Origin of the sequence: Pseudomonas sp. M47T1, from assembly GCF_000263855.1 — a bacterium.
In the GTDB taxonomy this organism is placed as follows: domain Bacteria; phylum Pseudomonadota; class Gammaproteobacteria; order Pseudomonadales; family Pseudomonadaceae; genus Aquipseudomonas.
This window is the reverse complement of record NZ_AJWX01000002.1, coordinates 226,401-282,873: the sequence shown is the minus strand read 5'-3', so window position 1 is coordinate 282,873 and position 56,473 is coordinate 226,401. Positions and strand designations below refer to the sequence as shown.

The window sequence follows — 56,473 nt, the reverse complement described above, 5'->3', positions numbered from 1 at the left end:
CGCGGGCACATCGCCGATGTGGACCTGGCGCTGTGGCGCGGCGCCTACAAGATCAATGGCCTGGAGATCGTCAAGGTCGACGGCAAGGTACCTGTGCCGCTGCTGATCGCACCGCTGATTGACCTGTCGGTAAGCTGGCATTCGCTGTGGTACGACCATGCCGTGGTGGCCAAGGTGGAATTCGTCACGCCGCAGCTCAACTTCGTCGACGGCGGCACCAACAAGCAGGCCTCGCAGACCGGTGCCGGCACCGACTGGCGCGCGCAGATGAACAAGCTGCTGCCTATCACCCTCGACGAGGTGCGCATCGACAACGGCACCATCACCTTCCGCAACTTCAGCTCCAAGCCACCGGTGAAACTCTCCGCCAACCAGATCAACGCCAGCGTCTTCAACCTGACCAACGTCGAGGACAAGCAGGGCAAGCGTGACGCCCGCTTCGAAGGCCATGCCCAGTTGTTCGGCCAGGCGCCGCTGGAGGCCAGCGCCACCTTCGACCCATTCAGCAACTTCGAAGACTTCCAGTTCCGCCTGCGCACCACCGGCATAGAGCTGCGCAAGGTCAACGATTTTTCCAGCGCCTACGGCAAGTTCGACTTCAATGCCGGCACCGGCGACGTGGTCATCGAGGCCCAGGCGGTGAAGGGCCAGCTCACCGGGTACATCAAGCCACTGCTGCACAACGTGGAAGTGTTCAACTGGCAGCAAGACGTGGAAAACAAAGACAAGGGCTTTTTCCGTTCGGTGTGGGAAGCCATCGTCGGTGGCACCCAGGCCGTGCTCAAGAACCACAATAAAAACCAGTTCGCCACCCGCGTAGACCTGAGCGGCAGCGTGCACCGGCAGGACATCAGCGCGCTGGAGGCCTTCTGGGAAATCCTGCGCAACGGTTTCGTGCAGGCGTTCAACGCCAAGTACGAGCAGTCTGCTCCCAAGGAAGGCTAATGCCGTGTTCATTCAGCGACTGAATGGTGGTGCTGCGTTCACATTCGACCGGAGCCCGCGTTATAGTCGCAGTCATAACAAATCGCTCAGATCGAGGGTAAGCAGACATGAAGTTCGAAGGCACCGCGGCATACGTCGCCACAGACGACCTGAAACTGGCGGTGAACGCGGCCATCACCCTGCAGCGCCCCCTGTTGGTGAAGGGCGAGCCGGGTACCGGCAAGACCATGCTTGCCGAGCAACTGGCCGAGTCCTTCGGCGCACGCCTGATTACCTGGCACATCAAGTCCACCACCAAGGCCCATCAAGGGCTGTACGAGTACGATGCGGTTAGCCGCCTGCGTGACTCGCAATTGGGCGTGGACAAGGTGCACGACGTGCGCAACTACCTGAAGAAAGGCAAGTTGTGGGAAGCCTTCGAGTCCGAGGAGCGGGTGATTCTGCTGATCGATGAAATCGACAAGGCCGACATAGAGTTCCCCAACGACCTGTTGCAGGAACTCGACAAGATGGAGTTCTACGTCTACGAAATCGACGAGACCATCAAGGCCAAGCAACGGCCAATCATCATCATTACCTCCAATAACGAAAAAGAGCTGCCCGACGCTTTCCTGCGCCGCTGCTTCTTCCACTACATCGCCTTCCCCGACCGCACCACCCTGCAGAAGATCGTGGACGTGCACTACCCCACCATCAAGAAAGACCTGGTGAGCGAAGCGCTGGACGTGTTCTTCGACGTGCGCAAGGTTCCGGGCCTGAAGAAAAAACCGTCCACCTCCGAACTCGTGGACTGGCTCAAACTGCTGATGGCCGACAACATCGGCGAAGCGGTACTGCGCGAGCGCGACCCCACCAAGGCCATCCCGCCCCTGGCCGGTGCCCTGGTGAAGAATGAACAGGACGTGCAGTTGCTTGAGCGCCTGGCCTTCATGAGCCGTCGCGGTAACCGCTGAGGGGCCTGCCATGCTGCTCAACCTCTTCAACGAGATGCGCGCCGCCAAGGTGCCCGTCTCGGTGCGCGAACTGCTGGACCTGATCAACGCCCTGCAAGCCCGGGTGACGTTCGCCGACATGGACGAATTCTACTATTTGTCGCGCGCCATCCTGGTCAAGGACGAGCGCCATTTCGACAAATTCGACCGGGCCTTCTCGGCCTACTTCAACGGCCTGGAAAAGCTCGACGATCACTTGCAGGCGCTGATCCCCGAGGACTGGCTGCGCAAGGAATTCGAGCGCAGCCTGAGCGACGAGGAGCGAGCGCAGATCCAGTCCCTGGGCGGCCTGGACAAGCTGATCGAGGCATTCAAGAAGCGCCTGGAAGAACAGAAGGAACGCCATGCCGGCGGCAACAAGTGGATCGGCACCGGCGGTACCAGCCCGTTTGGCTCGGGCGGTTTCAACCCCGAAGGCATTCGCGTGGGCGATGCCGGCAAGCGCCAGGGCAAGGCCGTGAAGGTGTGGGACCAGCGCGAGTACAAGAACCTGGATGACCAAGTGGAACTGGGCACGCGCAACATCAAGGTGGCCCTGCGCCGCCTGCGCAAGTTTGCCCGCCAGGGCGCGGCCGACGAACTGGACATCGACGGTACCATCGACCACACGGCCCGCGACGCCGGGCTGCTGAACATCCAGATGCGCCCCGAGCGGCGCAACACCGTCAAGCTGCTGCTGTTGTTCGACATCGGCGGTTCCATGGACGCCCACGTGAAGATCTGCGAGGAACTGTTCTCGGCCTGCAAGAGCGAGTTCAAGCACCTGGAGTACTTCTACTTCCACAACTTCGTGTACGAGTCGGTGTGGAAGAACAACATGCGCCGCACCTCCGAGCGCACCTCCACCCAGGACCTTTTGCACAAGTATGGCGCGGACTGGAAGGTGATATTTGTGGGCGACGCAGCCATGGCGCCGTATGAAATTACCCAGCCGGGTGGCAGCGTCGAGCACTGGAACGAAGAAGCGGGCTACGTATGGATGCAGCGCTTCATGGAAAAGTACAAGAAGCTGATCTGGATAAACCCTTATCCCAAGGACACCTGGGGGTATACCGCGTCGACCAATATTGTGCGGGAGTTGATCGAGGATAAGATGTACCCGCTGACGCTGCGCGGACTGGAAGAAGGGATGCGCTTGCTCAGCAAGTAAATCCTACCGCACACCACCCTCTGTGGGAGCGGGCAGAGCCCGCTCCCACAGATGTTGCAACATTAGCCTCAATGACACTAGCGCCAGTGCTCGGGCACTTCACCCTTGTACTTGCGCACGCCATACAGGGTCCACGCTGGCAGCATGATCAGGCATTCCAGCACCAACGCCAGAATGAACGCCACGGCGACGCCCCAGCCGATGGCTTCAGGCACCAGCAGCACCTGGTAGGTATAGCCATTGAGGGTTTCCTGGCTGATCTGCGGGTCGGCGGCGCTCAGCACATGCCAATCGCGGACCCACCAGGGGCCTTGCAGGGCCATCCACTCGTTGTCCAATGCCTGGTGGCGAGTGATCAGGGCGCTGACGCTCTGGCCATCATTCTGGAACACCGGGTCGCTGCTTTCACGGTAATGCGCCACCAACGCCTGCAGGTCGCCGTTGAAGAACTTGTCGGCGCTGTCCTGGAAGCCGCGCAGGCTGTTCTGCGCTTCCATCAGGTGGGCTTCCACGCGATGAGCGTAATCATTGATCAGCCCGGGCACCTGGACGCCCAGCAACAATCCGACAGCGAACAACACCAGTCGCAGGTAACTTCGCAGCATGTAAGGGGGTTCCTAGTCTGTGGTGCCCTGGAGCACGCATTCGCCACGGCGCCACAAGGCCCACTGGCCGGGCAGGTAGCGGTTCCAGGTTTCGTTTTCGGTCAGCGGCTCGGTGGCAATCACCGACACTACGTCGTTGGGGGTGGTCTCGGCCTGGAAGTCGACGGTCACGTCCACGTCCTTGAGCCGAGCCGGGCCGAACGGCGCGCGTCGGGTGATATGTGCCAGTTTGGTCGAGCAGAAGCAGAACAGCCAGTCGCCGTCGCTGAGCAGGCAGTTGAACACCCCTTTGGCGCGGTAGTGGGCACAGGCCTCTACCAGGGTGGGCAGCACGTGCTCGATGTCTACCGGCTCGGGAAAGGCTTCGCGCACCCGGTTCAGCAAATCGCAGAAGGCCGCTTCGCTGTCGGTATCGCCCACCGGGCGGTAGAAGGTGGCCGCCGGGCCGAAATCGGCTAGCTGGCCATTGTGGGCGAAACACCAGTTGCGCCCCCACAGCTCGCGCACGAACGGGTGGGTATTGGACAGGCAGACCTTGCCGACGTTGGCCTGGCGGATGTGGCCGATGACCACTTCGCTCTTGATCGGGTACCGCTGCACCAGCTCGGCCACCTGCGACTCACTGCTTGCCGCCGGGTCCTGGAACAGGCGCAGGCCGCGGCCTTCGTAGAAGGCGATACCCCAGCCGTCACGGTGCGGGCCGGTGCGGCCGCCGCGCTGCATCAGCCCGGTGAAGCTGAAGACAATGTCGGTCGGCACGTTGGCACTCATGCCCAGCAATTCACACATGGCGGCTCTCTAGAACAGTGCGGTTGAACAATTACAGGCGTGGTTCTACCCGCATGCGCCCGGCAGGGCTGGGCGAGGCCGGCGGGGCTGGCGGCGTGCGACCGTAGCGGTCGCCGGCACCGAACGGCTCGTCCGGCTCGTCGCGACGCTGGGCGTCGGCCCTGGCCTGGGCTTCATCGCGAGCGGCCTGCTCGGCACGCCGCGCGCGGCTACTGCGCTCGATAGGCCAGCGGACCAGGGCATACACCAGGTACACCACCAGGGCCACCAGGCTGTACATGGCCAGGTCCGACATGGCCGGCAGGGCATGACCGGCATCCTTGAACAGAATGTCCAGGGCGGTCATGGCCACCGCAGGGGCAAACATGCTCTTGCCCGGGTCCACGATGGTGGGGGTGAACAGCACCACCGCCATCACCAGGCGCAGCGGCTGGCGCAACCAGCGCCAGATCCAGGTGGTCAGGCGCATCCACACCATCAGGCAACCGAAGGCGGCGAAGGCGTAAATACCCCAGGCGAGGAAATAGTCGTTCTCGGTCATGGTGTCCGTGGCAAGGCAGGCAAATAGGCGCTTATGATAACGACTTTTCGCCGTGCAGGCGCCCCCCATGCCAAATGGCCGCCGGGCGCCGCCAAATTTCATTTGCCGAGTGAGCCGCCCATGCCCCTATCAGCCACTGCCCCACGCGCCCCGATCGCCCGCAAGGCCGACGGTGCCGACCCCTACGCCTGGCTGCAGGAACGCGACAGCGACGAGGTGCTCGACCACCTGAAAGCCGAAAACGCCTATCAGCAGGCGCAACTGGCCGACCAGGCCGAGCTGCGTGAACAGCTGTTCGAAGAGATCAAGGGCCGCATCCGCGAAACCGACCTGTCCCTGGCTTCGCCCTGGGGCCCGTACCTGTACTACACCCGCACCACCGCAGGCGACGAGTACGCCCGTCACTATCGCTGCCCGCGGCCGGCCGATGACAGCCCCACGGTGGATGAGGCCCGGGAAGAACTGTTGCTTGACCCCAACGAGCTGGCCGCGGGCGGCTTCCTGTCCCTGGGTGCGTTCAACATCAGCCCCGACCATCGCCTGCTGGCCTACAGCCTGGATACCAGCGGCGACGAAATTTATCGCCTGTACGTGAAAGACCTGACCAGCGGTAGCATCAGCGAGCTGCCGTTCGACGACTGCGACGGCAGCATGACCTGGGCCAACGACAGCCAGACCCTGTTCTTCGGCGAACTGGACGACACTCACCGCCCGCACAGGCTGTACCGCCACCGCCTGGGCAGCAACGCCGCCGAGCTGGTGTTCGAGGAAGGCGACGGGCGGTTCTTCCTGCATTGCTACCGGTCCAGCTCCGAGCGCCAGTTGATCCTGCTGCTGAACAGCAAGACCACCAGCGAAGCCTGGGTGCTGGACGCCAACCACCCGGATCAGGACTTCCAGTGCCTGGCGCCCCGGGTGGAAGACCACGAGTACTACGCCGACCACGGCCAGCTGAACGGACAGTGGACCTGGTTCATCCGCACCAACCAGCACGGCATCAACTTCGCGTTGCTGCAGGCCGCCGACGACGGCCAGGTGCCGACCCGCGAACGCTGGCAACCACTGATCGCCCATCGCGACGATGTGATGCTTGAAGGCGTGACCCTCAACGCCTGCGCCTTCACCCTGAGCCTGCGCGAAGGCGGCCTGCCGATCATCGAAGTGCACCCCCAGGGCCTGGCCGCGTACCGCGTGCAACTGCCGGACGCGGCCTACAGCCTTCATGTGTCCGACAGCCTGGAGTTCGTCAGCGCCCGCCTGCGCCTGCGCTACGAGGCCCTGAACCGCCCCGCCCAGGTGCGGCAGTTGAACCTGGCCGACGGCACCCAGGCGGTGCTTAAGGAAACGCCGGTGCTGGGCCCGTTCAACGCCGATGACTATGTCAGCCAGCGCCTGTGGGCCACCGCGGCCGACGGCACCCAGGTGCCCATCAGCCTGGTGGTGAAACGCGATGCCCTGGGCCAGCCCACGCCGCTGTACCTGTATGGCTACGGCGCCTACGGCGAAAGCCTGGACCCTTGGTTCTCGCATGCGCGGCTCAGCCTTCTGGAGCGCGGCGTGGCCTTTGCCATTGCCCACGTGCGCGGCGGCGGCGAGCTGGGCGAAGCCTGGTACCGCGCGGGCAAGCAGGAGCACAAGGGCAACACCTTCAGTGACTTTATCGCCTGCGCCGAACACCTGATTGCCCAAGGCCTGACCACCAGCGACCAACTGGCCATCAGCGGCGGCAGCGCCGGCGGCCTACTGATTGGCGCGGTGCTCAACCAGCGCCCGGACCTGTTCAAGGCAGCCATCGCCGAAGTACCGTTCGTCGACGTGCTCAACACCATGCTCGACCCGGACCTGCCGCTGACCGTCACCGAATACGATGAATGGGGCAACCCGGATGACCCGCAGGTGTACGAGCGCATCAAGGGCTACGCGCCCTACGAGAACGTCAGCGCCCAGGCCTACCCGGCGCTGCTGGTGGTGGCCGGCTACAACGACAGCCGCGTGCAGTACTGGGAAGCGGCCAAATGGGTAGCGCGCCTGCGCGAACGCAAGACCGATGATCACCTGCTGCTGCTCAAGACCGAACTGGGCGCCGGCCACGGCGGCATGAGCGGCCGCTACCAGGGCCTGCGTGACGTGGCGCTGGAGTACGGCTTCGTGTTCAAGGTGCTGGGGCTGGCGTAAGCGGGAACTTTGCTTTTTGATGATGTCTTAGTGGCACTGTTGATTTCACACACTCGCCGGTTACCGACGCCTACACTCAAGGTCGGGAACCGTGCGTATAACAAGACCGTGATGCCATGCCAGATCCGACCTACCTGAATAACGAAATCCGCGACATGCTCATGGACTGCGGGTTGTTCAACCAATTGCTGGCGGCGGACTTCATCGCTGCGGCGGGCTATTTCATCATCACCAGCATCAAGCAGGGTGAAGAGATATTCCACGAGGGGGATGCCGGCACGTTCATGTGCATCATCCACCGCGGCTCGGTGAGCGTGCAGAAGACCGGCAACGACGACCGCCTGGTGGAAGTGGCCAGCCTGCGCAAGGGCCGCGCCTTCGGCGAAATGGCCGTGCTCGACGGCGAGCGGCGCTCGGCCACCTGCGTGGCGGCCGGCGATTGCGTGCTGCTGAACCTGGGCAAGGACTCGCTGGACAAGATGCTCAACGATGCCCCGAAGATTGCCGCCAAGATCATTCGCTCGCTGGCGGTTTCCATGTCGCGGCGGTTGCGCATGGTCGACGGCCAGCTGCTATCCCAACACCCCTGACGTGTAGCAGCAGCCTGGCGGCAGCGGCTACATGGGGGGTTTGTTGGGCGATTCCAGCGCCGGCAATGGCTCGTCCTTGGGCGGCCCCGGTACCTTGATGGGCGGCAGCAACGGCGAGCTGCCGTCTACCCCGCCCGCCTTGGGCACAATGGCCGTGCTCACCTGCGGGTAAGGGGTGGGCGTAGGCGTGCCCGGCGCGCCGGTACTGGCCGGCACCACGTTGCCTTGCAGGTCTGCGGCCTGCGCCGTGGTAATGCCAAGCGCAAGCAGGGCAATGCCCGATACAATAAGCGACTTCATCGGCGGCTCCGCAGCCAGGTCAGTCTCCCAAGGCTACTCCCTGCCGCGCCCGCTGTCCCCTCCCCCTGCGAGATCCCAATGAAACGTTTTGTACTGCTGGACACCACACCGATCCCTGACAACGGCGGTGCCTTATGCCTGTTCGAGTACGGCGAGGATTTCGTCATCAAGATCCAGGGCGGCGACGGCGGCCAACTGATGAACACGCGCATGCACGGCTCCGAAGACGCCCTGGCCGAAATCCCCTGCCGCAAGGTGGCCGGCCGGCCGAACTCGCGGGTACTGATTGGCGGCCTGGGCATGGGCTTCACCCTGGCGTCCGCGCTCAAGCACCTGGGCAAGACCGCCCAGGTGGTGGTGGCCGAACTGGTGCCTGGGGTGGTGGAATGGAACCACGGCCCGCTGGGCGAGAAAGCCGGCATGCCGGTGCTGGACCCGCGCACCCTGATCGTGCAGGAAGACGTGGCCAAGGTACTGCAGAACGAGCCCCAGGGCTTTGACGCGATCATGCTCGACGTCGACAACGGCCCCGAAGGCCTGACCCAGAAATCCAACTCCTGGCTCTACTCCAGCGGCGGCCTGGCCGCGTGCGCCCGTGCCCTGCGGCCCAAGGGTGTGCTGGCCGTGTGGTCTGCAAGCGCCGACCGCCAGTTCAACGAGCGCCTGCGCAAGGCCGGCTTCAAGGCCGAGGAAGTGCAAGTATTCGCCCACGGCAACAAGGGCACCCGCCACACCATCTGGATCTGCGAGAAGCTAAAGGCTTGAGCCCGTAGCGGCAACTGTTTTTGTGGGAGTTGGCTTGCCAGCGAGCTTTTCGGGCCTCGACAGCTCGCTGGCAAGCCAGCGCCCACAGGTGGGGCGGCAGCTGCTACGTTGTGGTGTTTTTCGCGGTAGAATGAGGGCTGACCGTCATTATTCCCGAGGTGAACCCATGAGTTCGTCCACTCCGCATACCGCCAAGCTCGATCGCATCCTGGCCGACGCCCAGCGCGAACGCGAAAGCGGCTACCGCGACAAGGCTCTGAAAATGTACCCGCACGTGTGCGGCCGTTGCGCCCGCGAGTTCGCTGGCAAGCGCCTGAGCGAGCTGACCGTGCACCACCGTGACCACAACCACGACAACAACCCCCAGGACGGCTCCAACTGGGAACTGCTGTGCCTGTATTGCCACGACAACGAACACGCCCGCTACACCGACCAGCAGTACTTCGGTGAGGGTTCGCTGAGCAGCCCCACCATTGCCAAGGCTACCCACAACCCCTTCGCGGCGTTGGCCGGCATGTTGAAAAAGGACTGATCCGGCGTGGCCAACAAGCGTTACAGCTGCATCGGTCTGTTCAACCCCAAGTCCCCGGAAAACGTTGGCTCGGTCATGCGAGCCGCCGGCTGCTACGGCGTGAATTCGGTGTTCTACACCGGCAAGCGCTATGAGCGCGCGCGGGACTTCGTGACTGACACCAAGCGTATTCACTACGACATCCCGCTGATTGGCATCGATGACCTGCAAAAGATCATCCCGCTGGGCTGCACGCCCGTGGCCGTGGAGCTGGTGGAAGGTGCCCGCTCACTGCCCGAGTACACTCACCCCGACCGCGCCATCTACATCTTCGGGCCCGAAGACGGCTCGCTCGACCAGAGCGTGCGCGACTGGTGCGAAGACACCATCTACATCCCCACCGAAGGCTGCATGAACCTGGCGGCCACGGTGAACGTGGTGCTTTATGACCGCATGGCCAAGGGCCTGAATACGCGCTCGGGGCCAAAATTCAAGTAAACCGACGGAACAGTGGCGGACATTGCCGGTCTGCTACTCAACAGCGCCCATCAGGAGAACCATCATGAGTGACAACCAGCACCTGGAAGTCTTCGACACCATCGCCCGCCGCTCGTCATCCACCGAGCACAACGTGCACGGCTGGGAACGCGCAGGCTCGGTGGCCACCGGCATCGTGATGGTGGGCAAAGGCGTACGCCGCGGCGGGTTGTTCGGGCTGATCCAGGTCGCCATCGGCGGCGTGGCCCTGGCCCGTGGGTTGACGGGCCATAGCGCCACCAAGGCGCTGATCGAGCACAGCCGCCAGGAGTTCGACGGCATGCGCGCCAAGATCGAGCGCGCCGGGGAAGAGTTGAGCAAGTTGCAGGAAAATGCCCTGAAGGCGACCAAGACCGTGACCATCACCGGCAACGATGACCTGAACGCTCCAAAGGCCTGACGCCTCATTACCCTGTAGGAGCGGGCCGTGCCCGCGAAGGCCCCTATGCGGTATTCATGGCAATCCGCGGTATGGCTTTCGCAGACACGGCCCGCTCCCGCAGGCTGCGTGACTGATCAGCCTGCGCGAAAAATCAGGTAGTCTTCCCAATCGTCCTCGTCCACATCCTTTTCGCTGATCATGCGCCCCGACTGGGAAATGTGCTTCTTGTGCACTTTCTTGCGGTCGCCGCTGACCAGATGGTGCCAGTTGGGCAAGTCCTTGCCTTCGCTGACCAGCCGGTAGCCACAGGTGGGCGGCAGCCATTTGAACTCGTCAGCCTGGCCAGGCGTCAGTTGGATGCAGTCCGGCACCTTGGCCTTGCGGTTGGGGTAGTCGGTGCACTGGCAGGTCTTGAGGTCCAGCAGCTGACAGGCGATGCGCGTGTAATAGACGCTGTTGTCTTCCTCGTCCTCGAGCTTTTGCAGGCAGCACAGCCCGCAGCCGTCGCACAGCGATTCCCATTCCACAGGGTTCAACTGGTCCAGAGGCTTGGTGAGCCAGAAGCGATCGAGGGGTGCGGGCATGGGGCGGGTGTCCTGTTTCGAAGGCCGCCAGTCTAGTGCTGCGCGAGCGCGAGGCCAAGTGCGTGCGACATCCGGTCAACACTTCACTTGTCAGCCGGGGCCTGCGCGCAGTAGTTTTGCTGTTTTCCGCACAGTTCACAGGAAGCGTCCATGAGTGCCAACCCCCGTATTGCCGAGCTCGGCATCCACGAACAGTTCATCAACCGCTGGTCGCCGCGCGCCTTCAGCGACGAGAACATCTCTGAAGAAACCCTGCTCAGCTTCCTGGAAGCCGCACGCTGGGCGCCGTCTGCGTACAACTCGCAGCCTTGGCGTTTTCTGTATGCGCGCCGTGGCACGCCGAACTGGGAACGCTACCTGGGCCTGCTGAACGAATTCAACCGCAGCTGGGCGCAACACGCCTCGGCGTTGGTGATCATTATCTCCAAGACCACCTTCACCGCCCCTGGCGCCACCGAGGAAACCCCGGCGCTGTGGCACACCTTCGACACGGGTTCCGCCTGGGGCCACCTGGCATTGCAGGCGAGCCTGAGCGGCTGGCACACCCACGGCATGGCCGGTTTCGACAAGGAACTGACCCGCAAGGAACTGAAGGTGCCGCAAGGCTACGAGCTGCACGCCGCCATTGCCATCGGCAAGCTGGGCGACAAGGCCAGCCTGGCCGAGCACCTGCAGGCACGCGAAGTGCCAAGCCCACGCCGCCCGCTGAGCGAGCTGGCCGCCGAGGGTGATTTCACGCTGTAACACCCTTGCCTGTAGCCGCTGCCGTAGGCTGCGGCTACAGGTTGCGGCTGCGTCAGTAGCCGCGGGTGAAGTCCACTTCGCCGCGCAGTGGCTGCTTGCCAATGTAGGCCGCCAGATTTTCCACGAACAAACGCACCATTGCCTGCGGCGACGTAGGTGCCGAGCTGTGGCCGGTCAGCAACAGGCCCCAGGCAGTCCAGAACGGGTGGCGCTGTGGCAGCGGCTCCTGACGGCAGACGTCAATCACCGCCCCCGCCAGATGCCCCAGTTTCAGGGCCTCCACCAGGTCCGCATCCACCACCGCCACACCTCGTCCGGCGTTGATGAACAACGCGTCCGGGTTGAAACGGGCAAACAACGCAGCGTGGTAGATATCCTGGGTGGCCGGGGTGTCCGGCAGCAGGTTGATCACATAATCCACTTGGCCCACCTTGTCGGCCAATGCGTCCATGCCCAGCACCTCGACAAAAGGCGCCTGCTGGCGCGGGCTGCTGGCAATGCCGTACAGCGTCACGCCAAACGGCAGCAGGAAGTCGGCCACGCGCTGACCAATGTCGCCGGTGCCCACAATCAGCACCCGCCGGCCTTCCAGGCTGCGCCCCGGACGGTTGTCCCACTTGCGCTCTACCTGGCTGACCAGCCGCGCCAGCACTTCGCGTTCGTGCCCCAGCATGTAGGTCAGTATGTATTCAGCCATTACCTGGCCAAAAATGCCCACGGCACGGGTCAGGCGGTAGTCACGTGGCAGGCCGCTGGCCAGCAGCGGGGTAATGCCCGCCCAGGTTGACTGCAACCACTGCGGCGTGTGCCCCTGGCGCAGCAGGGTGGCCAGCAGGTCGGGCTGGCCCAGCCACACAGGGCAGTCCGCCGCCAATTTCGACAGCTCGGCGGAGTCGCCACTGGTGAGAACATCCACCTCCGGCGCCGCTTCACGCAATAACTGTGCGTAAAGGGCGTAATCCTGTTCTGCGATCAGAACACGCATGCTTGAAAAACCCTTGAGAACCCCGCCTGCGCCTACACACTGCGCGACTGCCGGGTGTGACGGTCAGATCGGATCGTTGCGGCGCAACAGCTCTTCGGGCAGGTGCTCGATGTATTCCTCTTCGGGCGGCGGCATCTGCAAGTGGTAACCCTGGCTCTCCAGGTTGGCCAGCACCTGGGTGATGTCCTCGCGCGCCAGGGCGCGCTCGGGGCTCAGCACCAGGTCAAAGGCGTGCAAAGGCTTGCCGAACACGGTCAGCAGGCCTTCGGGAACGCGCGCCAGGGCGTCGCTCTTGAGCACGTACAGGTACATCTCGTTCTTGCGCGGGCTTTTGTAGATGGAGCAAATGCGTTTCATGGTGTCTCTCCTGCGCTGGCCAGGGCCTGGAGCAGGGCCGGGCCCATAAGCTCGCGACGCCAGCCGCGCAGTGTGTCGGGCAATTGATAGGGGCCGTTGGGGTAGCCGCTCTTGAGCAGCGCTTCCAGGGTTTTCTTGCGCAGCATGACCTCGGGCGCAATGCCCAGGCGCTCGCCTTCGGCCTGGCCAATGGCGCGCAGCTGCTTGAGGATGCCGGAGGCTTCGATCGGCAACGGCTCGGGCAATGCCTGTGGCCATTGCTCGGGGGCGATGCTGCCGGCGTCCTTGATCAGGTTGAGCAGCAACTCGCCGTCCTGGCGCACGGTGCGCGGGTGCATGTCTTCGATCTTGGCCAGTGCCGCCAGATTGTCCGGCTGGGTGCGGGCCAGCGGCCACAGCGAATGCTCACGCACAATGCGGTTGCGCGGCAGGTCGCGGGCCCGGGCTTCACGCTCACGCCAGGCACACAGCTCGCGCAGTACGCCCAACTGCTGGCGCGACAGCTTCCAGGCCAGCTTGGCGTCACGGTACAGCTCGTAGGGGTCTACCTCACGGCGCAGCTGGGCCACCAGTTCGGCACCGTCTTCCAGCACCCAGGTGTACCGCTCGTCCGACAGTTGCGGGCGCAGCTTTTCATAGACCTCGGCCAGGTGCACCGCGTCTTCGGCGGCGTAGCTGATCTGGGTGTCGGAAAGCGGCCGTTGCAGCCAGTCGGAGCGAGTCTCGCCCTTGGGCAGTTCGATGTCGAGCACCGCCTGCACCAGGCGCGAATAGCCCATGGAGAAGCCCAGGTTCAGGTACGCCGCCGCCAGTTGCGTGTCGAACAACGGCGCAGGCAGGCTACCGGTCAGGCGCACCAGCACTTCCAGGTCTTCGCTGCACGCGTGCACCACCTTGATCACGCCCGGGTCTTCCAGCAACCGGGCCAGTGGTTGCCACTGCTTGATGCTCAAGGGGTCGATCAGCCACGCGCACGCGCCATCGCCGATCTGGATCAAGCCGGCTATCGGGTAAAAGGTGTCGACCCGCATGAACTCGGTGTCGAGTGCAACGTACGGCAGACGCTGCCACTCGGCGCAATGCCGAGCCAGACTTTCGTCGTCGCGAATCCAGTGAATTTCGATGGCCACAAGGCTCTCCCCTGAAGAATGGCGCGCAGTATATATCGACCCCGACATTTACTGGGCATTCCATCGACAAGAGCGCGGCTTATCAACCCTTGCGCAGCACGTACGTTCGCCACATGGCGTAGCCGGGTACCAGATCATGATGGTCGACGATCTCGAAACCTGCCTGGCGAAACTCGCCCTCGATCTGCGTGCGTGCCACCACGAAGCGGTTTTGCCGGTCCTTGCCCGGGCGCCGCTGCTCGGTACGGCGTCGGCGCCAGGCGCGATAGTTACCGTCAACCCACAGGGAAATAATCACCGTGTCGCGGCTGACCCGGTGAAATTCACGCAGAATGCCCAGGCGCTGCTCGCTGTCGGCCACCCGGTGGAACAGGCGCATGCAGAAAATGCAGTCTACGGCGTTGCTGCCCAGGGTAATGGCGTCCACCCAGGCTTCCAGCGGCGTTACCCGTGCCGCCAATGCCGGGGCAAAGCCACCCATGGCCTGGCCCAGCCGCTCGGCGTCGCGGTCGGCGGCCAGGATGACCCGGTTGGCGCGCTCGGCCAGCACCGGCCAGAAACGCCCCGCGCCGCAGGGCAGGTCCAGCACCAGGCCGGGCTCGCCGGCCGAGTGCAGGGAGTGACGCACCAGTTGGGCCTCGCGCCAATAGGCCAGGCGCGCGCCCAGGCTGTCGCACAGCGGCCCGGCAGGGGCTTGCGACAGCTCGCGCTCAGCAGATGATGACGGTGGCAGGGGCATGAGGCGCGGCTTCCCGAAGGGGCAAATTAGGGGGTGAGGTTAACCGTAGTGCAGTTAAAGTCCGGTCAACCCATTGTGAAAAAAACGTCATGAACCACTGACCCACGCGCCCTCCATGGCAGGCGCACGGCAGCCGGCAAACAGGTCCAGCTGCGGGTCATACGCGCCGGTATCCAGCTGCAGCAGGCCCAGCATGGAATGAAACAGGTAGTCCTGGCTCAATGGCCGGTTGCGCTCTTGCTGCAGGCAATGGGTGTCCACCGAGAACGTACGTTTGTAGCCCTCCGAAAACCACGCCAGCAGCGGCACGTGTTTTTGCTGATCGGGCGCCAGCGGCCAGGGCGCGCCATGCAGGAACTGGTTGTACTCGCCCAGCGACTCGCCGTGGTCGGACATGTACAGCATGGCGGTGTCGACCTGCGCCTGGTTGGCGCGCAGCAGGTCAATCAGTGTCGACAGCACATGGTCGGTGTACACCAGGCTGTTGTCGTAGGCGTTGACCAGGCTTACGTGGCTGCACTGGTCCAGCGCCTGGTTGTGGCACACCGGGGTGAAATGCTCGTAGGCCTTGGGGTAACGCCGGTAATAATCCGGCCCGGCGCTGCCGCGCAGGTGCAGCACCAACACGGTGTCCTGACGCAAGTGGTCGATGAATGGCTGCAGCCCTTGCAGCAGGATTTCATCCTGGCACTGACCGGCCGCGCACAGGTTCGGCTCGCTCAGGTGGCTGAGGTCGCGCACCGTCGCCGCGTCGCAGGCACCGGCGCAGCCCGCCTGGTTGTCCCACCACAGCACTTGCACGCCGGCGCGGTGAATCATATCCAGCAGCCCTTGCTGGGGGCCGTCGGCAAAGTCCTTGCGCGCCTTGCTGGAAAACATGCACGGCAACGATACGGCCGTTTGCGTGCCGCAGGAGAGTACGTCACTGAAGGCAATCAGGCCGTCCTGCTTCTTGAGTTGCGGGGTGGTGTCGCGCTCATAGCCCAGAATGCCGAGACTTTGCGCCCTGGCACTCTCCCCCACCACCAGCACGGTGAGCGAGGTGCGCGAATGGCTGCTCCAGGCGGCACCCTTGTGCGCATCCGCGCCTGCTGGCGGGCTTTGAGTCGCGGCAGCGAACGGCGGCAGGCAGGCGGCCAACAGCAAGGCAACGAACCCTAGCGTGCGAGCTGCCTTGGAATAAACCTGCCGTGCATCAACCATGGGGCCCCGCCAGGTAAGGAAACGCGCATCACTGCCAAAACGCAGGGCTGATACGCCACAGGCTGTGCACTTTAAGCAGATCGTCATCAATATTTCGTGAAAACAATGGCGTTGTAGCTTCGTTGAAACACAAACAGTACCCGCACGGTCGAACCGAGGAATCGGGGCTATCCTCAATAGTCTCAACCTAGGCCCACACATCCAGCAGAGGTGACGAGAATGCCGGTCAAACACAATCTGTTCGAGGACTTGAAACTTACTCGCGAAGAGGTCGAAAAACGCAGGAAAAGCGATGACAGGCTCAGCAAGCTGCTGAACGACTACGACGCCATCGATGCAGACGTGCTGAAGGCCGAATCCGCCGCCGCGGCAGACGAGGAGGTGAAGAAACTCAAGGAAAAACGCCTGCTGGCCAAGGACCGGATCGTGCAGCAGTTGGAATACCCGGGAAGCAAGGGGGCGGGGAAAGACTTCGACGCCTGACCAGCCCCTGGCGGCGCGTTGAATCCCCGCGTGCGATCAATGCTCGCGCGCGGGGCCAGACCTCACATGGCCGTGCGGAAAATCTCCTCGATCTCGCCTTGGTTCGCTGTGCGCGGGTTGGTGAAGCCGCAGGCGTCTTTCATGGCGTTGGCGGCCAGGGTGGGGATGTCATCGGCTTTGGCGCCCAGTTCGGCGAGGCCGCCGGGAATGCCGATGTCGGCGGACAGGGTGCGAATGGCGGCGATGGCGGCTGCGGCGCCGTTTTCGTTGTCCAGGTGCTGGGTGTCCACGCCCATGGCGGTGGCCACGTCCTTCAGGCGCGCCGGGCAGACACTGGCGTTGAAACTTTCCACGTGGGGCAACAGCACCGCGTTGCACACGCCGTGGGGCAGGTCATAGAAGCCGCCCAACTGGTGGGCCATCGCGTGCACGTAGCCCAGCGACGCGTTGTTGAAGGCCATGCCGGCGAGGAACTGGGCGTAAGCCATGTTTTCCCGGGCGGTCATGTCATCGCCCTGAGCGACGGCCTTGCGCAGGTTGGCCGAAATCAATTCCACAGCCTTCAGCGCGCAGGCATCGGTGATGGGTGTGGCGGCGGTGGACACGTAGGCTTCCACCGCATGGGTCAGCGCGTCCATGCCGGTGGCGGCGGTCAGGCCCTTGGGCATCTTGGCCATCAGCGCCGGGTCGTTGACCGACAGCAGTGGCGTCACATTACGGTCGACGATGGCCATCTTCACGTGGCGCGCTTCGTCGGTGATGATGCAGAAACGGGTCATTTCACTGGCAGTGCCCGCCGTGGTGTTGATGGCGATCAGCGGCAGTTGCGGCTTGGCCGACTGGTCCACCCCTTCGTATTCGCTGATGTGCCCACCGTTGGTGGCACACAGGGCAATGCCCTTGGCGCAGTCATGGGGCGAGCCGCCGCCCAGGGAAATGATGAAATCACTGCCCGACTGTTTCAGTGCAACCAGGCCTTTTTCGACGTTGCTGACGGTGGGGTTGGGCTTTGCGCCGTCGAAGATCGTGGCATTGATGTCCTGCTCGGCCAGCAGGCTGGCAACCTTGTCAGCCACCCCGGCCTTGGCCAGGCCGGCGTCAGTGACGATTAGGGCTTTGCGAAAACCATACTTGCGAATGGCCACCACCGCTTCGTCGAGGCTGCCGATACCCATCATGTTCACGGACGGAATAAAGAAAGTGCTGCTCATGATTGATCCTCTTTTATTGTGGATGGCCCAGGGGCGAGCCGAGGTTGCGGTTCATCAGGCGAGCTTGTTGCCGGATCAATGCTAGGCGCGAGGTGGCGGCGGCAGAATGGTGCTTTGGGGGGGAGGAAGGCGGTGCTTTGGTAGTAGACCGGACCGTGTAGCCGTTGGCGCAGGCTGCGGTGCCCCCCCCCCCGCATAAAGGGGAGATTCAGCGGTGATACAGGGCGGCGCAGCCTGGCGGCAGCGGGGAAATTGCAATTCGCCAGAATCCTGAAGCAGAGGCCGAGGGCTGCGTCACAGGGAACACAGGTGTCACGTAATCCACAGCGCGTCATGTGGCGATCTTCAGGATCAGTCGCGCGCTGCGTCCTTCTGCTCGCGACACAGCGCTCAATAGTCGCTGCTTTATTCAGCAAGACATCATCGACCATACACCCGCCCATCGCTTAATACGTCCGCCACGAAGCAGTTCGATATTCTTTTCCATGTTCATGAAGCGTATCGAGCCACGTTTTGTCCGATAAGGCAGACACAAGCCAAAAGACTGTCTTTTTCAACGCTTGCCGGCACTCACACAGCCCCTGCCGACTGCTAGGATATCGCTCACCAAAAGAACAAACCGGCGCGATCTTTGTAGTCTCCCGGATGGAGGAAAGATGAACGCCCAGAAAGACCATCCGCTTGACCAGTTGCAGCGCCTGCCGCGCCACCCCTGGCTGCGGAAAAGGGCCAATGCGCCGGCCGGCCTCTGGTTCTGGCCGATCATGCTGCTGGCCACGGTGGCCCGGCTGTACCAACTGACCGCTTCGGCCATCTGGTGCGATGAGGGTTCCAGCCTGGTGATCAGCCAGTACGACCCCGCGCAGATCTGGGTGCACGCCGCCCATGACGTGCATCCGCCGCTGTATTACCTGATTCTGCACGGCTGGATGTCACTGTTCGGCGACGGCATGTTTTCTATCCGCGTGATCAGCGCCCTGCCTGGCATCGTCAGCGTGGGGCTGGGCACCTGGCTGGTGCACCTGGCCGCCGGGCGCCGGGCGGCGCTTTTGGGTGGGGTGATGCTGGCGCTGCTGCCGATTGCCGTGCACTACAGCCAGGAAATCCGCATGTACCCGCTGATGGGGATGTGGCTGATGGGCGCTACCGTGGCGCTGGTGCATTGGGCAAAAAATCCCGGGCGTACGGGCTATCTGGCCATTTATGCCGTGCTGATGACCGCCAGCTTCTACACCCACTACTTCACCAGCCTGTGCGTGCTGGCCCATTGGGCCTACCTGGGACTGCTGCGCACCGGCGGCAACCGCCTGGTGCAACGCCCGGCATGGTGGCTGGCCAACGTGGCCATTGTGGTGATGTACCTGCCGTGGGTGCCGAGCCTGGTGAGCCTGGTACAACACCTGCCCGAACTTGAGGCCGGCAATGATGTGGGCTGGATAGGCGCCGTCACCCTAGGCTCGCTGCCGTCGATGGTATGGCAGTACCTGATTCTGAGCGACGGCTTCGACCTGCCGCTGGCGCTGTTCATCAGCGTGCCCGCGATCCTGGCGGTGGTGCTCGGGTGGGTACTGTGGACCGATCGCAGCGCGCTCAAACTGCCGTCGCTGCTGGTGATCTACTGCGTGTTGCCGCTGTTGATGATTTTCCTGATTTCGTTCAAGACACCACTGCTGGTCGACCGCTACATGATGTTTTCCGCCCTGGGCCTGCCGCTGGTGCTGGGCGTGGCCGCCGACCGCCTGGCACGCCATTCGCGGCCGCTGGCGCTGACGGCTGTTGTGGCCTTCGTGGCCTTGCAAGGCGTGGGGCTGCAACGCAACTACGACGTGGACGACGATCAGTTCGACAAGATGGTGGACTTCGTCAACCAGCGCTACCAGTCGGGCGACCGGATCGTGGTCAGCGACCTGTTCTGGTATTTCGGCTACCTGTACTACAACACCACGGGGGCCGACCCCTTACTGTACACGCCACCCAACGCCGACGGCAGCTCAGGACGACCTACCGACTACGGCTTCGGCAACCTGGTGGACGAACACGCTGACGACATCTACGTGAATACCCTTCAATCGCTGCCTGCCGACCATCAACGGGTATGGTTGATCAGCGGCACCGGCGATACCGACGATTTCGCGTCAATACCGTCGCAGTGGCACAAGGTGGATCAGAAAGTGGTGGGCGACACCGAAGCCAGGCTCTACGAACGGCCCTGATCAGGGCAAGTAGAGCTTGAACAGGCCGCCACCCAGATCACCGCCATTGTTCAATTGCACATGCCCCGGCACGCCGTTGCGCTCATGGCGTTCGGCAATGCGCGCAGCGAAATACAGGCCCAGGCCGGTGCTGCCACTGACCGGGTTGATGCCCTGCACATAGTTCGACTGGGCCTCGATCAGTGCTGGCGGGTAACCGGGGCCGTCATCGTTGACGCTCAACACCAATTGGCCGTTTTCTTCGCCCGCACTGACATGAATGCTGCTGCGGGCAAACCGGATGGCGTTGATGATGACGTTAGCCACCACGGTACCCACCAATTCGCGGTCGAAAAAGCCCAGCGGGCACAGAACGTCCACGTCGCAGGTAGCAGTGATACCCCGGCTGCCGAGCACTTCCTGGTGCCAGGCCAGCTGCGCCTCAATGAAGTCGTCCATCTCGTGGTATTCAGGACGCAGCGGCAACTGGTTGACCCCAAGCTTATAAAGGCCCAGCAGTTGCACCATCATGCCGTTGAGGTTAGCGAACTCATAATCGATGACGCCGCGCTCCGGCGTGTTGCGCTGCGCTTCGGGCAGGCTCTCGGACCATTTGCCATGGGCGGTCATCACCGACGCCAGGGAGTTTTTCATATCGTGCACGGTGGACGCGATGACCATGGAAAAATCCAGACCTGCCTGTTCGTCACTCATGCGCCAAACGCCCTGTTTCGCAGTTTCTGATAACGCTCGAAGCGTGCATCGCCCTCGGGCATGTGCCCCACCGTCTTCAGGCATTCGCGGCATTGCGCCAACCCGGCTGCGGTAATTGGCACACCCTTGGCGTGCAGCAGGCCCTGGGCAAGGTTCAAGGCGATACTGATGTTCTTCGGCTGCAAGGCCAAGGCGCGGCGGAACAACTCCTGAGCCTCCACGAAACGGCCTTCACGATAGGCGCGCACGCCCTGCTGGTTGACGTCGATGGCGATCTTGTTGGAACCCAGGATCTCCGGATCGTCGGTGTGCTTGGCAATGTTCTGCATCACCAAGGGGTCATCACCGTAGATCTCGGCGCAGCTTTTCAGCACGCCGACACCGGCATCCGCCTGCCCCAGGTTCTGCAACTGCGCAGCCACCGACAGTGCAGCGTCGGGGCTGAGAAACTGGTCCATGCCCTGCAACCGCGCCACGGCCTCTTCGGCCAGCTTGGCAGCGGCCTCGGGGTCGGAGCGCTGCAGGCTGGTGGCCTTGATCAGCCGGGTGCGCACCTGGATGCCCTGGTCTTCGCCATTGTCCTTGGCCACGTCGCTGAGGGTCTGGTTCAGCTCGGCGCGGCTGCGCACGTCCAGGCCGCCATCGCCACTCTTGCTGATCAGCGCCTGGGCAAAGCCGAGGTTAGTCTCGGGGTTCTTGAAACGTGAATACTGGCCCTGATTCACCGCCTGGCGGTACGCGCGCGAAGCACTGTCGAAATCCTCGTTCTCGAACGCCAGCTTGCCCAGCAGGCTCTGCCGGCGCACGGCCAAGGGCGACAACTTGACGGCGTCCTCCAGCACTTGCTGCGCGCGCTTGCCTTCGTTGCGCGCCACCAACACCTCGGCCAAACCGTCATACAGCGCCGGCAACATGGGGAAGGTCTTCAGCGCCCGCTCATAGACATCCTGAGCCTCGGCCAGCTTCTTGCGCTTGAACAGCAAGCTGCCCAACGCCCCGTACGCCCAGGGTGTGGGGCGGTCGGCCAAAATGGTCTTGAGGAAGGCCTCCAGCGGCTCGTGCTGGTTCAGGTCGCGCAGGGCATCGGCCTTGTAGCGATGGCACAGCGGCGCATAACGAGCGTCCTGCTGGCTCAGGCGCGTGCAGGCGGCCAACACTTCCATGGGAAGATTCTTGTCCAGCGCCTGCAGGATCGGCTTGAGCAGGGTTTTGCGCTGCACCAGTTTTTCCAGACGCTGGGCCAGCCCCGCCCGATTGAACGGCTTGGTCAGGTAAGCATCGGGCTCCCATTCCAGCGCACTCATCACCATGGCCTGGCTGTTCTCGGCGGTCACCATGACAAACACGCTTTCATGGCTGAGCAGCTTGTCCAGCATCAGGTCCTCCAGCACCTGCTGACCGTTCTTCTTGCCGTCGCCCAGGTTGAAGTCGTGCAGCACGAAATCGTAGCGCTTCTGGGCGCACATCTTCAGGGCCTGCTCGCCCGTGTCCGCCGTGTCCACCTCCTTCACGCCCAATTCGCGCAACATGGAGCGCACCGAGCTGCGGAAGTCGGAGAAGTCATCGACGATAAGAAACGATTTTTGGTTGTACGCCAGCATTCGCGATCCCGTCAGGGGAATGAATATGAGCCCGTGGGGGCCTTCCAATACGTGGGCTATCGGCATGGGGTGAAATTTCTAGAGGTGTACGCCCCATGAAATACGTGCCTTTGCGCCGTGGTGTGGGACCGTGGGAAGCGGGAACGGGTCACACCCTGGATGCCATTATTTAGCCACCAATGCGTTGATTGTGTTCGATTATCGTGAGGCTTTGACAAAGGTAGGTGAAAAAATGGAGGTTTACCGAGGGGGCTGAAAAAACGGCACTACACTTGCCGGCCGCCCAATAGGCGCGAAGGTCGGCATCAGGCTCCGAGGCTACAGTGTTGTCGAGCCAGGCCTGGAAGCCTCCAGAGGGGATCAATGTCTCCCGTTATCAGCGGGTGCAGCACCGATCCAACGCTCACGCGCCGCATTGGCGCCCACCAGCCACATTGAAGGCTCATTCATCGGGGGAGAACAGGAACAATGCCTATTCGTCGAAGCGGCAACTTTGACCTCAGCGCTGGCGTTGTGCAGCTCCCACGAGAGCACCTTACAGGCTTCCTTGACGAGACAGAGCTTGCTCAGACTGAGGTCAAGCTTGAGGGAGGGAAGATCAGATTTGTGGCCCCCGAATCCGTGCTGGAGCAAATAACTCAGCATTTAGGGCCGCCAGCAGGCAGATTGAGCAGTACAAACAAGTAGTACAACCCAAAAAGAAAAACCCCCGTAACTCATTGAGTTACAGGGGTTTTCTAGATATGGCGGAGAGATAGGGACGTCCAGAATCGAACGCTGCAGCCCGCCAAAACCAACAAACACAGGCAGTTTTGAGTATTTTGCTACAAAACTCTGCTACAAAATGACGTACCTCCTGCTGTTAGGTTTTTTTGGTATCACGAACTTTTTTCAGGGTGCTTGTCCAAGCTAGATGAGTTTAACGACGCACCTATTACTTCATAATATTATCCAAGCTTAATTTTCCGCGACCATTAAAGCCATTGGCAAACCAAACACTAGACTTGGTAAGTAATCAATATTTATGGCTTAGTAATTACTCGCCAGATGAAAAACATCACCCCCTCAAAACAAAGCCCCCATCACCCAAGCTAAAAGTAACCTTTGTCTCTTGATTCGAGTACAAATTAACAAACAAAAAACCAGAATCCTCTCCACATATACCATAATAAAGAGCCACTTCAAAACCCTCATAAGAAGCGACTACCGGCGGACACTCTATAAAATTACCAAAAACTTCTATTAGAACCCTGACTCCATCACTAATACTAAAATAAACACCCTCAACCCCAGAACAAAAATAGCTAGCTAATTCAGGATCAATCGAATCCATCCTTTGTGAAAAAATAAGCGAGCCATATTCTAACGGCTGCAGCACTGCCCCCTTTTCAAGCTGCAAAAAACTCTGTGAGAGCAGTACTGAGTCCGTATCCAAAGGGGAATGCTTTATATATAAATTATCAGATAATATTTTTGAAAATCCGTGCAACGCACACAGGGCACTCAAACACTTCTTAAAACTTATCGTTGATTCATTATTTTGTATATAGCACTCAGCCTTGGCAGGTGGAATCTGAACAAGGGTGTCCGAATTTTCATATTCAATTAGAAAGCCGAATTCTGCAACCGAGTCAAGGTACCTACTAGCCTCTAAGTATTTTGGAAGATGCTTGAGCCCTGAAACCAAATTCCCAAACCAAGACTCAATTGATGTCTTAAATTCAATGAATACATTTGAATCTATAGCGTTAACTTTAAAGCAAAAGCTTAAGAAGCCATCTAGCGTCTCACCATCGACCGTTATCACCTTCTCCCCACCGACATAACTACTTTCAAATGTACAAAGAAAATGACGAGAATTCGCAGACACCAGATACAAAGAGCTTTGAACCTTTAAAACAGCAGGCTTTAGATATAGATATGAACCGGGACGTGATTGTTTGAACGCCTGAAAAATATCATTATTTATAAAATTTATTTTTGATGAGTCAATTTTGAATCCTTGGCCTGTCAGCCGATGATTTTCAATTTTGTCCTGTAATTCAGACGCAGCTTCACCGGTTGCAACAACTGAAAACCGGGAATCAGAAATGTTTTTGGCCGACAGTACGTGAGTGATAGCACCATCAACTACTGTCTTAACGCTGAAGCGTGGATCAAGCTTCTCTATTGCTTCGCTATAAGAATGATGAATGGACTGAACAGGAAATTCGAAAGGATTGACCATATTATTAAAATTGCACGTCAAAGCTCTAACCACTTCAGCACGAATACTATCAGCCAATTCAAACTGGGTCAGAGATTTGGTTCCAACCATAGTCATTGCACGTTTTTCAGCCTTAGCCTTCCACTCACAGAGTAGATCAACCGGATAGCGTGACTCATCCCGATCGATGATGATGGAGCAAGACCCGCAGAGCCAAATCCCATTCTTGTACGAGCTACGCTCTTCTTTCGTCTGATGTTTATTGTAGCGAGCAGCACCGGGGCCGGGAGCGGCAGCACAAATGTGAGCGGCGACACCGTTACCTGCATAATCGTTTCGCTTAAGATTCGAGCCTATGGTGTGACTCAGGCAATCAGGGTTGGAGCAGACACCTGCCGCCATATGTTGCAAAAGCAAACGTGTTGGCTTATCGAAATTATGGCGTGGATGCATATCAACAATCGACCCATCCGCCAAGATGACTTTGTCATTCTTTATTTTAACTTTGCTAAGCTTAGCCACCCCAACTCCTTGTAAAGATTAAATCTGGCTTTCAGTTAATTACTTGGCATGTTTACGCAAACCAAAGACGCTCTATTTGATTCCGATTATAAAGTAACGCCTAGCTCACAGGCCTACACCTCAAGCCGATCGAGCCTCTATTGCAATGGCTCACCTAAGCTTAACTGCCCTCGCTTTTGCAAATCATTGGCCAGCCAGAGTCCGGCTTTTGTCATTAAAAAGTAAGTAGCAGCAGTAAACCCAGCTTGAAAATTATCTACGGCATTTACTACCTTGCCATCCGAACTAATTTTTGCCTCCCTCACTGGCCCTTCATAACCGTGGATCATACCGACATCCACTTCAAACAAATCCACCAGCTCAAAATATTTATCCATATCAGACTGCATGATTTTATGATCGAGGTTGTGAGCAAAATGGTTTCTAATTTTATTTATATGCTTTAAAGCCCTTGCCAACTCAGCAGGCAAGCCAGAAGCTATCGATGTAGTTAGTCTTTCATTAAAATGGCGGAGAATTTCAGCACTCTTGCCTTTTCCACTAACGAAAAACTCAATATTTTCTGGAGAAATCCTTTCTTTCAAATAGACGCTTAAAAACCGCTCACATATCAGCTGCAGCCTTATCACGCAAATTCCATCATCACTTTTATTAAGAACATCGGCATACAAACTTGGATCAATAAATTTTATAAAATCGTGATTTACCTGAACATAAGTCATGTTTTTTTCTCGACGAGTTAAAATTTTTTATACATTATGATGCCAGCAAAGCTTTTATTTTTTGTGCTATTTCGTCTGGATTGTCTTGCCACACAACATAAAGCTTGTCGCTCATCAAAAAATTATTATTGAGGATTTTTTCTTTATCTCCATGAATTAATGGCAGCAGTCGTTTGGTTCCACCAGAAATATCCCCATTGAGAACGGCGTTGATTTCCTTTTGCGGCCACGCTTTCACAACAGAGTTATCAGTCATTACTGCAATCACATATTGCGACTTAATAAGTGCTTTGTTGATTGTTTCGATAAGAGAATCACCCCACGCAATTTCCTTAGAGTCATAAAATGCATGAACACCAATTTTCGTAAGTGCTTCATACAACGGCTCCACAATGGCTGCTTTGTCTTCTGATGCATGACAGAGAAAAACATCGTACATTTTATATTCTTCCTTAATGGATTTTAAAAATTTAGGAGGGGTTTTATCATGCTCGGCCATTTTCAATATTAGTTTAACGTATGTTGGATCGTCTTTTCCTTTCACCATTGCGATAAAAGATAATCTACCATATATGTTATGCTTTAGTTTTCGCCCATCTTCCGTCAGCTCCACTTCGTCGGGATTAAGCTTTAGTATATCAATGAAATACTTACGCTCCGCCTCTTTTGGGTCTTGAATCCAGTGGTATATCGCGGTACGGACTTTGTTTTTATACTCAGCAGGAATGTTTACTTTTTTATTTGTTATTAGCCCTGTCACTTCCTGCCTATCATATTTTGATTGAAGCCGACTCTTTTTTTCATTTATTTCAAAGCTGGCCCTCGAAAAAATATTGGCTAAATCTTCCCCAATGATTGTTCGTCCGTCGCTAACATGAGCGATTTCTCGGGGAAAATTCCTTTTCGCGGAAAGTGTTATATCATCAGCGTATCTTGAATAAATAAGACGATGGCTTCTAACATGTTTTATAATTCGATTATCCAAAATACTGGCAACAATATTCGACACAACTGGAGAGGTTGCAGCACCTTGGGGAAGATAATTATTGAAACAGCAGATTTGAGCAATAACTGTCGCTACGTCCGGATGAATTTCGAAAGGCTTGGCGATGAAAACAGCACGAACCCTACCAAAATTAATTGAACCAAAAAAATCTTTAATATCTACGTTTAACACCCAGTTAGATTTTTTATGCAAAATGGCATTTTGAAGTATGCCCCTTCCTTTAATAAAACCCTGAACGCAAGGCTTGAACTCTAAATTCTCAGTCAAAAGCTCTGCCAACTTTTGCTGAACCACCCTCAATCCCTTTTGAGGTGAATCAATCTTACGAAGACCGCCACGTTTTTTGGGAATCTCAAAGGATTTATATTTTAGTTCATCTGCTCGCTTGTAGCAGATATAAAGAAGTTGTCCTTTTTTTACACCCAGAAGGTTGCAAAGAAGATCAAGAGAATCGAGCTTATGGATAGATCGACTTGGGGGATTCAGTAACTTCAAGGCAGCCTCCGGCCTGTACGCTACCGGAGTAAGAAGCGGCACCCCCCGCTATTTACCTTACGCCCCGCGAGACTCATAACATTGCGAATCGATAGTCTCAGCGTAACTCACAGTAGCATATGTCCTTACATTAACGATCATTGCAGTGGTAGCACTGCATAGTTAAAGCTTGGAGGGGTGCCCTCGCCCTTTATGCCCGAAAGGCAAACACATGGCAATAGGACATTAGGACAAAGAGAGAAAAGCCAAAATAGACAAGTGGCTCCCCGGGTGTACCCAGTCAACCACCGGCAGCCAAGCAGGCACACCAGACACCCTCCAATACGTCTCAACAGGTCCGGACGCACCTTCCCCGGCCGACACCCTTTCACAAACCATAGACGGCCACAGAGGGTAACGGCTGATGGACAGGGCGTTAACACTCATAACTCAATCGAAAAAGGACAGACGAAAAAAAACAGCGATTTATTCGCTGTGTTTTGCAAAACCTGCTGCAAACCACTGCTACAAATCGCTGTTTCTTAACCTTCGCAACTCATTGATTTACAAAGGTTTTTTAAATATGGCGGAGAGATAGGGATTTGAACCCTAGGTACTGTCGCCAGTACAACGGATTTCGAATCCGTCCCGTTCGGCCACTCCGGCATCTCTCCAGTGGCGCGCATGATACCAGCACTTTTTACAAAGGCGAAACCTTTTTTGAAAAAATTTGCGTGGTATCAAACGCTTGCGTTGGCTTGCCGACTTACAGCGGCACGCCCAGGCGCTTGGCGACTTCTTCGTAGGCTTCGATCACGTCACCCAGACCCTGGCGGAAGCGGTCCTTGTCCATTTTCTTCTTGGTGTCCTTGTCCCACAGGCGGCAGCCGTCGGGGCTGAATTCGTCGCCCAGGACGATCTGGCCGTGGAACACGCCGAATTCCAGCTTGAAGTCCACCAGCAGCAGGCCGGCGTCGTCGAAGAGCTTGTTCAGCACTTCGTTGACCTTCAGCGACAGCTTCTTCATTTCAGCCAGTTGCTCGGCGGTGCCCCAGCCGAACGCCACTACGTGGGATTCGTTGATGAACGGGTCGCCCTTGGCGTCGTCCTTCAGGAACAGTTCGAAGGTGTAAGGGTTGAGCTTCAAGCCTTCTTCCACGCCCAAGCGCTTGACCAGGCTGCCCGCGGCGTAGTTGCGCACTACGCACTCCACCGGAATCATGTCCAGCTTCTTCACCAGGCACTCGTTGTCGCCCAGCAGCTTGTCGAACTGGGTAGGAACACCCGCCTCTTCCAGCTTCTGCATGATGAAGGCGTTGAACTTGTTGTTCACCATGCCCTTGCGGTCCAGCTGTTCAATGCGCTTGCCGTCGAACGCCGACGTGTCGTTGCGAAACAGCAGGATCAGGCGATCGGCGTCGTCAGTCTTGTAAACCGACTTTGCTTTGCCACGGTAGAGTTCTTCACGTTTTTCCATGATGGGCTCCGCTTGCTAAGTAGATGGGCTAGGCGATAAGTCGCCAGTCGAGCCCTGCATCTTGATCGGCCAGTTGCAGCCAGTCCGGGTCGCACCCCAGGGTGTCGACGAAACATTGCCGGGCCAGCTGCGGCAGGTTGTTCTTGCTGCTCAGGTGGGCCAGCACCAGGTGTTGCAGATTTTGCCAGCCCAGCTCGGACACCAGGTTTGCGGCCTGGTGGTTGTTCAAATGGCCCAGGGAGCCGCCCACCCGCTGTTTCAGAAACATCGGGTAGTGCCCCCTGGCCAGCAGGTCGCGGCAGTGATTGGACTCGATCACCAGAGCATCGAGGTCCTGATAACTGTCCATCACGCGCCCGCAGTACGAGCCCAGGTCGGTCAGCACGCCCAGGCGCCGCTGACCATCACTGAACACATACTGGGTAGGCTCCAGCGCATCGTGCGCCACGCCCACCACGTTGATCTTGAGCACGCCGACGTCCAGCACGTCACCACAGGCCACGAAACCCGTGGGCTCCAGTGGCTTGCGCAGCGCGCGCAGGGTGCCGCGGCTCAGGTACACCGGGATATTGTAGCGCCGAGACAGCAAACCCACGCCATGCACGTGGTCGGCATGTTCGTGGGTAACCAGGATGGCGCTCAATTGTTCGGGGCGTACGCCCAGGCGGGCAAGCCGGCGTTCGGTTTCGCGCAGGGAAAACCCGCAGTCGACCAGGACATAGGTGTCCTGGTGAACCACCAGCGTGCCATTCCCTTGGCTCCCGCTACCGAGAATGGCGAAGCGCACTTAACCCAGGTTGTCCTGGATCACGCTCAACACGCGACGGGCCACATCGGCCGGTGCCACGGTGTTGATGTTCTTCTCGACGGTAACCTGAATGTTCTCACCCACCTTGCTCAGGCGAACCTGATAGCGCTCGGCGCGGGCTTCGATCTCTTCCTTGCTCGGCGCGCTGCCGAACAGGCGGCTGAAGAAGCCAGGCTCGTCATCCTTCTTGACGGGTTTTTCCGCCAGGTTGATGTAGTACAGGCCCAGGCTGCGGTTGATATCTTCAACCTTCCACTGGCCGTGATCCAGGGCGCGACCCACGCTGGACCAGGCGCGGTCCAGGTCGGTGCCCACATTCAGCACCGGGTTGCCGCTGCCGTCTTCGCTCAGGGCTACGCGGCTAGGGGCGTCGAAATCACGCGCAGCCAGCAGCGACACCGAACCACCCTTCTGGGCGCTGCGGGTCATGCTGGCGAGCATTTCGTCCACCAGGGCCACGTCGGTACCGGTGTTGCTCGGCATTTTCGGGAAATCAACGTCGCTGCTGCTGCCCGCCGGGCGGCCAACGGTGGTCACGTAAACTTCACTGGTGTTGCGCTGTACGCCAGGCTCGATACGCACACGCACGCGGGTTTCAGCGTCGCCATTGGCGGCCGAACCTTGCAAGCGCTTGGCCATGGACGCCGACAGCTCGTCATAGCGCTGCCAGGCAGTGGTGAACTCGCCGGTCTGCGGACGCTCGTCGGCAATGCGGAAGCCGTTGTCTTCAAAGAACTGGTGGGCCACCGGCCAGGTTTCGGCTGGTGGGTGCTCGGACAGGATCCAGTGAGCGTCGCCGTTCTTCTGCAAGGTGTAGTCGGTGGTTTCCTGGGAAGCCTGCAGCGGCAACGGGCGCGGTACTTCGTACTCGCCGGTGCGCTGGGCTTCGTCAGCCACGTTGCGCGGGATCGGCAGCAGCGGGTCCAGGCGCTTGTCCAGGGCTACGCCTGGCGGGGTCTGCATGGGCGCCGTCTGACGGGCTTCCAGGTAATCACTGCCACGGTCACGGAAGTAACCATTCTCGCCCCACAGCCAACTACAGCCGCTGGTGCTCGAAATCACCACGGCAAGGGCGGAAAGACCGACCAATCGCTTCATGCGTTGTACTTCCTCAAATTAGACCAGGACGCCTGTCTGGCGCAGGGCCTGACGCAGCGTTTCGTGATAGGGGGTGCTCAACCAGGTGAGCGGCAGGCGAATGCCCTCGGGCATCAGGCCCATTTCATGCAAAGCCCATTTCACGGGGATCGGGTTCGCTTCGAGGAACAGGTTCTTGTGCAGCGGCATGAGTTGTTCGTTGATGGCGCGGGCCTGGTCGGCCTCGCCACGCAGGGCGGCGGCGCACAGCTCGTGCATGGCGCGCGGTGCCACGTTGGCGGTGACCGAGATGTTGCCCTTGCCGCCCAGCAGGATCAGTTCGACGGCAGTCGGGTCATCGCCGGACAGCAGCAGGAAGTCGCTGGAGACGCCGGCCAGGATGTCCTTGGCGCGCTGCAGGTCGCCGGTAGCTTCCTTGATGCCGATGATGTTGCGCACGGTGGACAGGCGAATGACGGTCTCGGCCTTCATGTCGCAGGCGGTGCGGCCCGGCACGTTGTAGAGGATCTGCGGGATGTCCACGGCCTCGGCCACGTGCTTGAAGTGCTGGTACAGGCCTTCCTGGGTCGGCTTGTTGTAGTACGGGGTTACCAGCAGGCAGGCGTCGGCACCGGCGTCCTTGGCGTTGCGGGTCAGTTCGACCGCCTCGCGGGTGGAGTTGGCGCCCGTGCCGGCGATGACCGGAATGCGGCCAGCCACCTGTTTGACCACATGGCGAATCACTTCGATGTGCTCTTTGTAGTCCAGGGTCGCGGACTCGCCGGTAGTCCCCACTGCAACGATGGCGTCGGTGCCTTCTTGCAGGTGGAAGTCCACGAGTTTGCTCAGGCTGTCCCAGTCGAGACGACCCTCTGCATCCATGGGTGTGACCAGTGCCACCATACTGCCCGCAATCATGCAACCGCTCCTGCCGGAAAAAGAGAGCGGTAATGGTACTGGGGCCATGTGCCTTGCACAAGCGAAGTACCACGATGCGAGCATTCCCCTGAGCGACGCTTTTCGCTACCCTTCAGACTTTGATCGGTACCGGTGGGTGTGTTTGTCCGGTTTGCAACGTGCCAGAAGCACGGCAAACCCCTGTTCCTGAGCCGCCGATCCCCTGCCAACGGGCGTTTTGACGCCGTTGCCGGTACAGTGCCCCGGCATCTCGGGGTCACGCGGCCCAGCCACCATGTCCATTTTCGGTACCGACCGCTCATCGCTTTAGGAATGCTGCATGTCCACCCCCACAGTTCGCGAACAATTCCTTGTCATCAGTGCCCTTGGCCCTAACCCCATGGAGCTGACCAACGTCCTGTGCCGTGCCAGCCACGACAGCCGTTGCTCGGTCGTGACCTCGCGCCTTACCCGCCACGGCGAGTGCAGCGCGCTGGTACTGCAGGTTTCGGGTAACTGGGACGCCCTGGCCCGCCTGGAAACCAGCCTGGGCTCCCTGGCCAAGAAGCACGGTTTCACCGTCAACCTGGTGCGCAGCGCCACCCTGGAAACCCGCCCGCAGGCCCTGCCCTACGTGGCCTACGTCAGTTCCGTGTACCGTTCGGACATCATCAACGAACTGTGCCAGTTCTTCATCGACCACCAGGTGGAGCTGGAGAACCTGACCTGTGACACCTACCAGGCCCCGCAAACCGGCGGCACCATGCTCAACGCCACGTTCACCGTGACCCTGCCGGCCGGCGTGCAGATCAGCTGGCTGCGCGATCAGTTCCTGGACTTCGCCGACGCCCTGAACCTGGACGCGCTGATCGAGCCATGGCGCCCGACCAACCCAATCTGAGAAGGAACGCTCCCATGGCAGTTGAAATCGGCAAACCGGTCGCGGACTTCCAGGCCCCGGCCACCGGCGAACAGTCGGTCAGCCTGAGCGGCCTGAAAGGCAAGCAGGTAGTGATCTACTTCTACCCCAAGGACAGCACCCCGGGCTGCACCACCCAGGGCCAGGGCTTCCGCGACCAGCACGACGCCTTCAAGGCCGCCAACACCGAAGTGTTCGGCGTGTCCCGTGACGGCATCAAGTCCCATGAGAACTTCAAGGCCAAGCAGGCGTTCAGCTTCGACCTGATCAGCGACAAGGACGAGGCCCTGTGCCAACTGTTCGACGTGATCAAGCTGAAGAAGCTGTATGGCAAGGAATACATGGGCGTGGATCGCAGCACCTTCCTGATCGACAAGGACGGTGTGCTGCGCCAGGAATGGCGCGGGGTGAAGGTGCCTGGGCATGTAGATGCGGTGCTGGTGGCGGCGCAGGCTTTGAATAAGGGCTGATTGCGTTATGGCGGCCAGGGGTTCGCCTGTGTTTTTTTGGTGTTCATGAGATCGCGCAGCGCCGCGCGGGCGGCGCTCGATCTCAAGGCCGCTGCAAGCCCAAGACATGCGCCCAGCCGCCATAACGCGATCCCCTCAAAGAATCGGCGCCACCTGCGGCTCATTCCTCGGCCACGCATCCAGCACAGCCTTGAACAGGGTGGCCAGCGGGATCGCGAAAAAAATCCCCCAGAACCCCCACAGCCCGCCAAACAGCAGCACCGCGCAGATGATCGCTACCGGGTGCAGGTTCACCGCGCCGGCAAACAATAGCGGCACCAGCACGTTGCCATCCAGGGTCTGGATGATGCCGTACACCGCCATCAGATAGATGAACTGGTCGCCCCAGCCCCACTGGAACAGGGCAATCAGAGTAACCGGTACCGTCACCACCACTGCGCCCACGTAGGGCACCACCACCGACAGGCCCACCAGCAGCGCCAGCAGGGCGGCGTAGTTGAGGCCCAGAGCGACGAAGGCTATGTAAGTGGCCACGCCACAGATGATGATCTCGATCACCTTGCCGCGGATGTAGTTGGCGATCTGGCGGTTCATTTCCTGGCCCACCCGGGTGATCAGCGCCCGCTCGCGCGGCAGGTAGCCCTTGACCCAGCGGGCGATCATGGCCCGATCCTTGAGAAAGAAGAACACCAGGATCGGCACCAGCACGAAGTAAATCATGATGTTGACCAGCAGCGGCAGGCTCGACAGCGAAAAGGTCAACGCCCACTGGCCGAACTTGCCGATTTCACCGCGCGCCGCCTCGATGGCCTGCAGCACTTGCTCGTCCGACACCAGGTGCGGGTAGCGCTCGGGCAACAGCAACAGCAGCGACTGCCACTTGCCCAGCATGCCTGGCAATTCGTTGAACAGGGTGATCAACTGATGCCAGAGCAGCGGCACCAACACCAGCATGAAAACCGCCAGCGCCCCCATGAACAGCGCGAACACCAGTCCCACAGCCATGCCCGAGGGTACTCGCAGGCGCTCCAGGCCACTGACCAACCCCTGCATCAGGAACGCCAGGACCATGCCCGCCAACACCGGCGCCAGCATGCCGCCCAGGGTCAGTACGGCCGTGAAGGCCAGCACCAGCAACACCGTGAGCACTACCGCTTCTTCGTCCGAGAAGTAACGCTGTATCCAGTCGCGAAGCACTTTGAACATCAGTTTTCCTTGTTATGAAAAGCGGGCACGCACGCCGCTCAGGCCTTCTTCAGCCAGTAGGTGTAGACACCATCCAGTACAGTTTCGTGTAACAGCTGATGACCTGCCAATCGGGCGAAGGTCTGAAAATCACGCTGCGATCCAGCATCGGTGGCAATCACCTTGAGCACCGCCCCGGCGCTTAGCCGGTTGAGCTCCATCTTGGCCTTGAGCAATGGCAATGGGCAATTGAGACCGCTGGCATCGAGCTCGGCGTCGCACTGTACAGCGTTGGACATGGGCTTTTTTCTCCTGGGCACGGCGGGCCTGCGGGCGAGCCGCCTAGAATACCTCAAGCGTCGGCCCCTCTGGTCGTCTGCTGATGACCCGGCTACAGTAAGGTCTTTCTCGACTCAGAGCCCAGTGCATGTCTTTATTGCGCCCCACCCTGTTGACGCTTGCCTGCCTGCTGGCACTGCCTGTTCACGCTGACGACCTGCCGTCACTGGGCGACGCCAGCTCGGCCATTGTCTCGCCCCAACAGGAACATGACCTGGGCCGCGCCTGGCTGGGCATGTTGCGCAGCCAGGTTGGCCAGTTGTCCGACCCGCAGCTCAAGGATTACGTCGAGAGCACGGTGTATCGCCTGGCCGAAAGCAGCCAGTTGCAAGACCACCGCCTGGAATTCATCCTCATCGACAGCAAGGAACTCAACGCCTTTGCAGCCCCGGGCGGCATTGTCGGGGTCAACGGCGGGCTGTTCCTGAACGCCGACACCGAAGGCCAGTACGCCGGCGTAATGGCTCACGAACTGTCTCACTTGTCACAGCGCCACTTCGCCCGCGGCGTGGAAGAACAGAAACGCATGCAGATGCCGGTGATGGCCGCGTTGCTGGCCGGCATCGTGCTGGCCGCCACAGGCGGCGGTGAAGCCGGCATCGCCACCATCATGGGCAGTCAGGCCGCCGCCATTCAGTCACAACGGGCGTTTTCCCGCGAAAACGAAGCCGAGGCCGACCGCATTGGCCTGATTACCCTGCAACGGGCCGGCTACGACCCACGCAGCATGCCGGACATGTTCGAAAAATTGGCGCGCCAGTATCGCTTCGACGCCAAGCCACCGGAATTCCTGCTGACCCACCCGGTGACCGAGGCGCGTATCGCCGATACCCGCAACCGTGCCGAGCAATTTCCCCACGGCGGCATCGAGGACAGCCTGCGCTTTCAACTGATCAAGAAACGCGTGGAGCTGATTTACGAAGACACCCCCGGCATGGCCGCCAAGCGCTTCCGTGCCTTGCTGGACGAAAACCCGAAATCGGACCCCGCCCGCTACGGCCTGGCCATTGCCCAGATCAAGGCCAGCCAGTTCAACGAGGCCTGGGGAAACCTCAAGCCGCTGCTGGCCAAGGCGCCCAACGAGATCATCTACAACATGGCCGCGGTCAGCCTGGACATGGCCAACAACAAGCTCGCCGATGCCCAGTCGCGGGTTGACCGCCTGCTGGCGCTGTACCCTGACAATTACCCGCTCAACCAGGTGCGAGTCGACCTGCTGATCAAGCAGAACCGCACCGCCGACGCCGAGAAATCCCTGGAAGACCTGCTCAAATCGCGCCCCAATGACCCGGACGTGTGGAACCAGGTGGCCGATACCCGTGGCGCCAACGGCAACATCATCGGGCTGCACCAGGCCCGCGCCGAATACTTCGCCCTGGAAGGCGACTTCCGCCAGGCCCAGCAGCAGCTGGACTTCGCCAAGCGCCGCGCGGCCAACAACTTCCAACTGGCGTCGCGTATCGATGCACGGCAAAAAGACCTGGCCGAGCAGGAGCGCATGGTCAAGGAACTGATGCGCGGCTGACCGCATTGTGGACGCTGGCTTGCCAGCTACCACAATCAGCTATACTTTTTTCCCGCCAGGAAAGGAGTTAGCAACGCCAACGGTTTTTTTCGTTGCACGTTCGACAAATTTTTCACCATGGGCGGGCAGCGTCTAAGCTTCAGGCAGGTACGATGAATTTACCTGACTGGGCTGACGACTATGGGCGCATTGTGGCAGACAGAACCCACCAGGACTGCGGTACCCACCGACAGTCCGGCTGAACCCCAGCCCCCGAAAAACCCGCGCCAGCGGCATTTGTGGCGCCGCCTGTTCTGGCTGCTGGTGCTGATAGCCCTAGTGGCCCTGGCCTATGCCATGCGCGCCGAAATGCGCACCTCCAAGCTGCAATCGCGCGAATTCAGCCGCTACGCCAAAGACCTTACCTACACCCTGGAACCGGGCCCCAGCGACTCCATCGCCTACCCTGGCGAAGGCCCGTTCGACAAGCGTCTGGGTTACAGCGACCTGGGCCAGTTTCTGCCGCGCCTGATCAAGCGCGACTACTCCATCAAGGAGCAGACCCGCTTCTCGCCGTCACTGATGGCCTACTACGATCGCGGCCTGTTCATCCCCTATTCCGAGAAGATCCAGGCCGGGCTGTCCATCACCGACTGCCGCGCCGATGTGCTTTATCAGTTCCATTATCCGCAACAGCTGTATGCACGTTTCCAGGACATCCCGCCAGTGATGGTCAACAGCCTGCTGTTCGTGGAAAACCGCAGCCTGCTGGACAACCGCGAGCCGCTGCTCAACCCTGCCGTGGACTGGCCACGCTTCGGCAAGGCGGCCTACACCCAGATAGCGAAAGTGTTCTCGTTGCCTGGCCAGTCGGCGGGCGGCAGTACCCTGGCCACACAGCTGGAGAAGTACCGCCACTCGCCCGATGGCCTGACCGTGTCGGGCGGCGAGAAAATCCGCCAAATGATTTCTGCCAGCGTGCGCGCGTATCAGGATGGCCCGCAGACCCTGGAGGCACGCCAGCGCATCGTGCGTGATTACCTCAACAGCGTGCCCCTGTCCGCCGTGCCCGGCCACGGCGAAGTGCACGGCATGGCCGAGGGCCTGCGAGTGTGGTACGGCGCCGACTTCCAGCGGGTGAACCAGGTGCTGGCGTCCAGCGACAACACCCCCAAGGTACTGGCCGAACGCGGCCTGGCCCTGCGCGAAGTGCTGTCGCTGATGATCGCCCAGCGCCGCCCCTCGCACTTCCTCTCCAAGGGCCACGACGAACTGGCACAACTGACCGACAGCCACATTCGCCTGCTGGCCGCCAACAGCGTCATCACCAAGCCGCTGGCCAATGCCGCGCTAGCCAGCAAGGTGAGCTACCGCGACTGGGTACTGGAGCCGACTATCCAGCCAATCGAGACCAACAAGGGCATCAGCGTGGCCCGTACCCGCCTGTCCACCCTGCTCAACCGGCCGCTCTATGACCTGGACCGGTTGGACCTGTCCGCCACCAGCACGTTGCAAAATGACCTGCAAGTGAAGGTTAGCGACTACCTCAAGCATCTGGCGGACCCTGTTTTCGCCCAGCAACTGGGGCTGATTGGCGAGCACCTGCTCACCCCCGCCAGCACCCCCGAGGTCAAATACAGCTTTACCCTGATGGAGCGCACCGCAGACGGCTCGCGCGTACGGGTACAAACCGACAACACCGACCAGCCGTTCGACATTAACGAAGGCAGCAAGCTGGAACTGGGCTCCACCGCCAAGATGCGCGTGCTGACCAGTTACCTGGAAATCATCAGCGAACTGCACGACCGCTTCGCCGGCCAGGCACCCGTCGACCTGAAGAAAGTCGACGTCAACGAACAGGACCGCCTGACTCGCTGGGCCGTTGACTACATGATCCAGAACAAGGACCAGGGCCTCAAGCCCATGCTCGACGCGGCACTGGAGCGCAAATATTCGGCCAGCCCCGGCGAAAGCTTCTTCACCGGCGGCGGCATGCACACCTTCAAAAACTTCCGCAACGAAGACAACGGGCGCATCCCCACCCTCAAGGAAGCCCTGCGCGAATCCATCAACCTGCCCTTCATCCGGCTGATGCGCGACATCGTGCGCTACACCACCTACAACGGGCCCAACAACAGCGCCGAGTTGCTCAAGGACGACGGCGACCCGCGTCGCCAGGAATACTTGGCACGTTTCGCCGACAAGGAAGGCAGTGATTTCCTGCTGCGCTTCTACAAGCGCTACCAGAACAAGAGCACTCAGGAACGCCTGGACACCTTCCTCGACGGCCTGCACCCCACCGCCTCGCACTTGGCGGCCGTGCACCGCTACCTATACCCCACCGCCAGCGAAGCCACCTTCACCACGTTCGTGCGCTCGCACCTGGGCAAAGGCGAAACCGTCACCGAAAAACGCCTGGGCGAATACTACGACAGCTATGGCCCCGGCCACTGGGACCTGCCCGACCAAGGCTACATCGCCCGGGTTCACCCGCTGGACCTGTGGCTGGTGGGCTACCTGATGCAGCACCCCGACGCCAAGTTCAGCGAAGCGGTGACCGCCAGCCATTTCGAGCGCCAGGAAGTCTACGGCTGGCTGTTCAAAAGCCGGCACAAGAGCGCCCGTGACAGCCGCATCCGCACCATGCTGGAAATCGAGGCGTTCCTGGATATCCATCGGCGCTGGTCGCGCCTGGGCTACCCCTTCGACCACTTGGTGCCGTCCCTGGCCACCGCCATCGGCAGTTCTGGCGACCGCCCCGCGGCCCTGGCCGAGTTGATCGGCATCATCCAGAACGATGGCATACGCCTGCCGGTGCTGCGTATCGACAGCCTGCACTTTGCCCAGGGCACGCCTTACGAAACCGAAGTGATCGCCGCCCCCGACAAGGCTCGCCGGGTGCTCAAGCCGGAAATTGCCCAGGCCATGCGCGAAGCCCTGTCGCAAGTGGTGGATGCTGGCACCGCGCGACGCGTGTCTGGCAGCTTCAAGACCGCCGACGGCACTGCGCTGGTGATGGGTGGCAAGACCGGCACCGGTGACAACCGCATAGAGAGCTTTGGCGCCCGCGGCCGGGTGCTGGGCTCCAAGGCCATCAACCGCACCGCCACCTTCGTGTTCTACATTGGCCAGAACCACTTCGGCACCCTCACCGCCTTCGTGCCTGGCCGTGCGGCAGAAGGTTTCCGTTTCACCTCGGCGTTGCCGGTGCAGGTGCTCAAGGGCATGGCGCCGATGCTGACGCCCTACGTGCAGCCTGGGGCCCTCACCCAGTGCAAGGTGCCCACCCCGACCACCACCGCCGCCCGCTGATGCAACACTGTCTTTGTGGGAGCGGGTTCTACCCGCGAAGCATGCACCGCGATGTATCAGGCACTACGCGGTGCGCCCTTCGCGGGTAGGACCCGCTCCCCCACAAACGGGCCGGGCGATCTAGCGACCGAGCCAGATGAGAACCATTCGTCTTTTCTGCTTGCAATTATCTAAAGATATATCTTAAGGTATATCTTACGTAATCAAGCGAAGAGAAAAAGACGATGAGAGACCACCATCACCCCCGCCGCGAATTCGGCGATGGCCACGACGGCCTGGAACGCCGCCCTGGCCGTGAACGTGGCGGCCGCGGCCCCCGTGTGTTTGCCCCCGGCGACCTGAAACTGCTGCTGCTGGCCCTGGTGGCCGAGCAGCCCTGCCACGGCTATGACCTGATACGCCAGATAGAAGGCATGTTCGACGGCGCCTACAGCCCCAGCCCCGGCGTGATCTACCCCACCCTTACCTTTCTGGAAGAAAGCGAACTGGTGCAGGGTGACGCCCAGGGCGGCAAGAAGCTCTACACCGTGACCCAGGCCGGCCGCGCCTCCCTGGCCGACCAGGCCATCGCACTGGACGGCGTGCGCACCCGCATCGACGTGAGCAAGCGTTCGCTGCGCGGCCACGACCGCCCGGCCGAGATCCACGAAGCCGTTCATAACCTGCGCCATGCCCTGCAACTGCACCATGGACGCTGGAGCCCTGATGAGATCGTGCGGGTCAGCGACCTGCTCAACCGCACCGCCAAGGCCATCGTCGATGGCCCTGCCAACACCTACCCCACTGCGGAGAAGTCTGTATGAAGGCTGAGAACACCCAAGGCGTACATCGCGTCATGCACGAAATCAAACGTCGCCGCCTGAAAGTGCTGCGCGTCGCCGAGTTGACCCCGCGCATGCGCCGCATCACGGTGGGCGGCCCAGAGCTGGAAGGCTTCCTGAGCCAGGGCGCCGATGACCACATCAAGCTGATGTTTGCCCGCAATGCTGAAGAACAGGCCGCGCTGGAAACCCTGAAACTGGGCGGCCCCAACGACGGCGGCGTGAAGCCGGCCATGCGCGACTACACCCCGCGGCGTATCGACCTGGTTGCTGGCGAACTGGACATCGATTTCGTGATTCATGGCGACGGCCCCGCCTCCACCTGGGCCGAGCAGGCCGAGCCAGGCCAGTACCTGTACATCGGTGGCCCGCGCAGCTCGACCATTGTTCCGGACACCTTCGACAGCTACCTGCTGATCGGCGATGAAACCGCCATCCCGGCCATTGCCAGACGCCTGGAAGAACTGCCGGCCAACCGCACGGCGCTGGTGGTGATCGAGATCGAAGATGCCCGCGAGCAGCAAGTGCTTAACAGCACCGCTCAAGTAGAAGTAATCTGGGTGGAACGCCATAGCCGCGAGAACGCGCTGGTGGCCGCCGTTACCGACTTGACCATTCCTGAAGGCGAATTGTTCGCCTGGGTGGCCACGGAAGCAGCGCTGTCGCGCCAGGTGCGCAAGGTATTGCTCGAACATCACCACCTGGGCGAAACCGCCCAGGTCAAGGCAGTAGGCTACTGGCGTCTGGACGAGAACGACGAAGGCTGATTCACACCAGCCATTCCTTGTACCTGACTGTGTGGGGCGGGCTCTGCCCGCGCCCACAGTTGCTCCCACACATCAAATGGCCGTATTCCCTAAGCCAGTGCCCGCCGGCCTTGCCAGCGATCCACTCCCACCAACACCAGCGAAATCACCACGAACCCCAGCAGGATCACCAACGCATTGATGATCACCCGCGCGTAGCCCAAATGGCTCACGTCTATAAAGGGATACGGGTACACCCCGATCGCATTGCCGCGCAGCAGGCAATAAGCGAAATACAGGATGGGATACACCATCCACGCCACCACATGCCGGGCCTGCAGCGCGCCCTTGGGCACGCACCACCACCAGAAGGCGACGAACACCGGCGGCAATATGTCGTGCAACAGTTCGTTGACCACCCACTGCACCCCTTCCGGGTGCCACGCGTTACGCAGCAGCAAGCTGTATGACACCCCCACCAGAATGATGCTCGCCGTCACCCCCGAACTGACCCAGGGCCGCAGCCAGAACGATGGCGTGCCGGTACTCTGGCCCCGTGCGGCCACGGTCAGCACAATGGCCACCAGCGTATTGGTGAGGATAGTGAAGTAGCCGAAGAAATGCAGCACCCCACCCATCAGGCTGGCCTGGTCGGCCAGGCGCCCTTGCAGAATCAACAGCAACTGCACGGCCAGCGCCAGCCACGCGGTGCAGGCTGCCACGACGACAAAGGCTCGCAGGGGGCGCGAGTGCACGGGGTGATACATAAGGGTCAGTCCTCGACAGGTCGCTTGGTGCGTGCCAGCTTCACGTATAGGCGCTCTACCTTCTCCCGCGCCCATGGCGTCTTGCGCAAGAAGGTCAGGCTCGACTTGATGCTGGGGTCGCTCTTGAAGCAGCGGATATCGATGCGCTCGGCCAGCCCTTCCCAGCGGTAGTGGGCGACCAGCGCGTTGAGGATCTGCTCCAGCGTTACACCGTGCAATGGGTTGTTATGGGGTTCGGTCATGCCAGGCTCCAGCCGAGTGAGGGGTGCGCACCATAGCGGAGCCGTCCGGCAGCGGGAAGACCTTACCCCCCCATCAATGCCTGCCGAATCAGCATTTGCTGCGCACCCTGTAGGATATTTCCCAAATCTATCACCCCTTCCCCCGACCGCGGAGCTCCCGGAAGGCGGCGAAATGGTTCGCAGGACCTTTTGGCGGTGTCATGTAGATCGCGGGCCCGCTGTGCGGGCCTTCGCAGCCTGGCGGCAGCTCCTACTCCATCAAGCGCACGCAAGAATGTTTCTGCCACAGGGCCGCACAACACTGACGCTAGTTGTGCGGCCCATTAGAGTTAAACGCGCCCCCGGCGCGTTCCCCACAACGCTGAAGAAATTTTCATGACTGCAGAAGGTCGATATTCAGGCGTTCGGGAGTGCAGAAGCTATTGTTACGCCACCAGTAACTATGCATGTTGCATAAGCATCTTTTAATAGTAAAAAAACCTCTATATCCTCCGCCACCCGCAACTGAATCGATTTTTTTGCGTAATAAAACCTACATTTTCAAGTGACATTTAAGCTCACTATAAAATGTACCGTTTGGTTAATAATTAAAGATCCTTAATAAATGCCAAAATTCGAACTTCGCCGTGCTCGTGCCGCCGGCCGTTTCACCGTATCGCCCACCCTGCGTCTGCTGGGGGGCGTGACTGCCATTGGACTGGCTTCCTGTGCCCAGGCCGCGCCGGCGTTCGACGCCGACTCGCCCTACATGTTCGGCGACTGGGGCGGTGAGCGTACCCGCCTGCATGACCTGGGCTACGACTTCAAGATGGAATACGTCGGTGAGTCGGGTTCGAACCTGCACGGTGGCTACAACCACGACCATGCCACTCGCTACAGCGACCAGTTCGCCCTGGGCATGCACATGGATCTGCAGAAGATCCTGGGCTGGCATGACGCAGAGTTCCAACTGACCCTGACCGACCGTAACGGTGACAACATCACCAACGACCGCGTGGCCGACCCCCGCACCGGCGGTATCAGTTCGTCCCAGGAAGTCTACGGCCGCGGCAGCATCGTGCGGATCACGCAGATGTACTACGAGCAGAAGTTCTTTGATCAGAAGCTGGACATCAAGGTCGGCCGCTTCGGCGAAGGCGAAGATTTCAACAGCTTCCAGTGCGACTTCCAGAACCTGGGGTTCTGCGGTTCGCAAGTGGGTAACTGGGCCACTGGCATCTGGTACAACTGGCCCGTCAGCCAATGGGCTGCCCGCGTCAAATACCACCTCAATGACGAAGTGTACGCACAGATCGGTGCCTACGCCCTGAACCCGTCCAACCTGGAAAATGGTAACGGTTTCAAGTTGAACAACGCCGGCAACGAAGGCGCCGTGCTGCCGGTCGAGCTGGTCTGGACCCCGCACGTCAACGGCCTGCCGGGCGAATACCGCGTCGGTTACTACTACAGCACCGCCAACGCCAAGGATGTCTACAAGGACAGCAATGGCCAGCCGGCAGCCCTGAGCGGTGATGACTACCGTTCCAGCTCCAGCAAGCACGGCTACTGGCTGACCCTGAACCAGCAACTGACGTCCCAGGCCAGCGACAACTCGCGCGGCCTGAGCGTGTTCGGCAACGTGACCGTGCACGACAAGAAAACCAACATGATCGACAACTACGTCCAAGCCGGTGTCGTCTATAAAGGCCTGTTCGATGCCCGTCCGAAGGATGATGTCGGCATTGCCCTGGCACGTATCCACGTCAACCCTGCGTATCGCAAGAACGAAGAAGCGACCAACGAAGCCAACGGCGTGACTGATTACAACGATCCGTCCTACATGCCGATCCAGCGCACCGAGACCAGCGCCGAGCTCAACTACGGCATCCATGTAGCCAACTGGCTGACCGTGCGCCCGAACTTGCAGTACATCAAGCACCCAGGTGGCGTCGACGAAGTCGACAACGCACTGGTGGCCGGTATCAAGATTCAAAGTTCTTTCTAACAACAATTCAACTTTACGGAAGAAGTCAACCTGACCACGGGCATAGAACCTACCTGGACTATGCTCGACCACTCAAACGTAACGGAGAAACCACACTATGAGCACTGACAGTGCTTTGAGTCGCGGTCGACTGGCGCCGAGCTTGCTCGGCCTAGTGATGCTGCTGATGGGCCTTGCCCTGCTGATCCTGGGCGGCAAACTCGCCATGCTCGGCGGTTCGCTGTACTACGTGATTGCCGGGATTTTCGTCCTGGTTTCGGGCGTCCTGCTGCTGGCCGGCCGGTCGTCCGCCATTGGCATTTATGCCGTATTCCTGCTGGGCAGCACCGTCTGGGCGCTGGCCGAAACCGGCCTTGACTGGTGGCAACTGGTGCCACGCCTGTCGCTGTGGTTCGTGCTGGGCCTGCTGCTGTGGCTGCCATGGTTCCGCAAGCCACTGGTGCTGCGTGAGCCTGCGCCCAAGGCCACCTCGGTTCTGGGTGTTGCCGTCGTCCTGGCCGGCGCCTGCGCCGTGGCCGCTCAGTTCACCAGCTACGGTGACGTGAGTGGCGACCTGGGCCGTGACACCGCCGACATGACCAGCGCCGCACCTGCCCAGCCTGACGGCGACTGGCAGTCGTACGGCCGCACCGAGTTCGGCGAGCGCTACTCGCCGCTCAAGCAAATCACTGCGCAAAACATCGGCAAGCTGACTGAAGCCTGGCGTATCCGTACCGGTGACCTGCCAACGGCAAAAGACCCGGTCGAGCTGACCAACGAAAACACCCCGTTGAAAGTCAACGGCATGGTCTACGCCTGCACCGCCCACAGCAAAGTGTTGGCATTGGACCCGGACACCGGCAAGGAAATCTGGCGTTTTGACCCGCAACTGACCGGTCCTAACGACAACGACTTCCGTGGCTGGGCGCACATGACCTGCCGTGGCGTTTCGTACTACGACGAAGCCGCCTACAGCAAGTCGGACGCCATCAGCACCCCGGCGGCCCTGTCCACCGCAGGCCAGGCCGTGGCCACCAGCTGCCCTCGCCGCCTGTACCTGCCGACCGCCGATGCTCGCCTGATCGCGCTGAACGCCGACACCGGTAAAGTCTGCGAAGACTTCGGCAACAAAGGTGTGGTTGACCTGCGCGCCAACATCGGCAAGTTTACCCCGGGCGGCTACTACGCCACCTCGCCTGCCGCCATCACCCGTAACCTGGTGATCATCGGCGGCCACGTCACCGACAACGAATCCACCGACGAGCCGTCGGGCGTGATCCGTGCCTACGACGTGCACGACGGCCACCTGGTCTGGAACTGGGACGCCGGCAACCCGGATGAAACCGCTCCGATCGCCGAAGGCAAGTTCTACACCCGCAACTCGCCGAACATGTGGTCGCTGGCCAGCGTCGATGAGAAGCTGGGCCTGGTCTACCTGCCGCTGGGCAACCAGATGCCTGACCAGTGGGGCGGCAACCGCACCCCAGAGTCCGAGAAGTTCAGCGCCGGTACCGTCGCCCTGGACATCGACACCGGCAAGCTGAAATGGAACTACCAGTTCACTCACCACGACCTGTGGGACATGGACGTACCTGCTCAGCCTTCGCTGATCGACCTGAAGACCCCAAGCGGCGTGAAACACGCGCTGATTCAGCCGACCAAGCAGGGCAGCCTGTACGTGCTGGACCGTGAAACCGGTCAGCCGATCGTACCGATCCAGGAAGTAGACGCACCCAAGGGCGCTGTCGAAGGCGACCATAGCGCGCCTACCCAGGCACGTTCCGAGCTGAACATGCTGCCGCCTGAGCTGAATGAAAAGGCCATGTGGGGTGTCACGCCGTTCGACCAACTGCTGTGCCGCATCCAGTTCAAGTCGCTGCGTTATGAAGGCCAGTACACCCCTCCGTCGGTCCAGGGCAGCATCATCTACCCGGGTAACGTAGGCGTGTTCAACTGGGGGGCGGTGTCGATCGACCCGGTTCGCCAGATGCTGTTCGCAAGCCCGAACTACATGGCGTTCGTCTCCAAGCTGGTGCCTCGCGCCCAGGTGGAAGCCGGCAGCAAGCGTGAAAGCGAAACCAGCGGTGTGCAACCGAACGCCGGTGCTCCTTACGCGGTGATCATGCACCCCCTGATGTCGCCGTTCGGCGTACCGTGCCAGGCTCCGGCCTGGGGCTACGTGGCCGGTGTTGACCTGACCACTTCCAAGATCATCTGGAAGCACAAGAACGGCACCAGCCGCGACAGCTCGCCAATCCCGCTGAACCTGACCCTGGGCGTCCCAAGCATGGGCGGCTCGATGGTCACTGCCGGTGGTGTTGGCTTCCTGAGCGGCACCCTGGACCAGTACATCCGTGGCTACGACGTCAAGACCGGCAAGAAACTGTGGGAAAGCCGCCTGCCGGCGGGGGGTCAGTCGACCCCAATGACCTACACCGGTAAAGACGGCGACCAGTATGTGCTGTCGGTTGTCGGCGGCCATGGCTCGCTGGGCACCAAGATGGACGACTACATCATTGCCTACAAGCTCGCCAAGTAAGCCTTTGATGTAACGAAAACGGCTCCCCTTGGGGAGCCGTTTTTTTATGGGCACCACACATTGCCACCATCAGGCCCGCGGCCCGCCAGGGCTGGCACATCGGGGCCAACGTCAACAACAAGATCAAAAGCCACGTCAAAAGCTGACAGCAACAGCAGCTCTGCCGCTGGGGCCGTGCTTTACTTCTCGATCACTTGCCCACGCATCGGCGCCAGCCGTGCGATCAAGCGGTTCTGCGCGGTCACCGGCACGTTCTGGTCTTCCATGGCCTTGATCAAATCCTCCACCAGCGCATTGAAGTCGCTGCGGGTCAGGTGCTGGCCCTTGTGGGATTCGGCCATGGTGTCGCCGGTGTAGGTGCACGGGCCGCCCGCTTCCACGCAGAACTGCTCCACCAGCTTGTCGCGCAGGCGCGAGATGTTGACGTTGTGAAAGTGCTCGACGATGCGGTCGTCATGGGCGATGTGCAGCAGCATGCCCTCGACGATCCGGGTGATGCCGGGCTTGGCGCCCAGGTCGCGGTACAGGCTGTCATCCTTGGGCGGCTGAGTGTTTGACGCGCAGGCGCCCAGCAGCAGCATCGAAGCAAAGACCAGACGACGCATGATCAGTAGCTCCCCTGAATCGACAAGTAGGTGCCGTTCTGGTTGTCCAGGGTGGCGATCTCGCCCAGGCGGGCGTAGGCCAATACCACCGAGACATGCTTGTTGGGGAACCAGCCGACGAACAGGTCGGCCCAGTCGCTTTCACCGGAGAACGATAGGTTGTCGGGCTTCTCCTTGTACTCCAGGCCCACCGCCCAGCGCGGGTTGAACAGCACCGCCACCGAGCCTTCCTTGAGCACGCTGCGGGTGTCGCGGCGGTCGCCACCAAAACCCAGCACGCCCAGCTCGTTGGCACGGCTGTAGCGCAGGTTGCCGTTCACCAGCAGGTCGTAACCGAAGGCGCCGCCCAGGAACAGCCGGCTGGCGGCCAGGTAGCCTTCCACGTCGCAGTCGCGCTTGGCGCCCACCATCTGCGGAATCTCGAAGTTGTTGTCGTGCTTGTATTCCAGGCCCAGGGACAGCTGGGGCAGCTGGTCATAAATGAGGTCGCCAAACAGGCGCACCTTCACGCCGAAAATGTCCTGGCCCAGGCTGCTCTGCGGCAGGTCGAGCTTGTGCCCCAGGGTGCCAAGGTCGAAGCGCTGGTGCGCGTAGGACACCTCCACGCGGTTGTCATAGCTGGCTGCCAGGCCCACCACGTCGAGGTTGTAGTCGGGCAGGTCGACATGGGTGCCGAACGCCGTGGCACCCCACTCGCCCTGCTCGCCGTAGCCGGCCAGCACCGCCCAGGGGTTGATGCCGCCGCCCGCCGCGCCATCGAGACTTGAGGCACCGCCGGTGGCCAGCAGACGCCCCTGGTCTGCGACAGCGACCGAGGACAGGCACAGTGAACAGAGCAGCAAGGAAAGGTTACGCGTCATTTATCAGTGGACCATCGCAGACAGTGAATACAGGGGTTGCTTGAGCCAGGCCTCGAAGGCTGCGGCGGTGAGCGGACGGCTGATCAGGTAACCCTGGGCCGTGTCGCAATGCCAGCGTTCCAGCAGGCGCAGGCTGTGTTCGTATTCCACGCCTTCAGCCACTACCTTAAGCCCCAGGTTGTGGCTCATCTCGATAGTGGAGCGCACAATCACCGCGTCTTCGCTGGTTTCATCCAGGTTGCGCACGAATGACTGGTCGATCTTAAGTTCCTGCACCGGCAAGCGCTTGAGGTGCGCCAGCGACGAGTAACCGGTGCCGAAGTCGTCCACCGACAGGCTGATGCCGCACTCGCGCAGGCGGTGCAGCACCTTGAGCGCCGACTCCGGCTCGCGCATGACCGCGCTTTCGGTGATTTCGAAAATCAGTTGCCCGGCCGGCACGCCATACAGCGCCAGCAGACGCGAGACGCGCTCGGCCAGGTCCTGGCCCAGCAGGTCATCAGCGGAAATGTTCAACGACAACTGCACGCGCATGCCGCGCCCGTTCCACTCGCTCAATTGGCGAATGCCTTCCTCGATCACCCAACGGGTCAGCAGTTGAATGCTGCCGGTGCGTTCGGCCAGTTCAATGAACTCGCCTGGCGACACGATGCCCAGTTGCGGGTGATGCCAGCGCAGCAAGGCCTCGGCCTGACGCACTTCGCCCTGGCGGATGTCCAGCTTGGGCTGGTAGTTGAGCAACAGCTCGCCGTTGTCGGCAGCGCGGCGCAAATCCCGGATCAGGCGGATCTGGCGCTGGTGGGCCAGGTCGCGGCCGTGCTCGTACACCTGCAGGCGGCCGGGCATTTGCGAGGCGTCCTTGAGCGCCACCGCGGCGCGGCCCAGCAGCTCTTCGGCGTCGGCGCCATCGGCCGGGTAGGCGGCAATGCCAATACGGCAGTCAATGGCCACGTCATGGCCGCCAAAGCGGTGCGGCTTAAGCAGCAGTTGTTGCAGTTTGTCCGCACGGGCCACAGCGGCATCGCTGTCGGTGTGTTCCAGCAACAGCAGGAATTCATCGGCAATCAAGTGCGCCAAGGTGTCACCGGGGTTCAAGGTGGCCTGCATACGTTGCCCCACCTGCTTGAGCAGGCCGTCGACGAACGCCGGCCCCGCCCCTTCGCTGAGGGTTCGAAGGTTATCGACGCCCAGGTAGACCAGGGCCATGGGCCGTTGCGCGGCAATGGCGCTGCTCAGGCGCTCCATGGCCAGCGTGCGGTTGGGCAGCCCGGTCAGGCTGTCGTGCAAGGCGTTGTGGGCCAACTGCTGCTCACGCTCGGCAATGCCTTCGCGCATATGGTTGAAAGCCTTGGCCAACACGCCCAGTTCGTCACCGCGCTTGAGGTCGATGGCGGTCTGGTAGTCACCGTCACCGATGCGCTGGGCGGCCTGGGCCAACACCTGCACCGGTTGGGACACGCTGCGCGCCAGCAGCAGCGCGCCGGCAAGCGAGGCGGCCAGGGCCGCCAGGGCGATGACCAAAATCGTGTTGTCCAGCCCTGAAAACGCATGCAAGGCGTCGTCCAGCGGGCTTTGCAACAGCGCGATGACCTGGCCGCCGTCGGTGTCAGCCAGCATCAGCGGCTGGCTGAGGTAACTACGGCCGTCGTGACTGGCCAGCGATACACGATGGCTGCTACCGTTGGCCAGCATCCAGTCGGTGATCGAGGGTTGCAGTTCGGGCGCCTGCGTGCTGACCAGCTTGCCCATCTTGCCGTCTTCCTGAGACAGGAACGACACCTGCAGGTTGGTCAGGCTGTGCAGTTCTTGCGCCAACGCGCTGTCCATCACGAAGCCCACGACCACGCGGCCGATGGGCAACGGCGCCATTACCGGCGCCTCCACCAGCAGGTGCGGTTCGCCACGCAGGGGCACGATCAACATGGACTGGTTCTGCCGACGCGCGTTGCGCAGGGCCTCGTCGAAGCGGAACTGGCTGCCGTCCTGCAACTCGGCCACCGTGCTGGCCATGACCTTGCCATCCATGCTCAGCAGGATCATGTCACTGGCACCGATGCGCGAACCATGGTTGGCCAGGGCCGAGCGAATGGTGGCCGAGTCGCCGCTGGCCACCGCATCGCGAAAGCCGAAATCGGCCGCCAGCAACTGCGCGGCATCCTTTAGGCGTTTGCCGCGCACATCCAGCAGGCGCTCGAATACCCGCGCACCCAATTGCAACTGATCCGAGGCCTGTGCCCGCACCGCGTCCGTGGTCGCCAGCTTGACCGACAGGGTCAAAGCGGCAATCACCACCAGCAGCAGCAGGATCAGGACGACGGCAATGCGCGCCTGAAAACTACTTCTCAGTTTCACGGACAGCTTTATTGAAGGCATCGCCGAAGCCACTCGTTTCAGGAGCATGGGGGGTGTCAGCGACGGGCGCCTCTACCGTAAGGTTCCAGGAACGCTGCAGGCCGCTGGCGGCGACGTCGATGGCGCCACCGCTGACGGTCTGCATGTCGGGCAACTGCGGGTGCCACAGGGTGACTTGATAATGGCCTGGCGGTACGTCCAGGCTAAGGCTGCCGTCGGCACCACTGACGGCAAACCATGGATCATCGGTCACGTAGATATAACCCAGCATCCAGTCATGAATATTGCAACCCAGTACCACCACGCCCGGTTTGTCGAACAGCAGTGGTTTGGCCGGCGTCCCTTCGTACAAGCGTAGCTCGAAACGCTTTGGCGCCGAGAAGGAATACACCTGGTGACGGATATTGTCGCTGTTGGGGAAACGGATATTGGTGCCGGTGTGCACGGCCAGCACGTGGGGCACGAATTCCTGTTTGACCTGGTCCATGTCGGCGGTGGGCGTGGCATTGCCGCTGCCCTGGCCCTGCAGGCTCAATACGGCGCCGGCCAGGGGCTTGCCCTGGGCGTCCACCAGTTGAGCCTTGAGCGGCGCGGCAACGCACCAGGCCGAGGCATTCACGGCCAGAATCATTGCAGCAATGTGCACATACACTTTCGCCATAGCGGCACCCAAGGTCAGGAAACAGTTGTCGCCAGCCTTGGCAATCGCGTCGTACAGCAGAGTAAACACACTGGACAGAGAGATCACGCGGAAAGACAAGGCGAATAGCCATCATCCTGCTTTCCCGACGAAAGGCGACGAGCCAAACCGCGAATGATAGCAGCGGACGCTCTATTCCGTGAGGTTCAACAACACCGCAGGCCTCTGCGCGCAGCCTGCATGAAGGTTATCGTCAGGTTTGGGTAAAGCTGGAGTGCCGCCATTGAAACCTCCGGGCAACCGCCCCATCTAATCGCCATAGTCATTTGCGCAGGTGCCCCATGAGCGACCAGCAGGATTTCCCCGAACACCCCAGCGATACCCTGGAAAGCGAACACATCGAGCATTCCCCCCACTCCAGCACCGAACTGGCCCTGCCTGGCCAGAACCTGCCGGACAAGGTCTACATCATTCCGATCCACAACCGGCCCTTCTTCCCGGCGCAAGTGCTGCCGGTGATCGTCAACGAAGAGCCGTGGGCCGAAACCCTGGACTTGGTGGCCAAGGAACCGCACCACTCGCTGGCGCTGTTCTTCATGGAAACCCCGCAAGACACCCGCCACCTGGACACCTCCAACCTGCCGCTGTACGGCACATTGGTGAAGATCCACCACGCCAGCCGCGAAAACGGCAAGCTGCAGTTCGTGGCCCAGGGCCTGTCGCGGGTGCGCATTCGCTCCTGGCTCAAGCACCATCGCCCGCCTTACCTGGTGGAAGTGGAATACCCGCATCAGCCGGCCGAGCCTACTGACGAAGTGAAGGCCTACGGCATGGCCTTGATCAACGCGATCAAGGAACTGCTGCCGCTTAACCCGCTGTACAGCGAAGAGCTGAAGAACTACCTCAACCGATTCAGCCCCAACGACCCCTCGCCGCTCACCGACTTCGCCGCCGCGCTGACTTCGGCCACCGGCGCCGAGTTGCAGCAAGTACTGGACTGCGTGCCCATGCTCAAGCGCATGGAAAAAGTGCTGCCCATGCTGCGCAAGGAAGTGGAAGTGGCGCGCTTGCAGAAAGAGATCTCCGCCGAGGTGAACCGGCAGATCGGCGAGCACCAGCGCGAATTCTTCCTCAAGGAACAGCTCAAGGTCATCCAGCAGGAGCTGGGCCTGACCAAGGACGACCGCAGCGCCGACCTGGAACAGTTCCAGCAGCGCCTGGAAGGCAAGACCCTGCCCGCCCAGGCGCAAAAGCGCGTGGACGAGGAAATGGGCAAGCTGGCGATCCTGGAAACCGGTTCGCCCGAATACGCCGTTACCCGCAACTACCTGGAATGGGCCACCGCCCTGCCCTGGGGCGTGTACGGCAAGGACAAGCTGGACCTCAAGTTCGCCCGCAAGGTGATGGACCAGCACCACGCCGGCCTGGACGACATCAAGAGCCGCATCCTCGAATTTCTGGCCGTGGGCGCTTACAAAGGCGAGATCAGCGGCTCCATCGTGCTGCTGGTAGGCCCGCCGGGCGTGGGCAAGACCAGCGTCGGCAAGTCCATCGCCGAGTCGCTGGGGCGGCCATTCTACCGCTTCAGCGTGGGCGGCATGCGTGACGAGGCCGAGATCAAGGGCCACCGCCGCACCTACATCGGCGCCCAACCTGGCAAGCTGGTGCAGGCGCTCAAGGACGTGGAGGTGATGAACCCGGTGATCATGCTCGACGAGATCGACAAGATGGGCCAGAGCTACCAGGGCGACCCGGCGTCGGCGCTGCTGGAAACCCTGGACCCGGAACAGAACGTCGACTTCCTCGACCACTACCTGGACCTGCGCCTGGACCTGTCCAAGGTGCTGTTCGTGTGCACCGCCAACACCCTGGACTCCATTCCCGGGCCGTTGCTGGACCGCATGGAAGTCATTCGCCTGTCCGGCTACATCACCGAGGAAAAAGTAGCCATCGCCAAGCGCCACCTGTGGCCCAAGCAATTGGAAAAGGCTGGCGTCGACAAAGCCAAGTTGAGCATCACCGACACCGCCCTGCGCGCAGTGATAGAGGGCTACGCCCGCGAAGCCGGAGTGCGCCAGTTGGAGAAACAACTGGGCAAGCTGGTGCGCAAGGCCGTGGTCAAGTTGCTGGACGCGCCGGACGCCGTGATCAAGATCGGCCCCAAGGACCTCGAAGCCTCCCTGGGCATGCCGGTGTTCCGCAGCGAGCAGGTGCTGTCGGGCAAGGGCGTGATCACTGGGCTCGCCTGGACCAGCATGGGCGGCGCCACACTGCCCATCGAGGCCACGCGCATACACACCCACAACCGCGGCTTCAAGTTGACCGGGCAATTGGGCGAAGTGATGAAGGAGTCGGCGGAAATCGCCCACAGCTACATCAGCTCCAACCTCAAGCAGTTTGGCGCTGACGTGACCTTCTTCGACGAGGCCTTCGTGCATTTGCATGTGCCTGAAGGCGCCACGCCCAAGGACGGCCCCAGCGCCGGCGTGACCATGGCCAGCGCCCTGCTGTCCCTGGCCCGCGACCAAGCACCGAAGAAAGGCGTGGCCATGACCGGCGAACTGACCTTGACCGGCCACGTGCTGCCCATTGGTGGCGTGCGCGAGAAAGTCATTGCGGCGCGCCGCCAGAAGATCAATGAACTGATCTTGCCGGAGGCCAACCGCGGCAACTTCGAAGAGCTGCCGGATTACCTGAAGCAAGGGCTGACGGTGCACTTTGCCAAGCGCTTCGCGGATGTGGCGAAGGTGTTGTTCTAAACCCGGACCGCCGAAATCCTGTAGCCGCAGCCTGACGGCAGCGGCTACAACGCCCCCTTCATTCGGTTATGCTGGCGACCATCCCGTTCACCCATGGAGCCGCCCATGACCGCTGCCCGCCTTCTTCTGCCTGCCAGCCTTGCCCTGCTGGCCGCCTGCGCCCAACAGCCCGCGCACAACGTGGACCTTGCCAAGCAAAGCGAATGCCCGCTGAAACTGGTCAACGGCCAGACCCTTACCCTCACCCTGCCCAGCAACCCCACCACAGGCTACCGCTGGTTGGTACAGAACCCTGCGCCCAGCGTGCTGCGCGTGTTGAGCCCGGAGGTCTACAGCAACCCTGAAGACGCAGGCCTGGTAGGCGCGGCCGGGCAATCGGTGTGGCGCTTCCAGGCCAAGGCCGCAGGCGATGGGCAATTGCTGCTGGTGTTGCAACAGCCGTGGGCGCCTGAGGTGAAGCCGGTGCAGGTCTTCGATTGTTCCATTACAGTGAAATAGCGGCGCTGTGGGAACTGGCTTGCCAGCGGGTTTTTCAGGGGCCCGAACAGTTCGCTGGCAGGCCTGCTCCCACAGCTTGTCCATCTCACCTGCAATAACCCGCCAATCCAGCTAAAATGCCGCCCCTCGTTTTTACCGACCCGCCGGAACCGCCGTGAGCAAAGAACCCGACCGCATTTTCGCCCAGCCCCTGGCCCAAGTGCCCGACTTTGTCTTCAACGAAGACGTGGTGCGGGTGTTCCCGGACATGATCAAGCGTTCGGTGCCCGGCTACCCGACCATCGTCGAGAACCTCGGCGTGCTGGCCGCACAGTTCGCCCAGCCGCACACCGCCCTGTATGACCTGGGCAGTTCGCTGGGCGCAGTCACCCAGTCGCTGCGCCGCCATGTGCGCACGGACGACTGCCGGGTGATCGCGGTGGACAACTCCAGCGCCATGGTCGAGCGGTGCCGTGAATACCTCAACGCCCAGGACTCGATGTTCCAGGAGCTGTTGCCGGTTGACGTCATCGACGGCGATATTCTCAGCCTGGCATTCCAGCCTGCCTCGGTCATTGCCATGAACTTCACCCTGCAGTTCATCGCCCCCGACCAGCGCCTGGGCCTGCTGCAACGCATTCGCCAGGCCCTGGTGCCGGGCGGCGCGCTGATCCTGTCGGAGAAGCTGCGCTTCGCCGATGAACAGGAACACGAACTGCTCACCGACCTGCACATCGCCTTCAAGCGCGCCAATGGCTACAGCGAACTGGAAATTGCCCAGAAACGCAGCGCCATCGAAAACGTGATGAAGCCCGACAGCCTTGCAGAGAACCGCGAACGCCTGCTGGCCGCCGGTTTCTCCAAGGTCGTGCCCTGGTTCCAATGCCTTAACTTTGCCTCGTTGATTGCCCTGCCATGATTGATCTAGCCCCCCTGGTCCGCCGCATGGCGGGTACGCCCCTGGCCCCCTGGAGCCAGGGCCTGCAAGCCCAGCTCGACGCCAAGATGGAAAAAGGCCACGGTGACCTGGAGCGCTGGCAAGCTGCGCTCAATGCCCTGCCGCCGGTGCAACCCAGCGAAATCGAGCTAACCGACAGTCTCACCCTGGACTGCGCCTGCGACGACGCCACCCGCCAGCAGATGCACGATGCCCTGATGGGCCTGTCGCCCTGGCGCAAGGGGCCGTTCAACCTGTTCGGCGTGCACGTGGACACCGAATGGCGCTCGGACTGGAAATGGTCGCGGGTGGCCCCGCACCTGGACCTCAAAGGCAAGCGCGTGCTGGACGTGGGTTGCGGCAACGGTTACTACCAATGGCGCATGCTCGGCGCCGGCGCCGACAGCGTCATTGGCGTAGACCCCAACTGGCTGTTCTTCTGCCAGTTCCAGGCCGTGCAACGTTTTCTGCCGGACCTGCCCGCCTGGCACCTGCCCTTCGCCCTGGAAGACCTGCCGGCGAACCTGGAAGGCTTCGACACAGTGTTTTCCATGGGTGTGTTCTACCATCGCCGCTCGCCCATCGAGCACCTGCTGGCGCTCAAGGACTGCCTGGTCAAAGGTGGCGAACTGGTGCTGGAAACCCTGGTGGTGCCTGGCGACAAACACCAGGTGCTGGTGCCCGAGGACCGCTACGCACAAATGCGCAATGTATGGTTCCTGCCGTCGGTGCCTGCCCTGGAGCTGTGGCTGCGCCGCGCAGGGTTCAGCGACATCGAATGCGTGGACGTGAGCATCACCACCGTGCAGGAACAGCGCAGCACCGAGTGGATGAAATACCAGTCGCTGGGCGATTTCCTCGACCCCAACGACCACAGCCGCACCCTCGAAGGCCTGCCAGCGCCGATGCGCGCCGTGATCAAGGCCCGCAAGTAAACGGCCTGATGTGTGGGAGCGGGCAGAGCCCGCTACCACACAAGCAACGCAATAGCCGCGTAGAAGGCTTTATACCAACCCGTCGATCATCACTTGGGCATTGCCCTGACTGCAGCGCTCCACCCGCCCGCGCACGCCATACACCGCCGCCAGGCTGTCCCCGTCGATCACCTGCGCCGGCGCCCCATGGGCCATCAACCGCCCGTCCTTGAGCATCAATACCCGATCGGTCTGACGCAGGCTGATATTGATGTCGTGCAACACGATCAACGTCACCATGTTGCGCTCGCGGGTTTCCTGGCCAATCACTTCCATCACATGGAACTGGTGGTTCAGGTCCAGCGCGCTCAATGGCTCATCCAGCAGCAACAGCACCGGCTTGCGAATCAACGCCTGGGCCAGGCCCACCAGTTGTTTCTGGCCGCCCGACAGCTGGTCCAGAAAGCTCATGGCCAGGTTGGCAATACCCAACCGCTCCAGCAATGCCCTCGCCTCATCGATGTCCTGCTGGCGCGGGGTGTTGCCGCTGGCACGACGGGCCACCAGCAACGACTCGAACACCCGCAGGTGCACACTGGCCGGCAGGCTTTGCGGCAGGTACACCACGCGCTCGGCGCGGCTGGCGTAACTGGCCGCCAGCAGGTCGCTGCCGTCCAGCAACACCTGGCCGTTGGCCACGGTCAGGCC

General features: G+C 60.8%; 52 protein-coding genes, 1 tRNA gene and 1 pseudogene (2 of these 54 only partly in view). 24 read left to right on the top strand and 30 right to left on the bottom strand.

Going from position 1 to position 56,473, the window contains the following annotated elements; all coding sequences use genetic code 11:
• The 3 genes from PMM47T1_RS03250 to PMM47T1_RS03240 all read left to right on the top strand — a co-directional run.
• Positions 1-945, top strand: partial view of a DUF748 domain-containing protein gene (locus PMM47T1_RS03250; RefSeq protein ID WP_008365737.1) — the 3' portion only. Its footprint begins 132 nt before the window's first position; only the last 945 of its 1,077 coding nucleotides appear in the window; its start codon lies off the left edge, out of view; its stop codon occupies positions 943-945.
• Between the two features lie 107 nt (positions 946-1,052).
• Positions 1,053-1,898 (top strand): AAA family ATPase, encoded by an 846-nt coding sequence (locus PMM47T1_RS03245; protein WP_008365735.1) that lies wholly within the window; start codon positions 1,053-1,055, stop codon positions 1,896-1,898.
• Between the two features lie 10 nt (positions 1,899-1,908).
• On the top strand, positions 1,909-3,087 hold the full coding sequence (locus PMM47T1_RS03240; RefSeq protein WP_008365733.1) for a vWA domain-containing protein: 1,179 nt from the start codon (positions 1,909-1,911) through the stop codon (positions 3,085-3,087).
• 77 nt (positions 3,088-3,164) lie between these two features.
• On the opposite strand, the gene PMM47T1_RS03235 is transcribed toward PMM47T1_RS03240, so the two are convergent.
• From PMM47T1_RS03235 to PMM47T1_RS03225, 3 genes are read right to left on the bottom strand one after another with little or no spacing between them, the layout of a single operon-like run.
• Positions 3,165-3,692 carry a DUF2937 family protein gene (locus PMM47T1_RS03235; protein WP_008365731.1) on the bottom strand — a complete coding sequence of 176 codons (528 nt, stop codon included), beginning with the start codon at positions 3,690-3,692 and terminating at the stop codon, positions 3,165-3,167.
• A 12-nt stretch (positions 3,693-3,704) separates the two neighbouring features.
• A complete protein-coding gene (locus PMM47T1_RS03230; RefSeq protein WP_008365729.1) occupies positions 3,705-4,481 on the bottom strand; it encodes a class II glutamine amidotransferase in 777 nt (258 codons plus the stop codon).
• 31 nt (positions 4,482-4,512) lie between these two features.
• A complete protein-coding gene (locus PMM47T1_RS03225) occupies positions 4,513-5,022 on the bottom strand; it encodes a hypothetical protein (protein WP_008365728.1) in 510 nt (169 codons plus the stop codon).
• A 120-nt stretch (positions 5,023-5,142) separates the two neighbouring features.
• On the opposite strand from PMM47T1_RS03225, the gene PMM47T1_RS03220 reads away from it, so the two are divergent.
• Entirely contained in the window at positions 5,143-7,197 is a 2,055-nt protein-coding gene (locus PMM47T1_RS03220) for a S9 family peptidase (RefSeq protein WP_008365726.1), read from the top strand.
• 116 nt (positions 7,198-7,313) lie between these two features.
• Complete coding sequence (locus PMM47T1_RS03215; RefSeq protein WP_008365725.1) at positions 7,314-7,787, top strand: cyclic nucleotide-binding domain-containing protein; 474 nt, start codon at positions 7,314-7,316, stop codon at positions 7,785-7,787.
• A 27-nt stretch (positions 7,788-7,814) separates the two neighbouring features.
• Here the strand turns inward: PMM47T1_RS03215 and PMM47T1_RS03210 are convergent, their stop codons facing one another.
• The gene (locus PMM47T1_RS03210) at positions 7,815-8,087 is read right to left on the bottom strand and encodes a hypothetical protein (protein WP_008365722.1); all 273 of its coding nucleotides are present in this window, start codon (positions 8,085-8,087) and stop codon (positions 7,815-7,817) included.
• A 78-nt stretch (positions 8,088-8,165) separates the two neighbouring features.
• Between PMM47T1_RS03210 and PMM47T1_RS03205 the strand changes: the two genes are divergently transcribed.
• The 4 genes from PMM47T1_RS03205 to PMM47T1_RS03190 all read left to right on the top strand — a co-directional run bounded on the left by PMM47T1_RS03205 (position 8,166) and on the right by PMM47T1_RS03190 (position 10,300).
• Positions 8,166-8,852, top strand: coding sequence for a spermidine synthase (locus PMM47T1_RS03205; protein WP_008365720.1), 687 nt, complete (start codon positions 8,166-8,168; stop codon positions 8,850-8,852).
• A 166-nt stretch (positions 8,853-9,018) separates the two neighbouring features.
• The gene (locus tag PMM47T1_RS03200) at positions 9,019-9,384 is read left to right on the top strand and encodes a YajD family HNH nuclease (protein WP_008365718.1); all 366 of its coding nucleotides are present in this window, start codon (positions 9,019-9,021) and stop codon (positions 9,382-9,384) included.
• Positions 9,385-9,390: 6 nt separating this feature from the next.
• Positions 9,391-9,861, top strand: coding sequence for an RNA methyltransferase (locus PMM47T1_RS03195; protein ID WP_008365716.1), 471 nt, complete (start codon positions 9,391-9,393; stop codon positions 9,859-9,861).
• A 64-nt stretch (positions 9,862-9,925) separates the two neighbouring features.
• The gene (locus PMM47T1_RS03190; protein WP_008365715.1) at positions 9,926-10,300 is read left to right on the top strand and encodes a YgaP family membrane protein; all 375 of its coding nucleotides are present in this window, start codon (positions 9,926-9,928) and stop codon (positions 10,298-10,300) included.
• Positions 10,301-10,416: 116 nt separating this feature from the next.
• Here PMM47T1_RS03190 and PMM47T1_RS03185 read toward each other — a convergent pair whose 3' ends face one another.
• Positions 10,417-10,866 carry a YcgN family cysteine cluster protein gene (locus tag PMM47T1_RS03185; RefSeq protein WP_008365713.1) on the bottom strand — a complete coding sequence of 150 codons (450 nt, stop codon included), beginning with the start codon at positions 10,864-10,866 and terminating at the stop codon, positions 10,417-10,419.
• A gap of 150 nt (positions 10,867-11,016) precedes the next feature.
• Here PMM47T1_RS03185 and PMM47T1_RS03180 point away from each other — a divergent pair, with 150 nt between their 5' ends.
• Positions 11,017-11,610: a nitroreductase family protein gene (locus tag PMM47T1_RS03180; protein ID WP_008365712.1), complete on the top strand. Its 594-nt coding sequence runs from the start codon at positions 11,017-11,019 to the stop codon at positions 11,608-11,610.
• Between the two features lie 52 nt (positions 11,611-11,662).
• Here the strand turns inward: PMM47T1_RS03180 and PMM47T1_RS03175 are convergent, their stop codons facing one another.
• From PMM47T1_RS03175 to PMM47T1_RS03155, 5 genes and pseudogenes are all read right to left on the bottom strand, one after another.
• Positions 11,663-12,595 (bottom strand): D-2-hydroxyacid dehydrogenase, encoded by a 933-nt coding sequence (locus tag PMM47T1_RS03175; protein ID WP_008365710.1) that lies wholly within the window; start codon positions 12,593-12,595, stop codon positions 11,663-11,665.
• Between the two features lie 63 nt (positions 12,596-12,658).
• Positions 12,659-12,952 carry a YcgL domain-containing protein gene (locus PMM47T1_RS03170; RefSeq protein ID WP_008365707.1) on the bottom strand — a complete coding sequence of 98 codons (294 nt, stop codon included), beginning with the start codon at positions 12,950-12,952 and terminating at the stop codon, positions 12,659-12,661.
• Positions 12,949-14,082: a ribonuclease D gene (rnd, locus tag PMM47T1_RS03165; protein WP_008365705.1), complete on the bottom strand. Its 1,134-nt coding sequence runs from the start codon at positions 14,080-14,082 to the stop codon at positions 12,949-12,951. Before rnd ends, PMM47T1_RS03170 begins: the two co-directional genes overlap by 4 nt.
• Before the next feature lie 82 nt (positions 14,083-14,164).
• Positions 14,165-14,821, bottom strand: coding sequence for a class I SAM-dependent methyltransferase (locus tag PMM47T1_RS03160; protein ID WP_008365704.1), 657 nt, complete (start codon positions 14,819-14,821; stop codon positions 14,165-14,167).
• Positions 14,822-14,908: 87 nt separating this feature from the next.
• Positions 14,909-15,985 (bottom strand): annotated as a pseudogene (locus PMM47T1_RS03155) (phosphoethanolamine transferase); the annotation flags it as partial.
• Between the two features lie 258 nt (positions 15,986-16,243).
• Here PMM47T1_RS03155 and PMM47T1_RS03150 point away from each other — a divergent pair.
• Positions 16,244-16,507, top strand: coding sequence for a hypothetical protein (locus tag PMM47T1_RS03150; protein WP_008365702.1), 264 nt, complete (start codon positions 16,244-16,246; stop codon positions 16,505-16,507).
• Positions 16,508-16,569: 62 nt separating this feature from the next.
• On the opposite strand, the gene yiaY is transcribed toward PMM47T1_RS03150, so the two are convergent.
• Positions 16,570-17,718, bottom strand: a complete 1,149-nt coding sequence (gene yiaY / locus PMM47T1_RS03145) for an L-threonine dehydrogenase (protein ID WP_008365700.1) — start codon at positions 17,716-17,718, stop codon at positions 16,570-16,572.
• A gap of 656 nt (positions 17,719-18,374) precedes the next feature.
• Here yiaY and PMM47T1_RS03140 point away from each other — a divergent pair.
• The gene (locus tag PMM47T1_RS03140) at positions 18,375-19,931 is read left to right on the top strand and encodes a glycosyltransferase family 39 protein (RefSeq protein WP_008365697.1); all 1,557 of its coding nucleotides are present in this window, start codon (positions 18,375-18,377) and stop codon (positions 19,929-19,931) included.
• Here the strand turns inward: PMM47T1_RS03140 and PMM47T1_RS03135 are convergent, their stop codons facing one another.
• The 10 genes from PMM47T1_RS03135 to dapA all read right to left on the bottom strand — a co-directional run bounded on the left by PMM47T1_RS03135 (position 19,932) and on the right by dapA (position 31,435).
• Positions 19,932-20,624 carry a sensor histidine kinase gene (locus PMM47T1_RS03135; RefSeq protein WP_008365695.1) on the bottom strand — a complete coding sequence of 231 codons (693 nt, stop codon included), beginning with the start codon at positions 20,622-20,624 and terminating at the stop codon, positions 19,932-19,934.
• Complete coding sequence (locus tag PMM47T1_RS03130; protein ID WP_008365694.1) at positions 20,621-22,225, bottom strand: response regulator; 1,605 nt, start codon at positions 22,223-22,225, stop codon at positions 20,621-20,623. Before PMM47T1_RS03130 ends, PMM47T1_RS03135 begins: the two co-directional genes overlap by 4 nt.
• A gap of 1,057 nt (positions 22,226-23,282) precedes the next feature.
• Positions 23,283-24,953: a hypothetical protein gene (locus tag PMM47T1_RS29660; protein ID WP_157212941.1), complete on the bottom strand. Its 1,671-nt coding sequence runs from the start codon at positions 24,951-24,953 to the stop codon at positions 23,283-23,285.
• Positions 24,954-25,090: 137 nt separating this feature from the next.
• Positions 25,091-25,675, bottom strand: a complete 585-nt coding sequence (locus PMM47T1_RS29655; RefSeq protein WP_157212940.1) for a hypothetical protein — start codon at positions 25,673-25,675, stop codon at positions 25,091-25,093.
• A 34-nt stretch (positions 25,676-25,709) separates the two neighbouring features.
• The gene (locus PMM47T1_RS28815; RefSeq protein ID WP_177323356.1) at positions 25,710-27,176 is read right to left on the bottom strand and encodes a TIR domain-containing anti-phage reverse transcriptase; all 1,467 of its coding nucleotides are present in this window, start codon (positions 27,174-27,176) and stop codon (positions 25,710-25,712) included.
• Between the two features lie 563 nt (positions 27,177-27,739).
• A tRNA-Ser gene (locus PMM47T1_RS03105) sits at positions 27,740-27,829 on the bottom strand.
• A gap of 92 nt (positions 27,830-27,921) precedes the next feature.
• Positions 27,922-28,632, bottom strand: coding sequence for a phosphoribosylaminoimidazolesuccinocarboxamide synthase (gene purC / locus PMM47T1_RS03100; protein WP_008365688.1), 711 nt, complete (start codon positions 28,630-28,632; stop codon positions 27,922-27,924).
• 28 nt (positions 28,633-28,660) lie between these two features.
• Positions 28,661-29,419, bottom strand: a complete 759-nt coding sequence (locus PMM47T1_RS03095; protein WP_008365686.1) for an MBL fold metallo-hydrolase — start codon at positions 29,417-29,419, stop codon at positions 28,661-28,663.
• Positions 29,420-30,538 (bottom strand): outer membrane protein assembly factor BamC, encoded by a 1,119-nt coding sequence (gene bamC, locus PMM47T1_RS03090; RefSeq protein ID WP_008365684.1) that lies wholly within the window; start codon positions 30,536-30,538, stop codon positions 29,420-29,422.
• Positions 30,539-30,556: 18 nt separating this feature from the next.
• A complete protein-coding gene (gene dapA / locus PMM47T1_RS03085; protein ID WP_008365682.1) occupies positions 30,557-31,435 on the bottom strand; it encodes a 4-hydroxy-tetrahydrodipicolinate synthase in 879 nt (292 codons plus the stop codon).
• 319 nt (positions 31,436-31,754) lie between these two features.
• Here dapA and PMM47T1_RS03080 point away from each other — a divergent pair, with 319 nt between their 5' ends.
• Positions 31,755-32,315: a glycine cleavage system protein R gene (locus PMM47T1_RS03080; RefSeq protein WP_008365680.1), complete on the top strand. Its 561-nt coding sequence runs from the start codon at positions 31,755-31,757 to the stop codon at positions 32,313-32,315.
• 14 nt (positions 32,316-32,329) lie between these two features.
• On the top strand, positions 32,330-32,803 hold the full coding sequence (locus PMM47T1_RS03075; protein WP_008365679.1) for a peroxiredoxin: 474 nt from the start codon (positions 32,330-32,332) through the stop codon (positions 32,801-32,803).
• A gap of 135 nt (positions 32,804-32,938) precedes the next feature.
• Here the strand turns inward: PMM47T1_RS03075 and PMM47T1_RS03070 are convergent, their stop codons facing one another.
• Both PMM47T1_RS03070 and PMM47T1_RS03065 read right to left on the bottom strand, forming a co-directional pair.
• Positions 32,939-34,009 carry an AI-2E family transporter gene (locus PMM47T1_RS03070; protein WP_008365677.1) on the bottom strand — a complete coding sequence of 357 codons (1,071 nt, stop codon included), beginning with the start codon at positions 34,007-34,009 and terminating at the stop codon, positions 32,939-32,941.
• Between the two features lie 38 nt (positions 34,010-34,047).
• Positions 34,048-34,287, bottom strand: a complete 240-nt coding sequence (locus PMM47T1_RS03065) for a sulfurtransferase TusA family protein (RefSeq protein ID WP_008365675.1) — start codon at positions 34,285-34,287, stop codon at positions 34,048-34,050.
• Between the two features lie 128 nt (positions 34,288-34,415).
• Between PMM47T1_RS03065 and PMM47T1_RS03060 the strand changes: the two genes are divergently transcribed.
• The 4 genes from PMM47T1_RS03060 to PMM47T1_RS03045 all read left to right on the top strand — a co-directional run bounded on the left by PMM47T1_RS03060 (position 34,416) and on the right by PMM47T1_RS03045 (position 40,731).
• Positions 34,416-35,852 carry a M48 family metalloprotease gene (locus tag PMM47T1_RS03060; protein WP_008365673.1) on the top strand — a complete coding sequence of 479 codons (1,437 nt, stop codon included), beginning with the start codon at positions 34,416-34,418 and terminating at the stop codon, positions 35,850-35,852.
• Positions 35,853-36,032: 180 nt separating this feature from the next.
• Positions 36,033-39,143: a transglycosylase domain-containing protein gene (locus tag PMM47T1_RS03055; RefSeq protein WP_043300645.1), complete on the top strand. Its 3,111-nt coding sequence runs from the start codon at positions 36,033-36,035 to the stop codon at positions 39,141-39,143.
• Between the two features lie 224 nt (positions 39,144-39,367).
• Complete coding sequence (locus PMM47T1_RS03050; protein ID WP_008365671.1) at positions 39,368-39,946, top strand: PadR family transcriptional regulator; 579 nt, start codon at positions 39,368-39,370, stop codon at positions 39,944-39,946.
• Complete coding sequence (locus PMM47T1_RS03045; protein ID WP_008365670.1) at positions 39,943-40,731, top strand: siderophore-interacting protein; 789 nt, start codon at positions 39,943-39,945, stop codon at positions 40,729-40,731. The genes PMM47T1_RS03050 and PMM47T1_RS03045 overlap by 4 nt, the downstream gene beginning before the upstream one ends.
• Positions 40,732-40,820: 89 nt before the next feature.
• On the opposite strand, the gene PMM47T1_RS03040 is transcribed toward PMM47T1_RS03045, so the two are convergent.
• Both PMM47T1_RS03040 and PMM47T1_RS03035 read right to left on the bottom strand, forming a co-directional pair.
• A complete protein-coding gene (locus PMM47T1_RS03040) occupies positions 40,821-41,477 on the bottom strand; it encodes a Pr6Pr family membrane protein (RefSeq protein WP_008365668.1) in 657 nt (218 codons plus the stop codon).
• A gap of 5 nt (positions 41,478-41,482) precedes the next feature.
• Entirely contained in the window at positions 41,483-41,719 is a 237-nt protein-coding gene (locus PMM47T1_RS03035; protein ID WP_008365667.1) for a VF530 family DNA-binding protein, read from the bottom strand.
• 604 nt (positions 41,720-42,323) lie between these two features.
• Here PMM47T1_RS03035 and PMM47T1_RS03030 point away from each other — a divergent pair.
• Positions 42,324-43,703, top strand: a complete 1,380-nt coding sequence (locus PMM47T1_RS03030; RefSeq protein WP_008365664.1) for a carbohydrate porin — start codon at positions 42,324-42,326, stop codon at positions 43,701-43,703.
• Between the two features lie 97 nt (positions 43,704-43,800).
• Complete coding sequence (locus PMM47T1_RS03025; protein ID WP_043300644.1) at positions 43,801-46,221, top strand: glucose/quinate/shikimate family membrane-bound PQQ-dependent dehydrogenase; 2,421 nt, start codon at positions 43,801-43,803, stop codon at positions 46,219-46,221.
• Between the two features lie 179 nt (positions 46,222-46,400).
• Here the strand turns inward: PMM47T1_RS03025 and PMM47T1_RS03020 are convergent, their stop codons facing one another.
• From PMM47T1_RS03020 to PMM47T1_RS03005, 4 genes are read right to left on the bottom strand one after another with little or no spacing between them, the layout of a single operon-like run.
• Entirely contained in the window at positions 46,401-46,826 is a 426-nt protein-coding gene (locus PMM47T1_RS03020) for a group I truncated hemoglobin (protein WP_008365661.1), read from the bottom strand.
• Between the two features lie 2 nt (positions 46,827-46,828).
• A complete protein-coding gene (locus tag PMM47T1_RS03015; protein WP_008365659.1) occupies positions 46,829-47,686 on the bottom strand; it encodes a DUF3034 family protein in 858 nt (285 codons plus the stop codon).
• Between the two features lie 3 nt (positions 47,687-47,689).
• On the bottom strand, positions 47,690-50,038 hold the full coding sequence (locus tag PMM47T1_RS03010) for a putative bifunctional diguanylate cyclase/phosphodiesterase (protein WP_008365658.1): 2,349 nt from the start codon (positions 50,036-50,038) through the stop codon (positions 47,690-47,692).
• Positions 50,022-50,699 carry a methylamine utilization protein gene (locus tag PMM47T1_RS03005; protein WP_425224953.1) on the bottom strand — a complete coding sequence of 226 codons (678 nt, stop codon included), beginning with the start codon at positions 50,697-50,699 and terminating at the stop codon, positions 50,022-50,024. The genes PMM47T1_RS03010 and PMM47T1_RS03005 overlap by 17 nt, the downstream gene beginning before the upstream one ends.
• Before the next feature lie 320 nt (positions 50,700-51,019).
• Between PMM47T1_RS03005 and lon the strand changes: the two genes are divergently transcribed.
• From lon to cmoB, 4 genes are all read left to right on the top strand, one after another.
• The gene (lon, locus tag PMM47T1_RS03000) at positions 51,020-53,437 is read left to right on the top strand and encodes an endopeptidase La (RefSeq protein ID WP_008365656.1); all 2,418 of its coding nucleotides are present in this window, start codon (positions 51,020-51,022) and stop codon (positions 53,435-53,437) included.
• A 105-nt stretch (positions 53,438-53,542) separates the two neighbouring features.
• Complete coding sequence (locus tag PMM47T1_RS02995) at positions 53,543-53,935, top strand: protease inhibitor I42 family protein (RefSeq protein WP_008365655.1); 393 nt, start codon at positions 53,543-53,545, stop codon at positions 53,933-53,935.
• Between the two features lie 154 nt (positions 53,936-54,089).
• On the top strand, positions 54,090-54,833 hold the full coding sequence (cmoA, locus tag PMM47T1_RS02990; RefSeq protein ID WP_008365654.1) for a carboxy-S-adenosyl-L-methionine synthase CmoA: 744 nt from the start codon (positions 54,090-54,092) through the stop codon (positions 54,831-54,833).
• A complete protein-coding gene (gene cmoB, locus PMM47T1_RS02985) occupies positions 54,830-55,786 on the top strand; it encodes a tRNA 5-methoxyuridine(34)/uridine 5-oxyacetic acid(34) synthase CmoB (RefSeq protein ID WP_008365653.1) in 957 nt (318 codons plus the stop codon). Before cmoA ends, cmoB begins: the two co-directional genes overlap by 4 nt.
• A 69-nt stretch (positions 55,787-55,855) precedes the next feature.
• On the opposite strand, the gene PMM47T1_RS02980 is transcribed toward cmoB, so the two are convergent.
• Positions 55,856-56,473 carry the 3' portion of an ABC transporter ATP-binding protein gene (locus PMM47T1_RS02980; RefSeq protein ID WP_008365652.1) on the bottom strand. The gene runs 159 nt beyond the window's last position, so the window shows 618 of its 777 coding nt (coding positions 160-777); the start codon falls outside the window, past its right edge; its stop codon occupies positions 55,856-55,858.

What these genes read in the sequence shown, in the direction of transcription:
- PMM47T1_RS02995 (WP_008365655.1), top strand. Translation starts at nt 53,543, where the DNA reads ATGACCGCTGCCCGCCTTCTTCTGCCTGCCAGCCTTGCCCTGCTGGCC.
- PMM47T1_RS03150 (WP_008365702.1), top strand. Translation starts at nt 16,244, where the DNA reads ATGCCGGTCAAACACAATCTGTTCGAGGACTTGAAACTTACTCGCGAA.
- yiaY (WP_008365700.1), bottom strand. Translation starts at nt 17,718, where the DNA reads ATGAGCAGCACTTTCTTTATTCCGTCCGTGAACATGATGGGTATCGGC.
- PMM47T1_RS03015 (WP_008365659.1), bottom strand. Translation starts at nt 47,686, where the DNA reads ATGACGCGTAACCTTTCCTTGCTGCTCTGTTCACTGTGCCTGTCCTCG.
- PMM47T1_RS03140 (WP_008365697.1), top strand. Translation starts at nt 18,375, where the DNA reads ATGAACGCCCAGAAAGACCATCCGCTTGACCAGTTGCAGCGCCTGCCG.
- PMM47T1_RS03210 (WP_008365722.1), bottom strand. Translation starts at nt 8,087, where the DNA reads ATGAAGTCGCTTATTGTATCGGGCATTGCCCTGCTTGCGCTTGGCATT.
- PMM47T1_RS03245 (WP_008365735.1), top strand. Translation starts at nt 1,053, where the DNA reads ATGAAGTTCGAAGGCACCGCGGCATACGTCGCCACAGACGACCTGAAA.
- PMM47T1_RS03220 (WP_008365726.1), top strand. Translation starts at nt 5,143, where the DNA reads ATGCCCCTATCAGCCACTGCCCCACGCGCCCCGATCGCCCGCAAGGCC.
- bamC (WP_008365684.1), bottom strand. Translation starts at nt 30,538, where the DNA reads ATGAAGCGATTGGTCGGTCTTTCCGCCCTTGCCGTGGTGATTTCGAGC.
- PMM47T1_RS03055 (WP_043300645.1), top strand. Translation starts at nt 36,033, where the DNA reads ATGGGCGCATTGTGGCAGACAGAACCCACCAGGACTGCGGTACCCACC.
- PMM47T1_RS03240 (WP_008365733.1), top strand. Translation starts at nt 1,909, where the DNA reads ATGCTGCTCAACCTCTTCAACGAGATGCGCGCCGCCAAGGTGCCCGTC.
- PMM47T1_RS03045 (WP_008365670.1), top strand. Translation starts at nt 39,943, where the DNA reads ATGAAGGCTGAGAACACCCAAGGCGTACATCGCGTCATGCACGAAATC.
- PMM47T1_RS03060 (WP_008365673.1), top strand. Translation starts at nt 34,416, where the DNA reads ATGTCTTTATTGCGCCCCACCCTGTTGACGCTTGCCTGCCTGCTGGCA.
- PMM47T1_RS03205 (WP_008365720.1), top strand. Translation starts at nt 8,166, where the DNA reads ATGAAACGTTTTGTACTGCTGGACACCACACCGATCCCTGACAACGGC.
- PMM47T1_RS03215 (WP_008365725.1), top strand. Translation starts at nt 7,314, where the DNA reads ATGCCAGATCCGACCTACCTGAATAACGAAATCCGCGACATGCTCATG.
- PMM47T1_RS03040 (WP_008365668.1), bottom strand. Translation starts at nt 41,477, where the DNA reads ATGTATCACCCCGTGCACTCGCGCCCCCTGCGAGCCTTTGTCGTCGTG.
- purC (WP_008365688.1), bottom strand. Translation starts at nt 28,632, where the DNA reads ATGGAAAAACGTGAAGAACTCTACCGTGGCAAAGCAAAGTCGGTTTAC.
- PMM47T1_RS03225 (WP_008365728.1), bottom strand. Translation starts at nt 5,022, where the DNA reads ATGACCGAGAACGACTATTTCCTCGCCTGGGGTATTTACGCCTTCGCC.
- PMM47T1_RS03170 (WP_008365707.1), bottom strand. Translation starts at nt 12,952, where the DNA reads ATGAAACGCATTTGCTCCATCTACAAAAGCCCGCGCAAGAACGAGATG.
- PMM47T1_RS03190 (WP_008365715.1), top strand. Translation starts at nt 9,926, where the DNA reads ATGAGTGACAACCAGCACCTGGAAGTCTTCGACACCATCGCCCGCCGC.
- PMM47T1_RS03005 (WP_425224953.1), bottom strand. Translation starts at nt 50,699, where the DNA reads ATGGCGAAAGTGTATGTGCACATTGCTGCAATGATTCTGGCCGTGAAT.
- PMM47T1_RS03080 (WP_008365680.1), top strand. Translation starts at nt 31,755, where the DNA reads ATGTCCACCCCCACAGTTCGCGAACAATTCCTTGTCATCAGTGCCCTT.
- PMM47T1_RS29655 (WP_157212940.1), bottom strand. Translation starts at nt 25,675, where the DNA reads ATGACTTATGTTCAGGTAAATCACGATTTTATAAAATTTATTGATCCA.
- PMM47T1_RS03050 (WP_008365671.1), top strand. Translation starts at nt 39,368, where the DNA reads ATGAGAGACCACCATCACCCCCGCCGCGAATTCGGCGATGGCCACGAC.
- PMM47T1_RS03035 (WP_008365667.1), bottom strand. Translation starts at nt 41,719, where the DNA reads ATGACCGAACCCCATAACAACCCATTGCACGGTGTAACGCTGGAGCAG.
- dapA (WP_008365682.1), bottom strand. Translation starts at nt 31,435, where the DNA reads ATGATTGCGGGCAGTATGGTGGCACTGGTCACACCCATGGATGCAGAG.
- PMM47T1_RS03175 (WP_008365710.1), bottom strand. Translation starts at nt 12,595, where the DNA reads ATGCGTGTTCTGATCGCAGAACAGGATTACGCCCTTTACGCACAGTTA.
- PMM47T1_RS03200 (WP_008365718.1), top strand. Translation starts at nt 9,019, where the DNA reads ATGAGTTCGTCCACTCCGCATACCGCCAAGCTCGATCGCATCCTGGCC.
- PMM47T1_RS03070 (WP_008365677.1), bottom strand. Translation starts at nt 34,009, where the DNA reads ATGTTCAAAGTGCTTCGCGACTGGATACAGCGTTACTTCTCGGACGAA.
- PMM47T1_RS03030 (WP_008365664.1), top strand. Translation starts at nt 42,324, where the DNA reads ATGCCAAAATTCGAACTTCGCCGTGCTCGTGCCGCCGGCCGTTTCACC.
- cmoB (WP_008365653.1), top strand. Translation starts at nt 54,830, where the DNA reads ATGATTGATCTAGCCCCCCTGGTCCGCCGCATGGCGGGTACGCCCCTG.
- PMM47T1_RS03065 (WP_008365675.1), bottom strand. Translation starts at nt 34,287, where the DNA reads ATGTCCAACGCTGTACAGTGCGACGCCGAGCTCGATGCCAGCGGTCTC.
- PMM47T1_RS03130 (WP_008365694.1), bottom strand. Translation starts at nt 22,225, where the DNA reads ATGCTGGCGTACAACCAAAAATCGTTTCTTATCGTCGATGACTTCTCC.
- lon (WP_008365656.1), top strand. Translation starts at nt 51,020, where the DNA reads ATGAGCGACCAGCAGGATTTCCCCGAACACCCCAGCGATACCCTGGAA.
- PMM47T1_RS03135 (WP_008365695.1), bottom strand. Translation starts at nt 20,624, where the DNA reads ATGAGTGACGAACAGGCAGGTCTGGATTTTTCCATGGTCATCGCGTCC.
- PMM47T1_RS03160 (WP_008365704.1), bottom strand. Translation starts at nt 14,821, where the DNA reads ATGCCCCTGCCACCGTCATCATCTGCTGAGCGCGAGCTGTCGCAAGCC.
- PMM47T1_RS03230 (WP_008365729.1), bottom strand. Translation starts at nt 4,481, where the DNA reads ATGTGTGAATTGCTGGGCATGAGTGCCAACGTGCCGACCGACATTGTC.
- PMM47T1_RS03020 (WP_008365661.1), bottom strand. Translation starts at nt 46,826, where the DNA reads ATGCGTCGTCTGGTCTTTGCTTCGATGCTGCTGCTGGGCGCCTGCGCG.
- PMM47T1_RS03075 (WP_008365679.1), top strand. Translation starts at nt 32,330, where the DNA reads ATGGCAGTTGAAATCGGCAAACCGGTCGCGGACTTCCAGGCCCCGGCC.
- PMM47T1_RS03235 (WP_008365731.1), bottom strand. Translation starts at nt 3,692, where the DNA reads ATGCTGCGAAGTTACCTGCGACTGGTGTTGTTCGCTGTCGGATTGTTG.
- PMM47T1_RS03025 (WP_043300644.1), top strand. Translation starts at nt 43,801, where the DNA reads ATGAGCACTGACAGTGCTTTGAGTCGCGGTCGACTGGCGCCGAGCTTG.
- PMM47T1_RS03180 (WP_008365712.1), top strand. Translation starts at nt 11,017, where the DNA reads ATGAGTGCCAACCCCCGTATTGCCGAGCTCGGCATCCACGAACAGTTC.
- PMM47T1_RS03185 (WP_008365713.1), bottom strand. Translation starts at nt 10,866, where the DNA reads ATGCCCGCACCCCTCGATCGCTTCTGGCTCACCAAGCCTCTGGACCAG.